This is a genomic window from Undibacterium sp. Di26W, assembly GCF_049340265.1.
Classification (GTDB): domain Bacteria; phylum Pseudomonadota; class Gammaproteobacteria; order Burkholderiales; family Burkholderiaceae_D; genus Undibacterium.
In genome coordinates, this window is sequence record NZ_JBMPOR010000023.1 from 1 (window position 1) to 54,552 (window position 54,552).

63 protein-coding genes and 1 tRNA gene (1 of these 64 only partly in view) are annotated in these 54,552 nt (G+C 48.4%); 38 read left to right on the plus strand and 26 right to left on the minus strand.

The annotated features are described in order from the left end of the window. The first annotated feature begins 698 nt into the window (after nt 1-698). Together alkB and ACO0LM_RS22100 are read left to right on the plus strand one after the other, a co-directional pair. Nucleotides 699-1,352: a DNA oxidative demethylase AlkB gene (gene alkB, locus ACO0LM_RS22095; RefSeq protein WP_423039979.1), complete on the plus strand. Its 654-nt coding sequence runs from the start codon at nt 699-701 to the stop codon at nt 1,350-1,352. 59 nt (nt 1,353-1,411) lie between these two features. Then, on the plus strand, nt 1,412-2,317 hold the full coding sequence (locus ACO0LM_RS22100; protein WP_422988004.1) for a 5'-nucleotidase: 906 nt from the start codon (nt 1,412-1,414) through the stop codon (nt 2,315-2,317). Nucleotides 2,318-2,382: 65 nt separating this feature from the next. Here the strand turns inward: ACO0LM_RS22100 and ACO0LM_RS22105 are convergent, their stop codons facing one another. Next, nucleotides 2,383-4,692 carry an NADP-dependent malic enzyme gene (locus tag ACO0LM_RS22105; protein ID WP_422988003.1) on the minus strand — a complete coding sequence of 770 codons (2,310 nt, stop codon included), beginning with the start codon at nt 4,690-4,692 and terminating at the stop codon, nt 2,383-2,385. Nucleotides 4,693-4,962: 270 nt separating this feature from the next. Here ACO0LM_RS22105 and ACO0LM_RS22110 point away from each other — a divergent pair, with 270 nt between their 5' ends. From ACO0LM_RS22110 to ACO0LM_RS22130, 5 genes are all read left to right on the plus strand, one after another. Then, complete coding sequence (locus ACO0LM_RS22110) at nt 4,963-5,442, plus strand: rubrerythrin family protein (RefSeq protein ID WP_422988002.1); 480 nt, start codon at nt 4,963-4,965, stop codon at nt 5,440-5,442. Between the two features lie 50 nt (nt 5,443-5,492). Then, on the plus strand, nt 5,493-5,657 hold the full coding sequence (locus ACO0LM_RS22115) for a rubredoxin (protein WP_422988001.1): 165 nt from the start codon (nt 5,493-5,495) through the stop codon (nt 5,655-5,657). An 8-nt stretch (nt 5,658-5,665) separates the two neighbouring features. Then, entirely contained in the window at nt 5,666-6,856 is a 1,191-nt protein-coding gene (locus ACO0LM_RS22120) for an FAD-dependent oxidoreductase (RefSeq protein ID WP_423039981.1), read from the plus strand. 117 nt (nt 6,857-6,973) lie between these two features. Then, nucleotides 6,974-7,942 carry a thiamine-phosphate kinase gene (gene thiL / locus ACO0LM_RS22125; RefSeq protein ID WP_423039983.1) on the plus strand — a complete coding sequence of 323 codons (969 nt, stop codon included), beginning with the start codon at nt 6,974-6,976 and terminating at the stop codon, nt 7,940-7,942. Continuing rightward, entirely contained in the window at nt 7,939-8,463 is a 525-nt protein-coding gene (locus ACO0LM_RS22130) for a phosphatidylglycerophosphatase A (protein ID WP_423039985.1), read from the plus strand. Before thiL ends, ACO0LM_RS22130 begins: the two co-directional genes overlap by 4 nt. A gap of 115 nt (nt 8,464-8,578) precedes the next feature. Here ACO0LM_RS22130 and ntrC read toward each other — a convergent pair whose 3' ends face one another. The 4 genes from ntrC to glnA form a co-directional block, all read right to left on the minus strand. Further along, nucleotides 8,579-10,090: a nitrogen regulation protein NR(I) gene (gene ntrC, locus ACO0LM_RS22135; protein WP_422987997.1), complete on the minus strand. Its 1,512-nt coding sequence runs from the start codon at nt 10,088-10,090 to the stop codon at nt 8,579-8,581. 79 nt (nt 10,091-10,169) lie between these two features. Beyond that, nucleotides 10,170-11,243 (minus strand): nitrogen regulation protein NR(II), encoded by a 1,074-nt coding sequence (gene glnL, locus ACO0LM_RS22140; RefSeq protein ID WP_423039987.1) that lies wholly within the window; start codon nt 11,241-11,243, stop codon nt 10,170-10,172. A 95-nt stretch (nt 11,244-11,338) separates the two neighbouring features. Then, nucleotides 11,339-11,827: a DUF4124 domain-containing protein gene (locus ACO0LM_RS22145; RefSeq protein ID WP_423039989.1), complete on the minus strand. Its 489-nt coding sequence runs from the start codon at nt 11,825-11,827 to the stop codon at nt 11,339-11,341. Between the two features lie 127 nt (nt 11,828-11,954). Beyond that, nucleotides 11,955-13,370: a type I glutamate--ammonia ligase gene (gene glnA, locus ACO0LM_RS22150; protein ID WP_422987994.1), complete on the minus strand. Its 1,416-nt coding sequence runs from the start codon at nt 13,368-13,370 to the stop codon at nt 11,955-11,957. Between the two features lie 685 nt (nt 13,371-14,055). Here glnA and ACO0LM_RS22155 point away from each other — a divergent pair. The 4 genes from ACO0LM_RS22155 to ACO0LM_RS22170 all read left to right on the plus strand — a co-directional run bounded on the left by ACO0LM_RS22155 (nt 14,056) and on the right by ACO0LM_RS22170 (nt 15,607). Then, a complete protein-coding gene (locus tag ACO0LM_RS22155; RefSeq protein WP_423039991.1) occupies nt 14,056-14,391 on the plus strand; it encodes a hypothetical protein in 336 nt (111 codons plus the stop codon). Nucleotides 14,392-14,599: 208 nt separating this feature from the next. Further along, entirely contained in the window at nt 14,600-14,794 is a 195-nt protein-coding gene (locus ACO0LM_RS22160) for a hypothetical protein (RefSeq protein ID WP_423039993.1), read from the plus strand. A 161-nt stretch (nt 14,795-14,955) separates the two neighbouring features. Next, nucleotides 14,956-15,420: a rhodanese-like domain-containing protein gene (locus ACO0LM_RS22165; RefSeq protein WP_422987989.1), complete on the plus strand. Its 465-nt coding sequence runs from the start codon at nt 14,956-14,958 to the stop codon at nt 15,418-15,420. 97 nt (nt 15,421-15,517) lie between these two features. Continuing rightward, a tRNA-Ser gene (locus tag ACO0LM_RS22170) sits at nt 15,518-15,607 on the plus strand. Between the two features lie 89 nt (nt 15,608-15,696). Here ACO0LM_RS22170 and ACO0LM_RS22175 read toward each other — a convergent pair. Continuing rightward, complete coding sequence (locus ACO0LM_RS22175) at nt 15,697-16,182, minus strand: hypothetical protein (protein WP_423039995.1); 486 nt, start codon at nt 16,180-16,182, stop codon at nt 15,697-15,699. A 473-nt stretch (nt 16,183-16,655) separates the two neighbouring features. Between ACO0LM_RS22175 and ACO0LM_RS22180 the strand changes: the two genes are divergently transcribed. From ACO0LM_RS22180 to ACO0LM_RS22225, 10 genes are all read left to right on the plus strand, one after another. Then, nucleotides 16,656-16,883, plus strand: coding sequence for a hypothetical protein (locus tag ACO0LM_RS22180; protein WP_423039997.1), 228 nt, complete (start codon nt 16,656-16,658; stop codon nt 16,881-16,883). Nucleotides 16,884-16,897: 14 nt separating this feature from the next. Next, nucleotides 16,898-17,167 carry a hypothetical protein gene (locus ACO0LM_RS22185; protein WP_423039999.1) on the plus strand — a complete coding sequence of 90 codons (270 nt, stop codon included), beginning with the start codon at nt 16,898-16,900 and terminating at the stop codon, nt 17,165-17,167. A gap of 168 nt (nt 17,168-17,335) precedes the next feature. Beyond that, complete coding sequence (locus tag ACO0LM_RS22190) at nt 17,336-18,586, plus strand: tyrosine-type recombinase/integrase (protein ID WP_423040001.1); 1,251 nt, start codon at nt 17,336-17,338, stop codon at nt 18,584-18,586. A gap of 437 nt (nt 18,587-19,023) precedes the next feature. Continuing rightward, nucleotides 19,024-19,437 (plus strand): S-adenosylhomocysteine hydrolase, encoded by a 414-nt coding sequence (locus tag ACO0LM_RS22195; protein WP_423040003.1) that lies wholly within the window; start codon nt 19,024-19,026, stop codon nt 19,435-19,437. Continuing rightward, a complete protein-coding gene (locus ACO0LM_RS22200) occupies nt 19,427-20,359 on the plus strand; it encodes a nucleotidyl transferase AbiEii/AbiGii toxin family protein (protein ID WP_423040005.1) in 933 nt (310 codons plus the stop codon). The genes ACO0LM_RS22195 and ACO0LM_RS22200 overlap by 11 nt, the downstream gene beginning before the upstream one ends. 70 nt (nt 20,360-20,429) lie before the next feature. Further along, nucleotides 20,430-20,678: a hypothetical protein gene (locus ACO0LM_RS22205; protein ID WP_423040007.1), complete on the plus strand. Its 249-nt coding sequence runs from the start codon at nt 20,430-20,432 to the stop codon at nt 20,676-20,678. A gap of 65 nt (nt 20,679-20,743) precedes the next feature. Continuing rightward, nucleotides 20,744-21,361 (plus strand): hypothetical protein, encoded by a 618-nt coding sequence (locus ACO0LM_RS22210; protein ID WP_423040009.1) that lies wholly within the window; start codon nt 20,744-20,746, stop codon nt 21,359-21,361. Nucleotides 21,362-21,434: 73 nt separating this feature from the next. Next, nucleotides 21,435-22,325: a DUF4238 domain-containing protein gene (locus ACO0LM_RS22215; protein WP_423040011.1), complete on the plus strand. Its 891-nt coding sequence runs from the start codon at nt 21,435-21,437 to the stop codon at nt 22,323-22,325. Between the two features lie 55 nt (nt 22,326-22,380). Then, entirely contained in the window at nt 22,381-23,025 is a 645-nt protein-coding gene (locus ACO0LM_RS22220) for a hypothetical protein (RefSeq protein WP_423040013.1), read from the plus strand. Nucleotides 23,026-23,108: 83 nt separating this feature from the next. Then, nucleotides 23,109-23,420 (plus strand): hypothetical protein, encoded by a 312-nt coding sequence (locus ACO0LM_RS22225; RefSeq protein ID WP_423040015.1) that lies wholly within the window; start codon nt 23,109-23,111, stop codon nt 23,418-23,420. 139 nt (nt 23,421-23,559) lie between these two features. On the opposite strand, the gene ACO0LM_RS22230 is transcribed toward ACO0LM_RS22225, so the two are convergent. The 4 genes from ACO0LM_RS22230 to ACO0LM_RS22245 form a co-directional block, all read right to left on the minus strand. Continuing rightward, on the minus strand, nt 23,560-24,114 hold the full coding sequence (locus tag ACO0LM_RS22230; RefSeq protein WP_423040017.1) for a hypothetical protein: 555 nt from the start codon (nt 24,112-24,114) through the stop codon (nt 23,560-23,562). Nucleotides 24,115-24,153: 39 nt separating this feature from the next. Beyond that, a complete protein-coding gene (locus ACO0LM_RS22235; protein ID WP_423040019.1) occupies nt 24,154-24,777 on the minus strand; it encodes a hypothetical protein in 624 nt (207 codons plus the stop codon). Between the two features lie 65 nt (nt 24,778-24,842). After that, nucleotides 24,843-25,652 carry a hypothetical protein gene (locus ACO0LM_RS22240; RefSeq protein ID WP_423040021.1) on the minus strand — a complete coding sequence of 270 codons (810 nt, stop codon included), beginning with the start codon at nt 25,650-25,652 and terminating at the stop codon, nt 24,843-24,845. Between the two features lie 270 nt (nt 25,653-25,922). After that, the gene (locus ACO0LM_RS22245; protein ID WP_423040023.1) at nt 25,923-26,468 is read right to left on the minus strand and encodes a recombinase family protein; all 546 of its coding nucleotides are present in this window, start codon (nt 26,466-26,468) and stop codon (nt 25,923-25,925) included. 323 nt (nt 26,469-26,791) lie between these two features. Between ACO0LM_RS22245 and ACO0LM_RS22250 the strand changes: the two genes are divergently transcribed. Together ACO0LM_RS22250 and ACO0LM_RS22255 are read left to right on the plus strand one after the other, a co-directional pair. Beyond that, nucleotides 26,792-27,169: a hypothetical protein gene (locus tag ACO0LM_RS22250; RefSeq protein WP_423040025.1), complete on the plus strand. Its 378-nt coding sequence runs from the start codon at nt 26,792-26,794 to the stop codon at nt 27,167-27,169. A gap of 49 nt (nt 27,170-27,218) precedes the next feature. Then, nucleotides 27,219-27,914 carry a hypothetical protein gene (locus ACO0LM_RS22255; RefSeq protein WP_423040027.1) on the plus strand — a complete coding sequence of 232 codons (696 nt, stop codon included), beginning with the start codon at nt 27,219-27,221 and terminating at the stop codon, nt 27,912-27,914. A gap of 3 nt (nt 27,915-27,917) precedes the next feature. Here ACO0LM_RS22255 and ACO0LM_RS22260 read toward each other — a convergent pair whose 3' ends face one another. Continuing rightward, a complete protein-coding gene (locus ACO0LM_RS22260; RefSeq protein WP_423040029.1) occupies nt 27,918-28,730 on the minus strand; it encodes a hypothetical protein in 813 nt (270 codons plus the stop codon). Between the two features lie 288 nt (nt 28,731-29,018). On the opposite strand from ACO0LM_RS22260, the gene ACO0LM_RS22265 reads away from it, so the two are divergent. Genes ACO0LM_RS22265 through ACO0LM_RS22275 form a run of 3 tightly spaced genes read left to right on the plus strand, consistent with a single transcriptional unit; the run spans nt 29,019 to nt 33,578 of the window. Further along, nucleotides 29,019-29,336 carry a hypothetical protein gene (locus ACO0LM_RS22265; protein ID WP_423040031.1) on the plus strand — a complete coding sequence of 106 codons (318 nt, stop codon included), beginning with the start codon at nt 29,019-29,021 and terminating at the stop codon, nt 29,334-29,336. 25 nt (nt 29,337-29,361) lie between these two features. Next, complete coding sequence (locus ACO0LM_RS22270) at nt 29,362-30,615, plus strand: hypothetical protein (RefSeq protein WP_423040033.1); 1,254 nt, start codon at nt 29,362-29,364, stop codon at nt 30,613-30,615. Beyond that, nucleotides 30,558-33,578, plus strand: a complete 3,021-nt coding sequence (locus tag ACO0LM_RS22275) for a hypothetical protein (RefSeq protein ID WP_423040035.1) — start codon at nt 30,558-30,560, stop codon at nt 33,576-33,578. The genes ACO0LM_RS22270 and ACO0LM_RS22275 overlap by 58 nt, the downstream gene beginning before the upstream one ends. Before the next feature lie 55 nt (nt 33,579-33,633). Here ACO0LM_RS22275 and ACO0LM_RS22280 read toward each other — a convergent pair whose 3' ends face one another. The 3 genes from ACO0LM_RS22280 to ACO0LM_RS22290 form a co-directional block, all read right to left on the minus strand. Beyond that, nucleotides 33,634-34,251: a hypothetical protein gene (locus ACO0LM_RS22280; protein WP_423040037.1), complete on the minus strand. Its 618-nt coding sequence runs from the start codon at nt 34,249-34,251 to the stop codon at nt 33,634-33,636. 13 nt (nt 34,252-34,264) lie between these two features. Further along, nucleotides 34,265-34,900 carry a hypothetical protein gene (locus tag ACO0LM_RS22285; protein ID WP_423040039.1) on the minus strand — a complete coding sequence of 212 codons (636 nt, stop codon included), beginning with the start codon at nt 34,898-34,900 and terminating at the stop codon, nt 34,265-34,267. A gap of 309 nt (nt 34,901-35,209) precedes the next feature. Continuing rightward, nucleotides 35,210-35,374 (minus strand): hypothetical protein, encoded by a 165-nt coding sequence (locus ACO0LM_RS22290; protein WP_423040041.1) that lies wholly within the window; start codon nt 35,372-35,374, stop codon nt 35,210-35,212. Between the two features lie 567 nt (nt 35,375-35,941). Between ACO0LM_RS22290 and ACO0LM_RS22295 the strand changes: the two genes are divergently transcribed. Both ACO0LM_RS22295 and ACO0LM_RS22300 read left to right on the plus strand, forming a co-directional pair. Further along, nucleotides 35,942-36,841, plus strand: a complete 900-nt coding sequence (locus ACO0LM_RS22295; RefSeq protein WP_423040043.1) for an ArdC family protein — start codon at nt 35,942-35,944, stop codon at nt 36,839-36,841. After that, nucleotides 36,838-37,134, plus strand: a complete 297-nt coding sequence (locus ACO0LM_RS22300) for a hypothetical protein (RefSeq protein WP_423040045.1) — start codon at nt 36,838-36,840, stop codon at nt 37,132-37,134. Before ACO0LM_RS22295 ends, ACO0LM_RS22300 begins: the two co-directional genes overlap by 4 nt. A 259-nt stretch (nt 37,135-37,393) precedes the next feature. On the opposite strand, the gene ACO0LM_RS22305 is transcribed toward ACO0LM_RS22300, so the two are convergent. Continuing rightward, nucleotides 37,394-37,900 (minus strand): hypothetical protein, encoded by a 507-nt coding sequence (locus ACO0LM_RS22305; RefSeq protein ID WP_423040047.1) that lies wholly within the window; start codon nt 37,898-37,900, stop codon nt 37,394-37,396. An 82-nt stretch (nt 37,901-37,982) separates the two neighbouring features. Beyond that, nucleotides 37,983-38,357: a winged helix-turn-helix transcriptional regulator gene (locus ACO0LM_RS22310; RefSeq protein WP_423040049.1), complete on the minus strand. Its 375-nt coding sequence runs from the start codon at nt 38,355-38,357 to the stop codon at nt 37,983-37,985. A gap of 85 nt (nt 38,358-38,442) precedes the next feature. Between ACO0LM_RS22310 and ACO0LM_RS22315 the strand changes: the two genes are divergently transcribed. The 6 genes from ACO0LM_RS22315 to ACO0LM_RS22340 all read left to right on the plus strand — a co-directional run bounded on the left by ACO0LM_RS22315 (nt 38,443) and on the right by ACO0LM_RS22340 (nt 42,457). Further along, nucleotides 38,443-39,048: an FMN-dependent NADH-azoreductase gene (locus tag ACO0LM_RS22315; protein WP_423040051.1), complete on the plus strand. Its 606-nt coding sequence runs from the start codon at nt 38,443-38,445 to the stop codon at nt 39,046-39,048. Next, complete coding sequence (locus tag ACO0LM_RS22320) at nt 39,048-39,902, plus strand: pirin family protein (protein ID WP_423040053.1); 855 nt, start codon at nt 39,048-39,050, stop codon at nt 39,900-39,902. Before ACO0LM_RS22315 ends, ACO0LM_RS22320 begins: the two co-directional genes overlap by 1 nt. A gap of 23 nt (nt 39,903-39,925) precedes the next feature. Then, on the plus strand, nt 39,926-40,315 hold the full coding sequence (locus tag ACO0LM_RS22325) for a nuclear transport factor 2 family protein (protein ID WP_423040055.1): 390 nt from the start codon (nt 39,926-39,928) through the stop codon (nt 40,313-40,315). 55 nt (nt 40,316-40,370) lie between these two features. Continuing rightward, complete coding sequence (locus ACO0LM_RS22330) at nt 40,371-41,018, plus strand: hydrolase (protein ID WP_423040057.1); 648 nt, start codon at nt 40,371-40,373, stop codon at nt 41,016-41,018. A gap of 9 nt (nt 41,019-41,027) precedes the next feature. Next, entirely contained in the window at nt 41,028-42,203 is a 1,176-nt protein-coding gene (locus ACO0LM_RS22335; protein ID WP_423040059.1) for an amino acid ABC transporter substrate-binding protein, read from the plus strand. A 101-nt stretch (nt 42,204-42,304) separates the two neighbouring features. Then, nucleotides 42,305-42,457, plus strand: a complete 153-nt coding sequence (locus ACO0LM_RS22340) for a hypothetical protein (RefSeq protein ID WP_423040210.1) — start codon at nt 42,305-42,307, stop codon at nt 42,455-42,457. A 38-nt stretch (nt 42,458-42,495) separates the two neighbouring features. Here ACO0LM_RS22340 and ACO0LM_RS22345 read toward each other — a convergent pair whose 3' ends face one another. The 6 genes from ACO0LM_RS22345 to ACO0LM_RS22370 are packed head-to-tail and all read right to left on the minus strand — an operon-like array spanning nt 42,496 to nt 45,044. Continuing rightward, on the minus strand, nt 42,496-42,792 hold the full coding sequence (locus ACO0LM_RS22345; RefSeq protein ID WP_423040061.1) for a hypothetical protein: 297 nt from the start codon (nt 42,790-42,792) through the stop codon (nt 42,496-42,498). Nucleotides 42,793-42,816: 24 nt separating this feature from the next. Continuing rightward, nucleotides 42,817-43,131: a hypothetical protein gene (locus ACO0LM_RS22350; protein WP_423040063.1), complete on the minus strand. Its 315-nt coding sequence runs from the start codon at nt 43,129-43,131 to the stop codon at nt 42,817-42,819. Between the two features lie 3 nt (nt 43,132-43,134). Next, entirely contained in the window at nt 43,135-43,500 is a 366-nt protein-coding gene (locus ACO0LM_RS22355) for a hypothetical protein (protein ID WP_423040065.1), read from the minus strand. Next, a complete protein-coding gene (locus ACO0LM_RS22360; RefSeq protein WP_423040067.1) occupies nt 43,484-43,696 on the minus strand; it encodes a hypothetical protein in 213 nt (70 codons plus the stop codon). The genes ACO0LM_RS22355 and ACO0LM_RS22360 overlap by 17 nt, the downstream gene beginning before the upstream one ends. 17 nt (nt 43,697-43,713) lie before the next feature. After that, nucleotides 43,714-44,358, minus strand: coding sequence for a hypothetical protein (locus ACO0LM_RS22365; protein WP_423040069.1), 645 nt, complete (start codon nt 44,356-44,358; stop codon nt 43,714-43,716). Further along, the gene (locus ACO0LM_RS22370; RefSeq protein WP_423040071.1) at nt 44,355-45,044 is read right to left on the minus strand and encodes a hypothetical protein; all 690 of its coding nucleotides are present in this window, start codon (nt 45,042-45,044) and stop codon (nt 44,355-44,357) included. The genes ACO0LM_RS22365 and ACO0LM_RS22370 overlap by 4 nt, the downstream gene beginning before the upstream one ends. 90 nt (nt 45,045-45,134) lie before the next feature. Here ACO0LM_RS22370 and ACO0LM_RS22375 point away from each other — a divergent pair, with 90 nt between their 5' ends. Next, nucleotides 45,135-46,292, plus strand: coding sequence for an ankyrin repeat domain-containing protein (locus ACO0LM_RS22375; protein ID WP_423040073.1), 1,158 nt, complete (start codon nt 45,135-45,137; stop codon nt 46,290-46,292). A gap of 4 nt (nt 46,293-46,296) precedes the next feature. Here ACO0LM_RS22375 and ACO0LM_RS22380 read toward each other — a convergent pair whose 3' ends face one another. Then, the gene (locus tag ACO0LM_RS22380; RefSeq protein ID WP_423040075.1) at nt 46,297-47,817 is read right to left on the minus strand and encodes a type IV secretory system conjugative DNA transfer family protein; all 1,521 of its coding nucleotides are present in this window, start codon (nt 47,815-47,817) and stop codon (nt 46,297-46,299) included. A 173-nt stretch (nt 47,818-47,990) separates the two neighbouring features. On the opposite strand from ACO0LM_RS22380, the gene ACO0LM_RS22385 reads away from it, so the two are divergent. The 3 genes from ACO0LM_RS22385 to ACO0LM_RS22395 all read left to right on the plus strand — a co-directional run bounded on the left by ACO0LM_RS22385 (nt 47,991) and on the right by ACO0LM_RS22395 (nt 51,244). Next, a complete protein-coding gene (locus tag ACO0LM_RS22385) occupies nt 47,991-48,752 on the plus strand; it encodes a hypothetical protein (RefSeq protein WP_423040077.1) in 762 nt (253 codons plus the stop codon). Between the two features lie 567 nt (nt 48,753-49,319). Then, complete coding sequence (locus tag ACO0LM_RS22390) at nt 49,320-49,661, plus strand: hypothetical protein (RefSeq protein ID WP_423040079.1); 342 nt, start codon at nt 49,320-49,322, stop codon at nt 49,659-49,661. Continuing rightward, nucleotides 49,658-51,244 (plus strand): relaxase/mobilization nuclease domain-containing protein, encoded by a 1,587-nt coding sequence (locus ACO0LM_RS22395; protein ID WP_423040081.1) that lies wholly within the window; start codon nt 49,658-49,660, stop codon nt 51,242-51,244. Before ACO0LM_RS22390 ends, ACO0LM_RS22395 begins: the two co-directional genes overlap by 4 nt. A 64-nt stretch (nt 51,245-51,308) precedes the next feature. Here the strand turns inward: ACO0LM_RS22395 and ACO0LM_RS22400 are convergent, their stop codons facing one another. The 3 genes from ACO0LM_RS22400 to ACO0LM_RS22410 all read right to left on the minus strand — a co-directional run. Further along, on the minus strand, nt 51,309-51,983 hold the full coding sequence (locus ACO0LM_RS22400) for a hypothetical protein (RefSeq protein ID WP_423040083.1): 675 nt from the start codon (nt 51,981-51,983) through the stop codon (nt 51,309-51,311). Nucleotides 51,984-52,656: 673 nt separating this feature from the next. Beyond that, nucleotides 52,657-53,859, minus strand: a complete 1,203-nt coding sequence (locus tag ACO0LM_RS22405) for a tyrosine-type recombinase/integrase (protein ID WP_423040085.1) — start codon at nt 53,857-53,859, stop codon at nt 52,657-52,659. A gap of 325 nt (nt 53,860-54,184) precedes the next feature. Beyond that, nucleotides 54,185-54,552, minus strand: partial view of a winged helix-turn-helix transcriptional regulator gene (locus ACO0LM_RS22410; RefSeq protein WP_423040087.1) — the 3' portion only. 55 nt of this gene lie beyond the right edge of the window; only the last 368 of its 423 coding nucleotides appear in the window; its start codon lies beyond the right edge, outside the window; the stop codon is at nt 54,185-54,187.

Sequence of the window (54,552 nt, forward strand, 5' to 3'; positions counted from 1 at the left end):
CTCTGTTTTTCGACAATTTCTTGTCTATGTCACCGTAGTGACATGTCGCTCACTCAAAATACTGACAGTTCAGTTTCTTATTTCTAAAAAACCGTCTTGCTTTATACTTCTTGTGAACACTTGCTATTTTATTTAAGCATTTCCAATCAACCTAAATTGACTGGTGCGCTTCGCAAAGTGCCCACATTTATTGACTGTTAATTGTTAAAGAACCAAAATCTTTTCTGCCTCACTGAACTACTTATTCGTCCAGTTTTGCCGCGCAGCGTTGTGTGCGTCAGCAGCAGAGAAACGAGATTATGAAGCACTTTACTTCCCCTGTCAACACCTGCTGCACTTTTCGTTTCTCTTCGCTCTTTCAAGCTCGCTAAACTGTTGCACGGTATTCACAGCTACCAGATCTTTCCGCAGCCTCTACTTCTCCGCTCAATCTCGGGCCTTGCCTCACTTCTCTCATCCCGCTTCTCAGCGGGAGGCGAACTATAGCAAACCTTCCACCCACTTTGCAAGTACCTTGGGGGAATTATTTATCCTATTCTTGGGGGGTGGCTTGGTAGGGGGCGCTGCGCGCCCTACTATGCTTCGTATGATATTGGCGCTCTCGCTATACTTTACATGCTAATCTTTAAAAAAATTAAATCACGTACTTATTAGAAGTACGTGTAGGCGGTTAGCAAGCGCAGATATAAAACAGGTCCATGAACTATTCACTATTTGATGATGCCAGCGAGATGCAGCCGTGGGTCGAACCCATCTGCGATGGCGCTGTTATCCTCAGGCATTTTTCAGTACGGCACGAGACTGAAATAATGGAAGACATACAGCAGGTATTAAGCAACCATCCCTTCCGTCAGATGCGCACGCCGAACGGTCATCGCATGTCTGTCGCAATGACTTGTTGTGGTGCTGTGGGCTGGGTGTCGGACAAGGATGGTTATCGCTACAGCCCTTACGATCCGGAAAATGGCGAACACTGGCCAGCCATGCCGGAGCGTCTTTCTGCACTTGCCATACAGGCTGCACTGGAAGCCGGCTACCCCGGCTTCCAACCAGATAGCTGTCTGATCAACCAATATCAGACGGGATCGCGTCTTAGCCTGCACCAGGATAAGGATGAAAAGAATTTTGCCGCACCCATCGTATCTTTCTCATTGGGCATACCGGCGACTTTTCTTTTTGGTGGCATGCAGCGCGCCGATCCTGTCCAGCGTTATCATCTGGCACATGGAGATGTCGTGGTCTGGGGTGGCCCGGCGCGCTTGCGTTACCATGGCGTTGCCCCGATCAAAGATGCAGCGCACCCTTTAGTAGGCACACAAAGAATCAATCTGACATTTCGCCAGGCCATGTAGCACGGCGTTGAAATCCAAACAGGCTATCCACCACTTCAAAACAGACAGACAAATCAACCATGCCAGTTTCGCTAGACAATCTCCTCGTCATAGGAATTTCCTCCCGCGCCTTATTTGACCTGGAAGCAGAAGAGACGCTGTTTCAGGAACAGGGCCTGGATGCGTATCGCCAGCATCAACTGCAAGAAGAAAACAGCATACTGAAACCGGGTGCCGGCTTTGGCCTGGTGAAAGCCTTGCTGAAGCTGAATGCACTGACACCGGGACACAGACTGGTGGAAGTCGTCATTATGTCGCGCAACTCGTCCGAGACTTCCTTGCGCATATTCAACTCCATTGCACACTACGGGCTGGATATTACACGTGCGGCCTTGTCTGGCGGCGCCCCTTTGGCGCCGTATCTGCTGGCTTTCAACGTCAGTCTGTTTTTGTCCCTGCATGAAGATGATGTGCAGGCTGCCATCAATTCTGGCGTGGCATCGGCGATGCTATATCGCTTGCCGGACAACGCGGCGGACCCGGAACAAATCCGCATTGCATTTGATGGTGATGCGGTGATTTTTTCAGATGAGTCTGAACGCATTTATCAAGAGTTGGGCGTGGAGGCCTTTGAAGAACATGAACGGGAAAATGCCCGAAAACCTTTGCCGCAAGGGCCATTTGCAAGGCTGCTGGTGGCGCTTTCGTATTTGCAAAATAATTTCAAAACACCAGATGGCCGTGCCTTCCCCTTGCGCACAGCGCTGGTGACTGCGCGCGCCTCCCCCGCCCATGAGCGCGTGATACGCACGCTACGTGCCTGGAATATCGCGATTGATGAAACATTCTTCATGGGTGGCGTGAATAAATCTGCCGTGCTGGCGGCCTTCAAGCCGCATATGTTTTTTGATGACCAGCATGGTCATTGCCTGCATGCGTCGAATGTGGTGCCTACCGGTCGGGTACCTGTCAAACAAGAAAAATAGGCCGCTTCAAAAAAACAAAAAGCCAGTCTGACATGTCAGACTGGCTTTTTTACAGCAATGACAGATTAACGCTGTGCCACTGCATCTACCACACACAAGGCTGTCATATTGACGATGCGACGGACTGTAGCAGATGGCGTCAGGATGTGTACCGGTTTGGCACAGCCCAGCAAGATAGGGCCAATCGCGACATTATTGCCCGCAGTTGTTTTCAGCAGGTTATAGGCGATATTTGCAGCATCAATATTCGGCATGACCAGCAGATTGGCATCGCTCTTCAAAGCCGAATTTGGCATCATTTTCTTGCGGTAGCTGGCATCGAGTGCGGTATCGCCATGCATTTCACCATCGACCTCCAGATCAGGTGCGTCGCGCTGGATAATTGCCAGTGCTGCCCGCATTTTTTGGGCAGATTCGCTATTACTGGAACCGAAATTCGAATGTGACAACAAGGCTGCCTTAGGCAGCAAGCCAAAGCGGCGCATTTCTTCCGCTGCCAGAATGGTGATTTCGGCGATTTGTTCTGCGGTCGGGTTTTCATTCACGTGGGTGTCAACCAGCACTATCTGACGGTCCGGCAAGACCAGGCCATTCATGGCGGCATAGACATTCACGCCATCACGTTTGCCCAATACCTGGTTGATGTAATTCAGATGCAGGCCGGTCGTACCAAAGGTGCCGCAAATCATGCCATCGGCATCGCCTTTATGGATCATCATGGCACCGATCAGTGAATGACGGCGGCGCATTTCCAGTTTGGCATATTGCTCGGTCACGCCCTTGCGTGCGGTCATCTGGTGATAAGTCTGCCAGTAATCGCGATAGCGATCATCGTGTTCAGGGTTAATGACCAGGAAATCTTCGCCAGCCTTGAGGCGCAAGCCGAATTTTTCTATGCGCTGATCGAGGATGTGCGGACGGCCCACCAGGATAGGTGTCGCCAGTTTTTCATCCGCGATGACCTGCACGGCACGCAAGACCTTTTCTTCTTCGCCTTCAGCAAAAACGATGCGCTTGCGTTCTGCCGGGGCTTTTTTGGCGATCTGGAACAGCGGTTTCATAAAGGTACCGCTGTGATAAACGAATTGCTGCAGCTTCTCTACATAAGCCTGCATGTCCTTGATCGGGCGCGCCGCCACACCGCATTCTTCTGCCGCACGCGCTACAGCCGGGGCAATCTTGATCATCAAACGAGGGTCAAAAGGTTTCGGAATCAGGTATTCAGGGCCAAAGGACAAATTGTTGATGCCATACGCAGAGGCGACAATGTCTGACTGCTCAGCCTGGGCCAGTTCTGCAATCGCGTGCACGACCGCGATTTCCATTTCGCGCGTGATGGTGGTTGCACCGCAATCGAGGGCACCACGGAAAATGTAAGGGAAGCACAGAACATTATTGACCTGATTAGGGAAGTCAGAACGCCCGGTCGCCATGATGGCATCGTCACGCACAGCCTTGACTTCTTCCGGCAAGATTTCGGGTGTGGGGTTAGCCAGCGCCAGGATCAGGGGATTCGGTGCCATCAGCTTGACCATATCCTGCTTCAGCACGCCGGCAGCCGACAAGCCCAGGAAAATATCTGCATCAGGCATCACGTCACGCAGACTGCGGGCAGTCGTTTCTTGCGCAAAACGCTCTTTGTCCGGATCCATCAACTCGACACGGCCTTTATAAACCACGCCAGCCAGATCGGTAACGAATATATTTTCCAGCGGGAAGCCCAGGTCCACGATCAAATCCAGGCAGGCCAATGCGGCAGCACCCGCACCAGAGACAACCAGCTTGGTATTCTTGATGGTTTTGCCAACCACTTTCAAGCCATTCATGATCGCCGCGCCTACGATGATCGCTGTACCGTGCTGGTCATCATGGAAGACCGGTATCTTCATGCGTTCACGCAGTTTGCGTTCGATATAAAAGCATTCAGGTGCCTTGATATCTTCCAGATTAATGCCGCCAAATGTCGGCTCCAGAGAGGCAATGATATCGACCAGCTTGTCTGGATCATTTTCGCTGATTTCGATGTCAAATACATCAATACCGGCAAATTTCTTGAACAAGACGCCCTTACCTTCCATCACCGGCTTGGATGCCAGTGGACCAATGTTGCCCAGACCAAGCACCGCCGTACCATTGGTGATTACACCAACCAGATTGCCACGGGCCGTGTATTTGAATGCTGCAGTCGGGTCAGCCACGATTTCTTCACATGGGGCAGCGACACCGGGGGAATACGCCAAAGCCAGATCACGTTGATTCGTCAATTGCTTGGTTGCAGTGACACTGATTTTGCCAGGCGTCGGGAATTCATGATATTCCAGTGCTGCCTGACGCAATTGTTGACGTATTTGCTCTTTTTGATCTGACGAATCCATGTGCTTGGCCTCTTTCTATTTTTGCTTACGGAAATCTTACTGCCCGTGATTCTAGCAGAGGGAACACTCTAACTTTATACGTATTTGTACGACTCATATGCTTTTGGCGCATAACCAAATGCGATTTATCTTGCTAGGCAAAGTCATATAGCTATTAACTATTGAATCAATTAAATCAATTGTCTTTTAAAATCAATTATTAAAATCTATTATCTGTCTCACGTTGATAGCAAACGCACGCAAATTTCAGTAAATCACCAGGAGAGCATTATGAGCACCCAGGCAACCCCATCCGTCACCATTAAAAACCTTGAATCGGCCTTTGCTGGCGAATCCATGGCCCACATTAAATACCGCTACTTTGCCAAACTGGCACGTGAAGCAGGTGCCATCGAAATTGCTGAAGCATTCGAAGCCACCGCCGACCAGGAGGTCATGCATGCCTTTGGTCATCTGGATTTGCTGTATCCCAAAAGCCAGTTGACGCCACAACGTGCGCTGGAAATTGCCATCGAAGGTGAAACCTATGAATACACTGAAATGTACCCGACATTCCGCCATCTCGCTGTGGAAGAAGGCAACCACGCTGCTGTCGCTGAATACGATGAGCAAATCGCAGAATCTAAGGAACACGCTGAAAACTTTAAGCGGACTTTAGCAATCGCGGCAAAACGTTTCGCTGCGCTGGCAAAGGTGGAAGAGCGTCACGCCAATCATTATCGCGCTGTGCTGGAAGCCAATCAGGCTTGAGTCCGGGAAAAAATTTAATCAAAAGTTAATCAAAGAATACAGAGGACACCATGAAAACTTACCAATGCATCGTATGCGGTTTTATCTATGATGAATCCATAGGCTTGCCAGAAGAAGGCATCGCCGCAGGCACACGCTGGGACGATATCCCGGCAGATTGGGAATGTCCGGATTGCGGCGTCGCCAAAGCTGATTTTGACATGATAGAAATCTGAGGTTTGCCATGAAGCCCATCATCATCATCGGTTCCGGTCTTGCGGGTTACACCCTCGCCAGGGAATTCCGCAAGCTCGACAAAACCACGCCCTTGCTGATCATCACTGGCGATGATGGTGGCTTTTATTCCAAGCCCATGCTGTCGAATGCCTTTGCATTGGGCAAGCAGCCACCACAGTTGCAAAGCCAGACCGTTGAACAAATGGCGGCCCAATTAAATGCCCATGTCCTGACCCGGACCATGGTCAGCGGCATCAACACCGATGCGCAAACCGTGCAGACCACTATGGGCGAATTTGACTATGCGCAACTGATCCTGGCACTGGGTGCGCAAGCCATACGCCTGCCCATCGCTGGCAATGCTGCCGACCAGGTCTTGTCAGTCAACAACCTGGCTGACTATACGGTGTTTCGCGAGAGACTGGCACAAGCCGGCGACAAGGTAAACGTCACCATACTGGGGGCAGGATTGATAGGTTGTGAATTCAGTGACGACCTGGCCAGTGCAGGCCATGCCGTCACCCTGGTAGACCCCAATGCCCTGCCACTGGCAGCACTGGCACCGGTCGCCATTTCACAAGGCTTGCAAACTGCCCTGATGGAAAAAGGCGTGCAACTGGAACTTGGCACCACCGCCAGCCAGATTGACCGGCGCGACCAGGCCCTGCACGTCACCCTGTCCAATGGCCACAGTTTTGCCGCGGACGTGGTTTTGTCCGCGGTCGGCCTGCGGGCCGACACCCGCTTGGCACAGGCAGCGCAATTACATACCGGACGCGGGATCATTGTGGATGAATATGGCCAAACCAGTGCCAGTAATGTCTATGCACTGGGCGATTGTGCGCAGTACACCCTGGCCGATGGCAGTCAAAGCACCATGCCCTATGTAGCACCGCTGATGGCAGCCGCCAGATCGATTGCATTGAGCCTGACTGGTCAGCCCACACAGATAGACATGAAACTGGCTGCGGTATTGGTCAAAACACCCAGCTATCCGGTCGCCCTGATCGCACCTGCCGCCCACATCAGCGCGTCAGGCACATGGGAATCCGAACACAGTGCCGGTGTCACGACCAGTCGTTTCTTTGATAGTGATAAGGTAATGCGCGGCTTTGCTGTTGCGCCACACAGTGCCAAATCAAGAACGGCACTGATAAGCGAAATGACAGCGGCACAGACGGCAAGCATCGCACCTTAACATAAGCGGCAAAACACCTGCCCATGCCTGTACCTATGCAGCTTAGTGTAGCTGACATTTGTGCCAAATTAAGCCAGCCCATGTTGTATCCCGAGCTTCCTTCGGTACAATGCGCAGATGCTTTCCGAATTTGACCTCATCAAGCGCTATTTTGCGCAACACCGTATTCAAGACAGCCGCATCGCCCTGGGCATAGGGGATGATTGCGCCCTGCTCAATCCCAGTCCGGGCATGCAAATGGCCATTTCCAGTGACATGCTGGTTTCTGGCCGTCATTTTTTTCATGATGCTGACCCACGCATGCTGGGCCACAAATGCCTGGCGGTGAATTTATCCGATCTGGCTGCGATGGGGGCAAAACCCATCGCATTCACCCTTGCCCTGTCGCTGCCGGAAGCCAATCCAGCCTGGCTGGCTGAATTTTCAGCGGGCCTGCTGGCCTTGGCGGATGAATATCAATGCCATCTCATCGGTGGCGATACGACCAAGGGTCCGTTGAATATCTGTATCACGATTTTTGGCGAACTTCCACCTGGCACTGCGCTGCGTCGTGATGCCGCCCGCAGCGGTGACGATATCTGGGTGTCTGGTACCTTGGGTGATGCCCGTCTGGCCCTGGCGGCATACTGGAATGAAGTATCGCTGCAGTCACACGCACATCAGCAGGCCGCATTGCGCATGCATACACCCAGCCCGCGTATTGCGCTGGGTATGGCGCTGCGCGATATCGCCCATGCAGCACTGGATATTTCAGATGGCCTGGCCGGCGATCTTGGCCATATCCTGGAAAAGTCCGGCGTCGGTGCCACTCTATTGATAGACCAGTTACCCGCAGGACCGGTATTGCAAACGCAGCCACAAGACTTGCGCAGGCAATTTACCCTGAATGGCGGTGATGATTATGAACTATGCTTTACTGCACCGGCAGGCAACAGGCAGCAAGTGCTGGCTGCTGCTGCACAATCCGGCACAGCCGTCACCCGCATAGGCCAGATAGAAAGCGCCGCCGGTTTGCGTCTGCTGGATGCTGAAGGTAACCGCCTGCATCTGCCCTACCAATCCTTTGATCACTTCGTCAATCCATGACTACCCTAGAATCAGGCCAGACAGCCATCGTCACCCACCCAACCTGGCGTTTCATGCTGCGTCACCCTGCCCACATCCTGGCGCAGGGCTTTGGCAGTGGCCTGTCACCGATTATGCCTGGCACATCCGGCACCTTGTTCGGATGGCTGAGTTTCCATATTTTTTCCACACGCTGGCCTGAAATTTTTACCACGACCAACTGGGCCATCATCATCCTGCTGGGGTTTATCGTCGGTATCTGGGCTTGCCAGGTTACCGGCAAAAACATGGGTGTCGCCGATCATGGCAGCATGGTCTGGGATGAAATCATTGCCATGTGGCTGGTGCTACTGTTTATCACGCCTGCCAGTTGGCAAACCCAATTGTGGGCTTTTATCATTTTTCGCTTTTTTGATATGGCAAAGCCCCCCCCTATCGGTTATTTTGACCGTCGCTTCAAGGGTGGCTTTGGCGTGATGTGGGATGACATAGTAGCGGCCTTCTTTTGCCTGCTGAGTTTCGCGTTATGGCGCGTATTCTAAATAAATTTTCCGCATCAAAATTTTCCACTACAATAATCCATACAAATAAGAAGGGGACATGCAAGCATGTCCCCTTCTTATTTTTAAGCATCGCACCGGGCAAACGATTGCGATTTTATTCGTCCTTTACACCATCTATCCCCAGTTCCTGGATTTTTCGTGTAATCGTATTGCGGCCTATCCCTAAACGAATGGCTGCATCATTCTTGCGACCATGGGTATGTCGCAAGGCGGCCTTGATGACGACAGATTCAAAGCTGCGACCCAGCTTGTCAATGACTTCAGACTGTCCTTCTGCCAGCATGGCTGCTGCCTCGGCTTCCAGCAAGGATATCCAGCTTTCACCACTGCGATACACCGGCTTTTCCATAAAGGCACTGGTACCGGCCTGCGCGGGCGCAGCTGCCATATATTCGGCAGGGCGTGCGTGCGAGTCGCTGCCATTCATACCAACTAGCGGGCTCACAGGTGCTGTGATTGGAACCAAATCTTGTGGCAAATCAGGAATTTCTACTGTTTGCCCCGGTGCCATGACCGTAATCCAGTTGCACAGGTTTTCCAGTTGTCTGACGTTGCCCGGAAAATCCAGGCTGGATAAAAATTGCAATGCCGGTTCGGACATGCGTTTTACATCTACCCCCAGTTGCTTGGCACTTTGGTTCAGGAAATATTTGGTCAACAGCGGAATGTCTTCACGGCGTTCGCGCAAGCTGGGCAAACGCAGGCGGATGACGTTCAGGCGATGATACAAGTCTTCGCGGAACAAGCCATCTTTGACACGTATTTCCAGATTCTGGTGGGTCGCCGCAATCACGCGCACATTCGCCTTCATCGGCTGATGTCCACCTACGCGGTAAAAATGGCCGTCCGACAAAACGCGCAGCAAGCGTGTTTGCAAATCAAACGGCATATCACCGATTTCATCCAGGAACAGGGTGCCGCCTTCGGCTTGTTCAAAGCGCCCGCGTCGTGTCGTTTGCGCGCCAGTAAAAGCGCCGCGTTCATGACCGAATAATTCTGATTCCAGCAAATCCTTGGGGATAGCTGCGGTATTCAATGCAATGAAAGGCTGGGATGCGCGCGGACTATGCTTATGCAGCGCACGTGCCACCAACTCTTTACCACTACCGGATTCACCGGTAATCAGCACCGTCACATTCGATTGTGACAAACGACCTATGGCGCGAAACACATCCTGCATGGCAGGTGCCTGCCCGAGGATTTCCGGGGTTTCGGACATACTTTGCTCAACACTGGATTCACGCAGACTTTCATCCAGCGCACGACGTATCAGTTCGACTGCCTTGTCCAGATCAAAAGGCTTGGCCAGGTATTCAAATGCACCGCCCTGAAAGGCTGCAACGGCAGATTCCAGATCCGAAAACGCCGTCATGATAATCACCGGCAAACCCGGATATTTAGCCTTCACGGTTTGCAAGAGTTCCAAGCCGGAAGCACCATGCATGCGTATGTCAGAGACCAGCACTTGCGGTGTATCGCTTTGCAAAGCGTTCATCGCATCTCTTGCATTGGTGAAGCTGCGCGTTGCCAGATTTTCCCTCGCCAATGCCTTTTCCAGCACCCAGCGAATTGAATCATCGTCATCCACTATCCAGATTGGTTTCATATTATCGTTCTGCATTCTGTGTTAAGCATTTCAATAGAAGGAGCACTTTTGGTGCAACCACTTTTTCCTTTACCTCACTTCAAGGTAAGGGAATGAGTATCCTGAAATCCGTGTACTCTGGCCTGCTTTCACATTCGATGACACCCAAGTGCTGTTCAACGAAAGTTTGCGCCAGTGTCAATCCCAGACCGCTACCGCCTTCCTTACCCGAGACCAGTGGGTAGAAAATCCGGTTGCGTATCTCAGGCGGAATTCCCGGACCGTTATCAATGATATGCAAATCTAATGCCAGCCTGTAGCGAACCTTCGCCAGCGTGATCTGGCGCACCACGCGCGACTTGAAAGTCAGCACCGCATCGCCCTGTTTGATTCTTTCATGCAAGGCCTGGGCAGCATTGTGGGCAATGTTCAATACTGTCTGGATCAACTGTTCTTTGTCGCCACGAAATTCAGGTATCGATAAATCATAGTCGCGCCTGATGGTCAGGCCTTGTGGAAATTCAGCCACAATCAGGCTGCGCACGCGTTCACAGACTTCATGGATATTCACGTCGCCAACGATATGCGGCAGCCGGTGCGGGGCCAGCAAGCGGTCCACCAGCGTCTGCAGGCGGTCGGCTTCCTTGATGATGACCTGGGTATATTCGCGCAATTCACGCAGGTGGCGTTCGGGCAATTCCAGCTCCAGCAGTTGCGCTGCGCCACGTATTCCACCCAGGGGGTTTTTGATTTCATGGGCCAGGTTACGTATCAATTCCTTGTTGGCCTTGCTCTGATCGAGCATGCGTTCTTCTCTGTCGAGCTTGAGTTGCTGTACATTTTCGCGCAGCTCTATCAAGACCGGCGTTTCAGGATTATCCAGCGCCGTCACGATGCTGTGCACATGCAGCGCCTCACGTCCGGCGCGCTCCAGTGTCAGGTCCTGGCGTTTGTCGGCAAACTGGTGTGCCACCGCCTGATGAAACACCTCAATCAGCTCTTCGCCGTTCAGGAACAGGTCTGTCAGCTTTAAATGCGTGAGTGATTTGAATGAGCTATCCAGCAGATTTTCAGCAGAGGCGTTGGCAAACAAAATACTGCCCTCAGCATCCAGCACGATCACGGCTGAAGTCAGCAAATCCAGTCCAGCAAATGAGGTAAGTGGAGTTTTCAAGCGATATCCAATAAAAAAGGCCGCACATAGCGACCTTTACGCAAGCATCATGCCCGGATTGGCATCTAAGGACACCATTTCCCGGCATGGACGGCTTATTTCGAATTGCCTATCTCTCGTTTAAGCGCTTCTATGTTCTTTTCGGTGCGGGCGATGTCTTCTTTCATCATATTGGTGCGTTCCTGGTATTTGGCGTAATTTTTTTCATCGCCTCGCCTTTCAGGCTCACCATTATTGAACTCTTTTTTCAAATTCGCGAGCTTCTGCTCTTCCGCCTTCAATTCGTCCTGCAAAATCTGCTTGCGGTCTGAATCCCTGGCTTTTTGTGTTCCCTCATCTACCTTGGGAAAGTCGGTAGGGCTGCTGGCAGGTTTGCCTTGTGGCTTTTTACCTGCGGTTGGCAACACCGGGGCGGGTACCACCGTAATGCCCTGCAATTCCACTTTTTTACAACCTTTAACCGCACCCGTGTTCTTGTATTCCTTTTTACCGTTCTCGTCGACGCATAAATACACGTCGCCCTGTGCATGGGCATAGGCCTGTACACCAATCAGGAGGATGAAAGCTGACAATAGTCGATTCATATTAAAGCAATAATCAATCACGGACTTGTAGTGTATGCGATGCAGCGCTGCAACACAATTACGAAGAAATCAGCATTTGTAACAAAAAAAGCGGGGTTGCCCCCGCTTTTTATGGTTTTTACACTGATTACAGAGAGTAATACATGTCGAATTCGACCGGATGAGTCGTCATGCGGTAGCGTTGTACTTCCTGCATTTTCAAGTCGATGTACGCATCAATCATGCTGTCGCTGAACACACCACCGCGTGTCAGGAATTCACGATCTTTGTTCAATGCATTCAGTGCTTCTTCCAGCGAAGCGCAGACGGTCGGGATCAATGCATCTTCTTCTGGCGGCAAATGGTACAGATCTTTGCTAGCTGCTTCGCCGGGATGGATTTTGTTTTGAACGCCGTCCAGACCTGCCATCATCAGTGCAGAGAAGCACAGGTATGGATTCGCCAGTGGATCAGGGAAACGTGTTTCGATACGACGACCTTTTGGATTGGCAACGTAAGGAATACGGATGGAAGCAGAACGGTTACGGGCAGAGTACGCCAGTTTAACCGGTGCTTCATAACCTGGAACCAGACGCTTGTAAGAGTTGGTGCCTGGATTAGTGATCGCATTCAATGCTTTTGCATGTTTGATAATGCCGCCGATGTAGTACAGGGCGAAATCAGACAAACCAGCATAGCCGTCGCCAGCAAACAGGTTTTTACCATCTTTCCAGATGGATTGATGTACGTGCATACCAGAACCATTGTCGCCAACGATAGGCTTAGGCATGAAAGTCGCTGTCTTGCCGTAGGTATGCGCTACGTTCCAGACTACGTATTTCAGGTTTTGTGTCCAGTCAGCGCGTTCTACCAGAGTAGAGAACTTGGTGCCGATTTCGTTTTGACCGGCGCCAGCCACTTCATGGTGATGCACTTCAACCGGAATACCCAGAGATTCCAGGATCAGGCACATTTCAGAACGCATGTCCTGGAAGCTGTCGACTGGAGGAACCGGGAAATAACCACCTTTGACGGTAGGACGATGGCCAGTATTGCCGCCTTCGAGTTTTTCGCCAGTGGTCCAGGATGCTTCTTCAGAGTCGATCTTGACGAAGGCACCGGACATGTCCACTTTCCAGCGCACGCTGTCAAAAATGAAGAATTCTGGCTCTGGGCCGAAGTAAGCGGTGTCACCGATACCGGAAGATTTCAGATACGCTTCAGCGCGTTTGGCGATGGAACGTGGATCGCGGTCATAACCTTTACCATCGGATGGCTCGATGACGTCACATTGCATGAACAATGTTGTTTCTTCGAAGAAAGGATCGATATTGGCAGTATTAGGATCAGGCATCAACAACATGTCGGATGCTTCGATACCTTTCCAGCCAGCGATGGACGAGCCGTCAAATGCGTGGCCAGATTCGAATTTATCGATATCGAACTGGGAAACTGGAACAGTTACGTGCTGTTCTTTGCCTCGGGTATCAGCAAAGCGAAAATCAACGAACTTAACTTCGTTGTCTTTCGCCATTTTCAAGACTTCTGCGGCTGTCATTGCCATGTGAAACTCCTCAAATAGAGCTAAAAATAAATTCGGAAATTGCTGAGCCCTGCACCTGCCAGCAACCAAGAACGAGTGAACAGTCCTACCTCATCCACTCTTGAATTCAACTGGCGGCTAAACTCAGTGAGAGATGATAGCAGAATCCATGCCATCAACCAGCCAAAGCATATTCAAATTTGAAATTTGTTAAATGCTTGTTTTTGTGGCGTTTTCTTTGTGCATAACCAAGTCTTGCCGCAAGCAAACAAATAACAAAGTGACTCGATTTGGTGCAAATACCATTAAACGCACCAATTAAATGCATTAATATTTGAAATGCGTTTTTATGCACAGATTTAGGGCATTTTAACTGCAATGCATTTGCACTTGCTTAAATGCCATTAATGTATGCTTCCTATGCAACCCCTGAAGTGATTCTTCGCCCCAGCCGTCGACGCTGGTTGAGGGTTTGAATCTTATTCAATTCGCCCAACACAAAGTATCCGGATGCTCGTCATTTGATCGGTATCAATCAAGTATCAATCGGTCGACTAAATTCAAGCAATGAGATTGACGCGCATTTATTGAATCGCTATTGTCACCTCGCCTGACTGTTCAATCGAAGTTTGTGCCAACAGGCTTTCGCCCATTGCAATTGCGCGAAATTCTCAAGTGCGCCATAGCGCCACATTCATTGATCATCATGCATGCATATTTACGCCAATTTTTTACCCGTCCCCTGCTGTTTACCACAGCGACTTTTCTATTGTCCCTATTCACCAGCTTCTGGCTCATCCCGGAAATGCGCGACCGGAGTGGTGATGGCATATCTGCCGGGAAATTAGCGCATGTATCGGGCACCGTCAGGCAAGACATGCTGCTCAACTATATAGTAGGGCTCATCTTCAGTGCCATGCTGGCTTATCTGGTCCGGCTACTGCTGGAAGCAAGCGAGCAAAAACGCAGCCTGAAAAAAGTCATAGAAAAAAGAACTGAAGTGATACTCCGGCACATCACAACGGTGACGAATTTGTCTTGATGCTGGACGATCTCAGCGACAACATACGCGAGGTCGCGATAGAAGCACAAATGATCGCCTCCCAAATACTCTCTGACCTGCCTCAGCCGTATGACCTCGAACATCTTGAATATCACAGCAGCATCACAGCAGCGCCAGTATCGGTATTACCCTTTTTGGAAAACACAGTGACAATGCAGAAGAACTGCTGAAGCAAGTCGAAGTCGCCATGCATGAAGCCAAAGCCAGCGGTGGTAACCTGTTCCGCTTCTTTGACCCTGACATGCTCGACATCGTCAATGCCCGCGCCGTCATGGAAGCGGATCTGCGTCTTGGATTGGCCCAACATCAGTTGGTCCTGCACTACCAGCCACAAGTCAATGCAGCAGGCAACACCATCGGTACCGAAGCGCTGACACGCTGACAGCATCCGCAACCTGGCCTGGTGTCCCCAGCCGAATTTTTCCATTGGCAGAAGAGTCCGGGCTCATCATTCCACTGGGCTACGGTAAGCAGAGTCCCAATTTAATATACACTAATGACTAGAGACTAAAACTCATTCAGCAACAACGCACGGAGACCCACATGCCCACCACGGATCACCTTCAGACAGCGCGCCAGCGCGGCCAGGAACAAGCCATGAATTATGCCGGCGCAGTTACGCCGCAAGAAGCTTTTGAATTATTGCGAAACAATAGCAGTGTCTTGCTGGTGGATGTACGCACCAATGCTGAACGTGACTGGGTAGGCCGTGTCAACATCAGCCCATCACAACACCAGGCCGTGCAATGGAGCCTGTACCCTGGCGGCGTACCCAACCCTGATTTCCTGACCCAGTTGCAAGCTGCAGTACCCGACAAAACCACAGCCGTTCTTTTCCTTTGCCGTTCTGGCGTGCGTTCGCGCCATGCAGCCAAACTGGCAACAGAAAATGGCTACACCAATTGCTTTGACATCCTGCAAGGCTTTGAAGGTGACAAAGACAGCGACAGCCACAGGAAAACCATAGGCGGCTGGTGCCAACTGGGCCTGCCGTGGCTGGGTGCTTAGGTCTTTTTCAACAAAAAAGAAAAAAGCTTCCATGTTGAATTTTATTTTGCTAGAATAGCGGACTTCGCTGTTACGGCAAATGACTGCGAATGTAGTAGGAGAGGTGGATGAGTGGTTTAAGTCACACGCCTGGAAAGCGTGCGTAGGTTTATCCCTACCGGGGGTTCGAATCCCCCCTTCTCCGCCAAGAACTAAGTAATAACGGGCCCTAGCGGCCCGTTATTCATTTCTACCCCCCTTTGTACCCCACCGCATTTGCGCTCGCAAATTACGACTCTAATCAGGATCGCCTATATTCGGATGCCATGTATAGGCCCAGCCAGGCGATCCAGAAAAGCCATCGACTGCAATTAATTCGCTTCGGATATTTTGGATTTGCACGCGACACACCCATGCCATAGCTTGCACATAATCCATATCGCAAGCGAGCACCATGAAACTCAATGCGGCATCCATCGAATAGATGCACTCGCCTTTGAACAGATCAGCAAAAGCTGCCCGGTCATCGTCCCTGAACTCGTAAAACTCGATGCACGTCAGCCCAATCATATCGATATAGCGAACATGCGCCCACATCAGCGCATTTGCCAAGGCCGGATCGATTCCGAACACATAAGCTTCAAGATAAGGCAACTGCCACCATGTGTCAGTTGCATCGGTAAGGTCGAAGGAAGGTTGCTCAACTGGCTCTCTATTGGCGGCCTTCACCAACTCACGAAAACGTGCGTATGCGCGTGGAGAACGTTTTTGTGCAGCCGACATCAAGCGACCTCTTCTATCGCGACACTGTTATAGCGCAACCTCTTTTTGATCGTACGCTCACGCTCCTGCGTCTCCCACGACATCACGTCCTCTGCATCCCACAGATTAATACTGCCGACCCGGCAAATGCAGGGCTGGGGGAATGGGTTATGCAGGCGGCTCATGCGCCGGAATATCGTGCGGCTTGAGCAGCGGAAGCGCTCGCACAAGTCCCTCGTAGAGAAATAGATTGCAGCCATTTTTACTCTCCGCTTGTTTTGGAGAGATCACTTTAAAACGCGGCGTTTCGATTTCTCCTCGCAGAGTCCACGCGACGTGAACAAGCAGCGCCAGACTTATGTGGATTGAAACAGCCACATACGGATTGCAACACAACCTAACATTGTTGTATTAACCCATTCTCAATTGCTTTCGGGCCAGTCTTGAATTTATACACGTTGGATTAGAGAGAAAGGTTGCAAGTGCAGATCAGTGTGAAAGGCGAAATGAAGTTGAAGCAGTTAGCGCAAGCGCTGTATGAACAGCTCGGAGAACTTGAAGATCAATACGGCATAACTTTTTCGGCGGGAGCCACATTGTATGTGAATCCGACCGATGGAGAGGGAGGAACTGTGCAAGCAAGGGAACGTGGTGGGAAGCCAGTCAACAAATTAATCAGCAAGGGGCCGTATCGGGCCGCTGCTGATGAATTCAACATCTAGGAAATGAGTGGACTATGACTTCACCTTACTACATTGGGTTAAAGCAGGCACGGGCCGCTTTGGCTGAAATCGGAATTGAACTCAATGAACGCCAGATCAAGCGGGCTGCTGATCCAGATGCACACGGCATTCGGAAGCTGCCATTTTTTGTTGATCCTATTGATGGACGTTTAAAAATTGAGCGCGGTAAACTGCTCTTCACCTATAAACAATGCCAAGAACAAGCGGAAATCAACTCAAGAGTCGGATTCCATAACGAACGGAAAAAGAATGCTGCTGACTGATTTAGAACTTGCCGAGCGACTCGGCTCCTTTTACTTTGAGGGGCTTCCCAGTTCAACACAAAAGAGACGCGTCAGAAAGATGGCCAATGAAGCAGGACTCTGTCCTGTCTTCAAGGGCGCGAAAGATTGGGTATATAGAGAAGAAGATATTTCGAGGTTGATGAAAGCATGGGACTCACATTCACGAAAAAAACCAGATCGCCATACTGGTATGTACGCGGAACCATCCAAGGCATCGCAATTTTTGAAAGCACAAAAATACCTCACGGCGGCAAAACCCGACCTTCAAAAATAGCTGAAGATTATCGCACCAAACGAGCCGACGAGATCGAAGTCGCGGCAATATACGGACGCAAACACAATGCTACTTTTCTAGACGATGCCGTATCATATCTGGAGGGCGGAGGGTCACCAAGATTTTTAGGTGAGTTCAAAGGTGGAGAATGGACAGGCCTAGTCGGAAAACTCGGACCGTGTACGCTACGAAGTTTGGATCAGAACTATCTCAACCGTTGCGCTGCCGAGATGTATCCCAAATGCAGCGCTGAGACAATCAATCGCCAGTTTTGGACACCCTTTATCGCTGTGTGGAACCACGGGACCACGGGAAACAACCCACTCTGCCAACCCGTTAAATGGCAAAGGCCTCATGTGGTCAAGAAGAAGAAACCAAGGACTGACGTAACCTATGCAGATGTCGTTACGTTCATCAACGCCTGCGACTGGCATGCAGCCAAAATTCTGTTCTTTCTATTCTGGACAGGTTGCCGACCTGAGGAAGCTCTAACGCTGCTGAGCGACTCTGTATTTCCAGACCAGCAGTGGGCCTCGCTTGTGCAAACAAAAACTGACATACCAAGAGGTATTCCTTTGCACCCATGTCTTATCCCATTACTGACTTTTGAAAAACAACAGGCCGGGCTGACGAAGACGCGGGATCAGCATGTTTTTGTCAGCAATCGCGAAAAGCCCTATGCAGTTAGAAAACAATATAACGATGCCGGGCGGCTGTTGAAACAAGGCGGCGGGCACATGAAGAAAGCTGTTAGTACGGCATGTAAGAATACTGGGTTGAATATCGTTCCCTATAATGCTCGTCACACCGTCTCCACATATCTGGTGTGGCCTGGCGCAGTTGATCCTCGTTTGAAAGACGAAATTCTGGGGCATGCCGATGCGTCGGATATGAGCAGTTACTATGTACACCTTCCACGTCAGCCATTAATCGATGCAATAAAAGTGCTGCCCGATCCCCGTGAACTCGGTCTACGAAAAGACCTATGGGATATGGAGGCGATCCAGGAAAAGGCGGCATCTGCATATCGGGATAATCGGCACGAGCGAGCCGACGAGAGAGAGAATTCCAAAGAAGACGTGCAGAACTCGTACACTGAATTTCAGACGCAGCCAAAAATATAATTACTTCAGATGTATAGCACAGTGAGGCTTCACCCTTGGTAAGGGAGAGGTCGAGAGTTCAAGCCTCTTCGACAGCACCATTAAAAATCAACGAAATCAAGCGGTTTCCCTATATTTCTCACCTTCCTGACAATTTACGAAATGCGTCGAAAAGAGGTCAATTTCGATGAAATTTGATAAATAGACGTGCAAAATCCGTACACTTTTTTTGCAGGTTAATTCAAATCAAGCATAAGCACTTTGATAAGTGTGTTTGCGGTATTATCAGCATTTGAAGCTTGGCTCCTAATTTCACAAGAGACTTTGTTCCGTCTTCGTTTCTGTCCGGTCATAACGAATTTCAAAAGGCCTAAATTCACTCACTCCATGTACATAACATTAACTTTTCTTGATAAGTGTCATGTTTTTGTATATTCTTGAAGAAAGGAGGAATTGTCATGCCACGCCGAAACTCATTACAAGCGAAGATTGAAGACCGCATTGCCGAGCGGAGCGATGACGTATTTCTGACGCGCGAATTTACCGATCTTGGTGGAGAGCGCCAGGTGCTCCGGGCTTTAAGGAATGCCGTCAAGACAGGAAGTTTGATCCGTCTTGGCTACGGCGTATATGGACGCACCTTCACCTCCAAACTTTCGGGCAAGCCCTTGCTCTTCAACAAGGGGGGCTTTGTTGGCGCTGCCCGTGACGCTTTGACCAAACTAGGCGTCGCCTGGGAGCCGACCGAAGCAGAACGCGCTTACAACGAAGGCCGTTCAACCCAAATTCCAGTGAACCCGCGTGTGAAGGTAAAAGGACGTTTCTCTCGCAAGCTTAGTAATGGCGCGATGGAGTTGGTTCTTGAGCGATAATCCATCTATTCAGGACTTTCTTGAGGTTCAAGCACATTTCGGCTTACCTGCCGTTGCGCTTGTCGAAAAGGACTGGCATGTCCTTCGTGCGTTAAGCACGATTGCAGCGGTAGATGCAGGTCCATTTCGTTTGATCTTTGCAGGAGGAACCTGCGTTGCGCGAGCGCACCGTTTAGTTTCCCGTATGTCTGAAGATGTGGACTTTAAGGTTGTTTCTATCGACTCAGAACCAGTTAGTCGAAACAAGCGCCGCAATCAACTTGGTGATCTGAGAAAGCGTATTGTCGCTGCGCTGCAAGAAGCTGGTTTTGGTGTTGGGCCTGATGACATTCGATCTCGCGACGACAATAATTATAACCTCCTCAATCTACATTACACCGACTCCGGTGGAGCTGGTGAGCCATTGCGCCCCACTATTCAGGTTGAGCTGACTTTCGCCACGTTGAGGCATGAAGCTGCTACTTTACCGGTATCGTCCTTTGTCGCCGAAGCCTTTGACCGCCCTCCGGAACTCGCTGCCATGTCTTGCGTGAGCATTACTGAAACCGCAGCTGAGAAGTTGGTGTCATTGACAAGACGGACAGCGATGGAACTACAAGGACTGAGTCGGGCACCAGACCCAAATCTGGTACGCCATATCTATGACTTATACGCGATGCACACTCATATAGACCGAGCGACCACAATAGAGCTAGCGCGAGTTATTGCCTTAGCTGATGCTCATGAATTTCAGAATCAATACCCTGCATATCTGGCTGACATAAAAGGCGAGACTCATAAAGCGCTCGTAGCCCTTCAGTCTGATATGGTTTTTCGTGAACGATATGATGTCTTTGTTGCGGCCATGGTTTACGGCAAGCCTGTGGCGTTTGATACAGCTATCGAGGTGGTAACTACAATGGTTATTGAAGCTTGGCCCTAGAATTAAATATTGAAATTCTAGTCATGATCTGAGATTTCAACCGTAATTTAATTTTTTTATTGCGAGTTTCATGTCAAATTTACCGTTTACGATGCACTCCAAGAAGCCAATTGAAGATCGAAATATCTTCATATTTGGTAAACCTCCTGAATTGTATTCTACTGATTTTAAAAGTGGTCTTGCCAGAATTGGTGGCCCAGAAGATGCCTGGTTAAATACGTTTTCCTTAGCCCATCGGGTATTGAACAAAATCTTGCTGGACGATCACGTTCCAACAAAAGAAGATTTAGAGTTCGCAATGTTTGCCCCCAGCTCTTGATTCTTTGATTGGCTTAGCTTCCGAAATCAACGGCAATAGTAGTTCAATAAATTAAGGCTAACGAAATGACAAGGACCGCCATTGAAATTTATGTTTCCCTAATGACGACGATACGCAATCGCCTAGACCTCATTGATACAATCAATAACACAGAGGGCAATGATTTTTCACGTGCAGAAACAGCTGCCTTTCACGGAAGAAAAGTCGTAGAGGGTATTGCATTTGGATGTCTGGTTTCCATAGGAAATAGTATTAAAAATATTCCTAGAGATGCTAAAGGCCAATGGAATGCTGAGATAATACTTAAAAGTTTAAAATCAAAAAATATAACGTCATTCCCAAGCCCGAGCTTAATCAGAAAGCCAACGGCAATTGAACAAAAGAATGAAAATGTTGCGGCAGTCGTTGAAGGTATTCCCGAGAGACGAATATCGCCTGATGACCTCATTTCTATTTACAAATCTATGCATCCTTGGCTGCACGAAATAAATCCATATACAGAACCAGATCGGGACAATTTTTATGCAAAAAATGGAAAATCACTTTGGGGCAATATGAATCGTTTAAATCAATTTATTGAAAAACATTTTATTGCAATTTCTGGCGAAGGATTCTTTTGTATTTTACGTGATGACGAAGACGACACAACGAAGGTAGTTTCACTTTCACGTCCAGGACCTTGAAAGACATTCGCACAATATAGTCATTGATTACTGTTAACAGTGGATTAAAAATAAGCATAGGGGCGCCAATTAAATGGCTGAACAAACTACAAAGCGCTGCCATTGGGTACCAAAGGCCTATCTAAAAGCCTTTGCATCTGATGAAAAACGTAAAAAAATCTGGAGACTGAGCAATACGGCAGGTGACCCTGAATTAAAACCAATTGAGAAAGTTGCGGTCAGCTTCAATCTTTATGTTCCTCTAGACCCTGAAACTAAGAAGCGTGACGATAGTTTTGAACGTAAACTCGGAGAACTCGAGCAGTGGTTCAGCGAACCTATCTGGAAATTGTTCCAAACAGAGATGATCGATTTAGGGGATGAGTCAATACGAAAACTGGTGGCACTACTTGTAGCTACCATGATGCTGCGAAACCCCCGATACTTTGAGATGTGTAAATCAATACACGAGGGGATTCGGGGCATGATTTTGGCCGCCGGAGAAATTCCAACATCCGTTGAATCAAAAGGCGTAATCCGTAGCGTCAATCCTGCAAGCTGGCCGAGCTACCGTGATGCCACAGAGGAAGACCTAAAGCGGAATTGGATTGACAGCATAAACAATGCTACCCGCTATGCCACCATGCTAATGGAAATGCGTTGGTCTGTTGTGTTTTCAGATGAACCTGTCTTTATAACGACAGATGCGCCAGTGACTTTTTTACATCCATCGCATAAGTTCCGAGGCATCAAGGATGCAGAAACGATGGTTGCATTTCCAATCAGCCCAACGCGGTTACTCTACATGGATAGACTGTTTCACGAACCTGGCAATCAATACTACCGCTTAAATGGCGACGGTTCTAAGCATAATTTGCACCTCTGGCGTAACGCACTTGAGTATATGTTTACACATCGGCAACCAGACGATGTGCGAGCTAGTATGAATGCAGAAGCTGAGCGGCAGGAGTACGCTGCTACGTAATGGTATGAAATTTAATAGCCGATCAATAACCTTCGATCCCCCAATTGCCAGCTAGATGATGCAATACGACAGAGAGCATTCCCTTCATACCCAGTTAAACGAGTTCCTGGTAAAGATACTTGGAGTTCCGGGTACAGATTATGCAGAAAAACTTGACCTTTCCGCGCTACTTTCCTTGAAATCCACGCTGTCGGATATCAATAACTTGATAACGGTAAAACTGGCTCTTGGTTTGGCAGACTGGATTGCCGACCGGTTTCAACTTGACGAAACAGTAAGGGCGGAAATGCGTAAAATAATCCTGGAAACCAAACCGAATACGAACGGGTTTGACGTCTGGCTTGGCTATCCATTGACATTCGTTGGAGAAGTTAAATGCAACGTTCCTATTAATGGTGGAGAAAAATACGGCACTCAACAACGGAATGGAATTATCGCCGATGTAGAAACCCTCATTTCTGGAAAACGCAAGAGCCCGATGATCACCAAAGACATTCTTAAATTCATGGCTTTTCTAGATGTACCAGAAGTACGAGCAGCAAACACCCATCTTCTTAAAAGCAACAAATATTTGGCGGAAAGGCTTGTCTTTCTAGACCCAGAGATAATTCCAAGTGATGTAAACTATGTACATGGGGTGTATGTAAAACTAGCCAAAGGAATTAATCTTCCTGAGCACAACCCTCTGATTAGACGTTGAGCTAAATCCGGGTGCCTACTTAAAACAACCCTGCCAGTGATAGGCAGCTCATCAATACGCTGCGTGAAACTATTGAGAGTATTATGATTGAAGATTTCTTTGATGGGTTTGAAGAAAAAAATGAAGTGAAAGATGTGAAGGGTTCTATCCGTCGTAAGTACCGGACAAGACTAAAAAACTTGGCATGGGCGCTAAATGAATTTATTAGTCATGCAGAGAATCGCCTGAATTCAGCAAAAGCAGGAAATATACACAAACGAGATGAGACCGAAAAATTACTAGAACACTGCAAAGCACTTCGCGCAACCATCCCAATTAAGAACCCAATGAGCGAAGAACTTTCCGAAGATGCTAATCGCAACCTGAATAAGGTTTTAGGGATCGATCCAGATTGACATTGCAATGATTCAGATTTGATCTGACAGAGTGTGTCATGTGACTGGAGGAACTCTCACCAAGGTGGGCCGCTATGCGACTTGTTGGAGCTCGTTAGAGCATCCGTTGAACAGATAAATCTGAGAAAAACTTCCCCGGTTAAGACCACCAGATCATCGTGTAAAGCAACTGCCACCAGCCGCGTCCACGTAGTCGCATATCTTCGAATGCGATGAGTAGGACCGTTCCTTCGGAATATTGTTTTGCAACTTTCGCTCGTAAGCGTTCGCCTATTGATGTAGCTAACAGTTCCACCGGAGCGTAATAGTCCTGGGCTTCCATAGTTGCGACAATTTCTTTCGTTTTCGTGTCTCGCTCAATCGGGCCAGCCCCAGGAGCGAAGCCGTTTTTAATCAAAAGTTCCGAACGTAAAGCTTCTTCCCTTCCATAGCCAGCGAACGTCACTTCAACGTCGAAGTCTTTTGTTAGATATCCAGATATCCAAATATGGCCATCCGCCCCGCCGGAGTCCTCGAACGCCTCGACATCTACAGTCAGACCAGGCTGTTTGAGTGCCAGCGCTAAACGACTCAACGGATATAACTCCTCTATCAATCGATTTGCTGGACGGTGGCGTAAGTGATACTGCTCCATCGAGAGGATTTCAATCCGCTTCTCAATAGATGCTGCGTACTCATATGCGCCTGTCTTCATAATCAATTGACCTGTTATATAAAGTCCAAATGCAGATTTTTAATTCTTAAAATGCTGCGGGAAACAAAGCACTCTTTCATGGCGGCTCAACGACTGCCTATCCATCCATGAAACCAGAAGCGAGCAATCATCACCAAACTCAAGCTGCATTCCACTAACTATATCGTTTGGAAAAATATTTTCTTTCTTCCAAAGTGCTTCGAGTTCCGGAATGTGGCGAACAAACAATGCGATTAAAAACTCCAATTCCAGTGCGCTTGAGTATTCCAGCTTTAGGCTCACACTGCTATGTTCATTAGGAAACGGAATCGCGAGGATCACAAACGTTTTAGAGTTGCCAACGGATTGAGCAATAACAATAAATTCAGCAAGTCGAGCGATTGCAGAAGGAGTCTGTCGTATAGTTTTTGCGATATTTTCTCTATTCTTCCACGTGTCTTTGCCCGCCTCACTAATAATGCCGGAGAAATATACTGACGCAGATGCTGCAAGAAATTGTACCCACCATGGAGCTTCGGCTACTATTGAAACCCATGAGGGAACATCCATGGATTTAAAGAACATTTGTTCATCCACAACTTCAACATTCCATTCACTTGGAAGCGCTGAAGCCGGTTCTTTAAGGTTATCCAAAAATATGTCAGAAGTGGAATGAACTTTCATGATAGATCGTAACCTTTTTTAATTTCTTTACGTCCATGTTGCATCTTAGGACGACGCAAATTGGCCTATTTTTCCATCTTGGTAACATATACAACATGTCCTCCTCCCAAGTCGATGCCACCATCCGGAAGGATGTTCATGCTAACTCGTACCGCGTTAGGTGGAATAGCCTCGATCTTTTCAAGAACTAGGTCTCCTTGCTGATAAATTACTTTGTCTTGGCGAGCGAGCGTGTCTCTGCAATCCGTGGTTTGATGATTCAGCATATTTGTTCGTGCGAACCTGCACAACGCAAGCAACGAAAGCGGCCCCCCGTAGTCACGCCAATCGAAGGCCGCACAATGCAAATTTTTCGTACGAAGTTCAATCACGTCAGGAATCACGAAAATCTTATCCCGAAGAGTCTCAGGAATCATCCAAACTGGAGCAAATGGCGCATGGGCGTAAGCATTTCTGATTAAACGGGAAATTTGATAGATAGTGTAGACATCATCATCAGTACACTTCCAAGGCATCGGTCCAGCCACCTTCAGGGCAGACCGGATAGCAGCTTCAGGATCAGCGTGCCCCTTCTTGATGGCATTAGGGATACATGGTGCAATTGCCTCTACTGCATCCTTGACGGCAACGGCCAACGCGAGCGTTGCCGATCTTTGTAAGAGAAACGCTGCGTGCACTACCTCATCCTTCTGTAGTGCAATGTCCTCAAACCGAATGCGATGCTTGCCGTGCGTCCATTCTGTTGGAAGATCAGATGGTTGCCGGTCATAGGTCGTTGCAAGACGCACGGCTGATGCCAAGCGAAACTGAAGCTCAGCGTCTAGCATGTGCTGTATATGTAACTCAAGATCCGACATCTGATGGAGTACTTTCATACAAATTAGTCTGAGTATTGACGAAATTCCGCTGCCACCGATAGGCACGCCCATGAGAGAGACGAGTTTGGACAGCAGCAAAGACAGTTCTTTGCTGTGGCTTTTATGATAACATGATAATTATCTGCTTAATTGTGTATTTCTTTAGTTGATTGTTTTGCGCCACTAAAAATTTCAACGAATTAATAGGTAATCAAATGCAAGTATTATGTTAGTAGGCTGGGAACTGAGTGAGGACGGTTAGACACTACCCGGCATTGCGCTGACATTTCACCCTATGGCTCGCCATACTGTGCTACGGCTTACACTCATCAACGCGGCGATTGTTTCAAGTGACAGGCCGTCATCCTTTGACATTCGCCGAATATGCTCTCGCTGCTGCTCGTTCAATTTAGGTCGCCGTCCCAAGCGCAGCCCCTGATCTTTCGCACATTGCATTGCCGCTTTCGTACGCTGCGAAATCAGCGACCGCTCAAATTCCGCCATCGCGCCGACAATATGAAACACCAGCTTTCCGGCTGCTGTTGTCGTGTCGATGCTGTCTGTGATGGATAGAAACCCGATCTCGCGTCGGTCGAGTTCTTCAAGAATTTCGATCAGGTGTCGAAGCGACCGGGCCAGCCTGTCTAGTTTCCACACCACCAGTACGTCACCGGGATGAAGGCCGTTCATCGCTGCTTGTAACTGCGGCCTCTCCCGCTTTGCGCCTGAAATTTTCTCTGAAAATATTCGCTTACATCCTGCATTCTTCAGCGCATCGCGCTGCAAAGCAAAGTCTTGGTCTTTCGTGGACACGCGTGCGTAGCCGACCTTCATGGCAGTAGAACCTTTCTGCGGTTCGTTACCACCGTCTCAGGTCATACAGCCGCACCACCTGTTCCATAAAGGAACCTTTTTGGACTCTACGGAAAGATCGTCCGAGAGTCAATAAAACCGCCCTATTTCACACGAAATATTTGTGACGCTACAACCGTTTCAAAAAGGTTCCTTTTTGAAACGCAAACCGCTTGCCCGTCAGCGTCATTTTCGATGACACCCGCTTTTCATTGTAGAGCCTTTTTCCAATCTTGCTGTTCGTCTCGCCGTCCCGCTGTCATAGCGGGAACGGATGTTTTCCAATCTTACCGTGAAGGAATTTCATGATGACCGCTGTTCAAGTACAAGCAATGCAATGGGGTGACATCCCCTATATGGGCAGTCCTGAACTGACCCCGTTTTCCCCGGATGACGGGGAATGTTTCCGAGAAATCCGTGATGTGCTGATGCGCCATGGCGCATTAAAGCGCTTCGGTGTTTTCCTCATTCACAAGCATTTTGATATTGCAGACGACGAAGAAATGACCGAGTGCACGGATCATGCAGAACGTCAGTTGACCATTGCTCCGCGCAAGAAAACTGAAATCGATCCGGAAGTAACAATACCGACCAACTGGATATTCACTGAAACTGAGGAAATTGCCGCCGCATGCTGTACTTGCGCCCGCAACAGCCAAGGCCACCAAGGTTTCCATCGCTAACATCACTTGCCACAGGAAGGCGACGAGGATATCGCCGCCTTTAACGAATATGTTTAACTATTTTATTTTTCCGTTGATATTCTTCATTGCCGCAGTCGGCCAGGTTCATGCCGCCGACACCGGTTTTTGCTCCACGCCTGAAACCATGACGGCCACGCTCAAAGCTGAAGGCCAGCGTTCTATCGCTTCGGCACAAAGCGTCCTTATGGACAAGCAGATGCGCGGCATGATGTTCACTATGAACGCCGACCGTTCCGTTGGCTACATCCTTCGGGCCGACAAGCCTTTAGGTGAACACGCTTCACAAATCTGTGTTCAGGATCGTTTGTCGGATATTCGTCTTTTTGATGCTCGCCAACCCGGAATACCAACGGCTGTTTTGCTAAAAGCACCGGAAGCTGACGCTCAGCGCCAATGCGCCGCATGGGTGAAGGAAAAGCGTGTCGTGCCGAATGGCTGTGGATCGCTTAACACTATGATCGCCAAGATCGAGAAATGGGGCGTCAGGGTGATGATGCAAGGACTTGTGACGGAGAAGGGGCCAGACGGCACTTATCGCACCGTGGGTACGCTGGCGACCATTTCCGGCCACATTGGCGGACGCGTTGACACGTTCAAGGACAGCGTTTTGGGTGTGGGAGGCGACCTGCTGTATAGCTCGCTGCCGGACGGGGCAACCGTCATCAACGTCACATTGATCTATCCAGAATATACGCCCTACGGATTGGAGCAGATCAGTAGATAGGGGCTAAAGATCAAGCCCGGTCGCTTGGACCTTTGGCGCAGCTGGCACGGGCTTGCGCTCCTCTACGGCAAGTGCCGCGATGCTCGCATCTTGGAATTGCGGTTTCAGCTTTGGGGCTGATTGAAAGAGGTCATCGGGTTTCGTTGTGGACCAATTGCCTTCACTTGGCTTAGCGACGCTTCTATCGTACTTCGCATCACTGTCGATCCCGCGCCTTTGATGGATGTCGGCGGTCACGCGCTCACCAGCCTGGCCAATCCGCGACTGATCAAACTCTTTCTGCTCCCTGCGCTCCGCATCGGTAATCGTGCCGCGACCCTCTTTTTCTTGCAATTCAATCTTCCGACGCATGCCACGCTTCAGGTCTTCTTTCTCATCAGGACTGATATAGCCGCGTTTGACCGCTTCATCGGCATAATGATCTTCGTCGGCGACAAATTTCCTACGAGCCTTTTGCGCATCACCATTGGCCATTTCAACGCCACCAATGGTCGTTTTCTTGTTATTCCATGCAGAGAGATTAGCCAGTTCGCGGGCTTCTTGCGCCCGGCGCTCAGTCTCGCGTTTTTGCGCGGCGTGTTTGGCTTCTTGGGCGTCTAACCGTTCCCAGGTACGGGATGGAGAAGTAACTGCCTTGCCGGTAATGGCTTGCGCTCCAAGCTGAATTTCTGAGATGTCATCGGGCTTATGTTCGTCCGGTTCAATACCGGACAGGGGTGGCGCGAAATCCGGCTGGTCACTACGCTGACCAGCCGATGGTGAACCCGTACCGGGTTCACCATTCACAAGATGATCGTCTGAGCCTGAAACTGCCAATCTAGCTTCCCGTAAAAATCATTGCTGTAAGTGCTACCTGAAGTAGGTACTGCACAAGAATAGCTTACGGAAAAGAGGTTAATTTTGAGTTAAATGCTAACCACTGTAGCCATACAAAGGCGTCGCCAGCATACTTAATTTGCAAATTAACAACACAGGACTGACAACTACAAATATTTAATAATGTGTGATTGCTTTTGTGATAGAAAGCGCTCACTATACGTTTTTGGAGTTTAAAACCCCGCATGCGAGGGTTCATTTTAATAGCAAGAAACAAGGAGTTAGGAAATGGCTGATATTGAGATCGCCGCATTAGAAGAAATAATTGAAAGTGTAATGTCACGTAAGCTTGAGGCCATGTCAGATAAGATCGAGGCGATGTCAGATAAAATCGAGGCGGCCATGTCAGATAAAATCGAGGCCATGTCAGATGATATTAAGGGTGACATCAAAGCCATGAATTCGAGACTTGATTATGTCGAGCGTACAATGGAGGCAATTAATACACGTCCTGAGCCATATGGCAGGCCGAAAACTTTTCAAACAGCGACCGAGTTTCATTCGGTATCTGCTCCAATTAGGAAGTACTTCGGTCATATGGGATAACAGTCGCTAATGCGACTGTTTTTTTATGATCAATGCCGAAATCAAGTTCCGTGAAATACCGGATTCTTTCCCAGATAATTTGGGGGAACCACTTGAAAAAGCGACTTCGTCTCATTCTAATAATCAAAAGCTAATTGAGGTCGTTGTTAATTTAAATGGATTAACCGGCAGAATTCATTACCTCTCCTTTTGGTGGCGGCAAACCAAACAAAAACCGAAAGCAATTCGTCGCCTCTTTATATTTTGTGTGCTCATTGTTGCGGTCACCTTCAACTTTAGATACGGCATAGTGATTGCTGATTATTTATCCCCGTTACTCGATTTTCTAATTAAGCCCGGATTGATAGAAGCAATAGGCAGCGGATGCTTATCACGCTCTCCTGAAGGAGAGTGTACATATCGGCTCTCATTTGTGATGCTCGTTCTGGCAGTGGTCTTAATGCTGATCATCTACGCTCAGTTTTTTCGTAGACCTTTATTGTCAATTTCGCTCTATATCCTGAATGGAAGCGACCCTTTCCCAGTCATTCACCCACATCGGCACAGAGGCCATAAACATCTTTTGGCTGTCAGAATATTAGAACCAAACATAGCCACGCGAATTAAAAATTATCCAAGACAAAGTACGCTCACTCGCTGGACGCCGTTAGATTTGAGTCAACTCCCTCCGAGTGAGGATAACAATCCAATTAATCTATTTAGCACTCCGTTTATAAATCAAGATGCCATAAATCTTTCTCAGGATATTTGGCCCATCGTCAGAGTTGCCATTGATCGGCTCCTTTACAAACCCCGATGGAAAGATTTCGAGAAGGGCAATTTTCGACCGGACCCCAAAAACGATCCTTCATCGCGTACTCCAAAAAATCAAATTTATTTTGCTTATAAAATGCATGCGCCGCAAATCGCACTCTTTCTCATTTTGATAATTTTGGCCATTTGTTTTACCGCGCTCATTGCCAAACCGATTAATACACAATATCCAATGGCTCTCGGAGGTGCATCAATAGTATGGGCGATATTTTCTTGTTGGCTACATCGCCGTCAACGTGCGGCCCTTGTCCAATGGTCGGATCAATGGCAAGAAAAGCCTTTTACACACTGTCCCGTTTTTTACTACGGTCCAGAGAATCCACCAGAAATGAGATGGGAAGAACTTTCGCATAACGATTTCCGCGCACGTATTGAAGAGTATGGCGTAGACAATAATAAACTTTTTGAATGGGCCTGTACGCTGCTGACAATAGGATTCTTGACATTTTTGGGGATAATCAAGTGAGTAATGGGACGGAAGAAACGCCGCTTTTACGGCAGCTTTGGATTCTTTTTTCAGATGTCAATACGCGTTTTAATTTGCTAATCGATGAATGCGCCCATCTCCAAAATACAATTTTTGGTTATATGGACAAAACGACTAACGCAGATCTTGGGACCGCTGGCGGCGGCGAAGAAAGACCTTGGCTGACAGAGAACATACGGAGTGATACTTACTATCTTCTCTCCCCGCAAGAGCGGGCGTTACGGAGTCTCTGGAATTCACTCGGCAGTCTCGCCTATGGCCTGGAGAGCGAGCAGAAAAACATTAAAACACGGTTTGAGCAATTAATAAGCGCCCAAAGTATAAGTTCCAGTACTCAAGGGCCTGAACTGTATTGGTTTATCTCGTTGCGAGGATCGTTTTTACATGACGTTTTCGAATTCTATCTAACACAAATTCAACACGCACACGAGAAACTCATACAGGTATTTGAAAATATGTCCGGGGTTCTCCCAGGTCCTATTTTACTGAGAAAATGGGGGGCTGCTTCCTATGTGGAATTCCTTTCATCCTATAGCCGTAATGTAAATTACGAAACACAAAACCTTCTGTGGAAACAAACACGCAATAAGAAAAATAAGCATGAAAATTTTGAAGAATGGAGAGCCTCGAAATTTTTAACCCATGCTTGGGCGCATGTTGCGACCAGTATGACAAAGCATCATCGGGTGGAAAAAAATTCCAAGGTATTGGATTTTCAGACAATTTGGTCATCGTATTTCTATCTGGAACAACCAATTCTGCTCCCGCTTCTTTATCATGAATGTGCGCACCATTACATGAACAAAGAAGCATTCTCAGGCCCCATTGAGTCAATTTTTTTCGATAGAAAAAGAGAAACCGCGCATATTTTAGAAAAGACCGCCCGCTTCGAAGGCACTAACCAAAAATTCTGGATGCAGTTCGTAGATGAAGTATGGGCAGACACCGTATCTATTCTCTTGGGTGGGCAAAGTTATCTGGCAGCCTTGTTTTTACAAATCATAGGCCTGTCAGGTAAATATGCTTTTAGTCGATTTGACTATCAACAAGATGAGCGACTTCCTTTAGAGAAAATTGGAACATATCAGCGGGAGGTTCGCGAAATACCTTGGCCCGATTTAAGCCTGGATTATTTTTGGGAAGCACGACTGAACATTGCAATAAATACTTATCGTAGATTTTATCCTGCTGAAGAGAAAGATCAATGGCTCCAGGGAATTTTGGACCTTCTTGATGCATGGCGTAAGAGTGGTGAAAATGTCTTTCACAAGGATGTATCTTCATCTGAGCATGAAACATTTTGGCACTATCGCTGCCAGCTCAACAAATGGGTCACAGATATATGTCGTTCGGCGCTTAATGACTGCTATAAAGAGCTAGGTAAATCAATAGATGTGAAAACAATTCTTCCAATTTATCGGCTGGCACCTGAGTTGATAAATATGGTTCAAGAGTCCGTTCAGCAATATAAGAAAAATGTTCTCAGAGATATGTCTCCAGTATCCATTGCACCTGAAAGGTTAGAGGATATTTGTATAAAAATACGCTGGGATATTTCGAAGAACATAGTTTCCAATATGTTTCAAATTTTAAAAAATACGAATGGCCAGCCAAATGGCGCGCTTGAAAAATATACACAAATGTATGCCAGTTATATGAGAAGCGATGGCAGTGCCGCTTTTAGACTCGCATATGAGTGGCTGCAAGCGCGCTCTGAATTGTATAAGAGTGCAGCCGAGGCTCTGTCGAATTCTACAGGCGCCTCACAACCGCTAGCGTTCGGTGATGACTTAATGAAAAAATTACAGGACGCAGCAGAGAACGATAACAAAAATCTGAAAAAACATAAGGACGTTGTTCCCTTATTCAAACTGTTAGCTCAAAAAAAACATAGCATTCCTGAGTCGGAAGAGCTTAATAAAGTCGTTGATGAAATCATGGAAAAAGCATCACAGTATTTAAAGGGAAATACTCTATCCTGTTCTCAGATTCGCATTGGCACTTTAACTTATGGCGTGATTCGCTCTCTAACAGACGAAACGCCATTCCAAGGGAAAAATGTCAACAAAGAACCGCTGTGGGCGGCCTTGGTTCGTGTACGCGATTACTATAAGAAGACTAATTATCATTTGAAAAAATTAACATCCGCTTGGGGAGACGTGCCGGATTTTAAGGAAAGCTTCTTTCCTTTGATTGGCGATTATTCTTTTCTGCATTTTATTCAACATAAAACACCCGTAGAGCGAGATTGTCACCCTGTAAATGCGCCAAAGATTTTGACTAAATCACGCTTGGTTTTGCAGGTCTACGGTGAGAGTGCTGGCATCCAAAACCCTGGAGATAGTCATGCAATTGGACGGGTCGTTCAAATGCGTTTCAAACATAGATGGGAATGGATTCCATTTATTGAAAAGTTGGAAATACTGGATAAGAACACAGAATGTAAACCTGCGTTGTTTCTTTCGAGCGGATGGGAAGATGCTATCCTTGTGTTGTGGCATAAAGATGAAACAGAATGGTTGCTTATTTCAGGTCGTTTAAAGTTGGAGCATAAATCGGGTTTGGACGTTCATACCAATGTAATTATGCCCATGCTTGATTGTTGTGCTCATAACGTGCAGCATTTTAATGCTACAAACACCACCCCAGCGCAAACAAGTCAAACTACTAAGTCATACCTGAGCGATTCTTCAATGAAGAACGTAAAATATTTAAATCAGCGAACCGGGCGCTATGATTTAACTGTCGTTTGGTGTGATGAGAATGGGAATTCAATGCCAATCAAAGATTTTTGGAAAATGTATGTCTCTTTGCCTGGTGAGTTTTGGTCGTCCGTTAGCGCAATCGTCACTTCCGTTGAAAAACGTCTTAGAACGCCTACGCCATGTACATGTGATGATACATCAATGGAGATCGTTTCTCACATTCTATTAAAACATTAGAATTTGTTGACGTTTCACATAGGGAACCACAAAAAAGCGCTAATGGCGGCAAAAATTAGTCGTTGGGTGAATACCCAATCTCGCATAACTCTTTCTCGATAGTTTTCCAAGTTCTGCGACCAACCAATGGCTTGACGTCAGCAAAAGTAACTCTTTCAAATGAAAAAATCTTTTTGCACAAATCAAAGGGTAATTCACGCTCAAAATACGCTTCCGCGTCTGATAAGTACGCGTCTATTCCTTCGGTCAAAATTTTAAATACATCGGCCAATCCTCCCTTATCTAGAGGGAAATCAAGATCGTTGGGAACCGATATTTTTTTTGATGCAGTGAAAAGAAATGAACATTCCTTTCCGAATGCAGGCTCTTCAAGAAAGTGCATATCCTCGGCCTGAATCTTGTTGAGTAATTCCGGTGGAACATTTCCAGTTTCAATGCTCTGGCCTCCATACACTGAATCAGGATTAATTCCTTTTACAAACACACATTCAGAATGAAATACATTAAACAACTGACATCCGCTCCCGTCTCGCCAGGAGCCCATTTGCTCATTATCATCCCACGCAGGATCATATGAGAATCTTCGGATTTCCCATTCTGGTTCACAAAGCATGTCAAGGACAGCGCAGGCAATACAATTCTTCCGGAAAGTTTCGATATCAAGTGGTTTCATATTTAAATCGCCATTATTTGTTAGACTTCGAAAGATTATCTTTACGCGAAATTAGACGTGCGTTTTCATAGCTGTTCGAACCAGGTTTAACACTAGGATTTTTCGGTGACTTAGGAATGACATGATCAACTTGGGCCTCTTGAGGCGATGGAGCAACCCCTTTCTTGGACTGTTTAGGCGTAGCCAAGAATTTTCCAGTTTGATCGTCCCGCAACTTGCCATCATTCTTTCCCCGATTGGTAGCTAATATGTTCTTTTTTTGTGTCGCGGTAAAATCTTTGCCTGGCCCGACTCCTTTAGGATTCTTTAAATTACCGTACGGCTGTTTATATGACGTTGATCTCCCAGTGTTTCCTTTGGCCCCGTACGAAGTAGACCTCCCGGCGCCTCCTTTTGTTTCAAATTTAAAAGTTGAAACATTCCACAAATGATACGGAACTTTTCTAATATCAAGTTTTGAAGAACTTAAACTCGTTACCCTTTTTACGCTTGCGTCTAAATTGTTTCCCGACGCAAATGCCATGGCTTGGAAAATAACCGTAAGAACACTAGCATAAACGAACATCATAAAAAAACGCTTAGCTCTGTCAAAACTCAAACCAACTTCGTTAGCTTGAAAGGCCTTATTCAATACGAACTTATTTTCCATGGCAGAAATACTCCAAATTTTAGGTTTGGTTTTGCATGACACTGCAAGTGTAAAAAAGCGTTTATAAGTTAGCGCACCTCTGACGTAGCCTAATGGGAACGCCAATCACGAAAAACACATAGTCATTGAAAAGACCAAATATTTCGATAAATTGCCCTGAGTAATTTATTGAGCAAATTGCGCTAACTCACAAGATGGTTTTCATAATAACTTGTTTTTTAATAATTACAATTAGTTAAAATTTAGTGTTGGGTATTTTCCAAATATTGCGCTCTATGCCACTACTGCGAGACTGGTTCATCACCGTTCTCACAGTAATTTTTTGACGTTCCGTATAGTGATTTGAGCAGCGTTACGTTTTTCTTGCGTTTCGTTAATAGCGATGGAAATTTCCGTCGCTTTTCTAAAGATGACGTGCAGTTCTTGCTTCGATTTTATTTTCAGTTCATCGATGGTTGATGCGTAACTTTTCATGTCTTACCTCCCTTGTTTGGGGCCGCGCCATGCGACCTTGTGAGGTCAAAGACACGCAACAAATTCCCCATGGCATCCGTGAGGACCGCAACGTCAGAGGAGGAGCGCTTGCCGCTTGCTGTGAAAGGGAAGGCTTGCGTTAGAACGAACAAACCAGGTCAATTGGTGTGAAGCCCCAATCAAGACCGGTGGGATGAAAACCCACTTCGTCATCAATCCGTCATTCAGAATTCAAATCAAAGTCTCTTCGGCAAATCCGGCGATGCCGGACCGCGCTCTATTCGCTACGCTCACCGGGCCTGTAGTCCCGGCCATCTGGTCACGATCACTTTCGCAACGTCAAATTCAACACCGCTAAGGGACTAGCCCCTCGCGCCATGCAAGGGAAGCTTCGCCTTTCTGGCGGGTATCCCCGTTCTTCCGCGCCGTAAAGCCTGGCTTGTGCAGAGCGGGTGATCCCCCTCCCGCCATAAAGCCCTTGCATCTTGCTACCCCCGGCCTCGCCGACGGGCAGGAGCCATGCGCAACACCAAGCGCACAGCCCCTAACCCTAAAGGAGAACCGGACATGAAACCGACAGACCGCCAAGACGTATACACCCGCGTGACCGATAAAATTATTGCCGATCTGGAGCAAGGCACCCGCACATGGCTAAAGCCATGGAGCGCCAGCAACGCTACTGACCGTATCACCCTGCCATTGCGCCATAACGGTGTGCCATACCGTGGCATCAATATTTTGCTGTTGTGGGGTGAAGCCATGGCAAAGGGCTATTCCTCATCTCGCTGGATGACCTTTAATCAGGCATCTGAATTAGGCGCACACGTCAGGAAGGGGGAACGCGGCGCACTGGTGGTCTATGCAAACACGATTACCAAGACCGAAGCCAATGAGAGCGGCGAAGAAATTGAGAGCGTTATCCCGTTCATGAAGGGTTACACAGTTTTTAATGTGGATCAGATAGAAGGTCTGCCCGATGGCTATCAGATAAAGCCAGAACCGGCAGGCGAGAAACTACAATTAATCGAGCAGGCCGAAGCTTTCTTTGCAGCCAGCGGCGCAAGCTTTCGTCATGGCGGGAACCGGGCATATTATGCGCCAGCCCTTGACCTGATCCAATTGCCGCCCGCTGATGCCTTCAGGGATGCAGAGAGCTATGCAGCCACAAAAGCACATGAGCTGACCCACTGGACATCTCACCCTTCACGGCTGAACCGTGTGTTAGGAAAACGTTTTGGTGATGAAGCTTATGCAACAGAAGAATTAATTGCAGAACTTGGCGCGGCTTTCCTGTCTGTGGATTTAGGTATTACGCCAGAGCCTCGGGACGATCATGCAGCCTATCTGGCAAGCTGGCTCAAAGTATTAAAAGCAGACAAGAGAGCCATTTTTACAGCCGCAGCACATGCACAACGCGCTGTTGATTTTCTGCATGGTCTGGCAGCAGGAAAGGAGACGGCAGCATGAATGCATATATTACCGAGTCGATGCAATGGTGCGGCATTTCTATTGAAGTGCGCTATTGCGCCGAATGGACACGCACCTACAGAAAAATATACGGCTATGCGCTTGCACATCTGGAAATACGGAGCGCACGCGCTTTGCCAATCACAGCAACTGGTTATCTATCGAAGTTTGAGAGAACGGATAACGTAGAGATAGAAGGCGGACCGGTAGCGTATATCCGGGCATGGCTTGATCACGCAGTACCGAAACCTGAAACATATATACGGCAGCTTTCACTATTCGATACTGAATAACTTTTTGCTGCTTCAGATAGAGTAAAGCACACAGAGTCTGTGTGCCTTACTTGTTTTTTGGAAAACCGCGCCCCTGGCCTTGATGCCACCCGCGCGCCCCACCCGGTGGACAGGGCTTTGCCCTGTCCTGATATGAATCCGTGCTTTCTGGCACGGATGATGAGAAGAAACATCGGCGACTTTCCACCGATTCCAAAATTTTGTGGCTTCATGGCTGTTCACCCATTAGATAAAAAAATACAATTCAGACAAAGCCCGTTTATTTGTGAACCTCCTTTATGGCTATTGCTCTAATTGTATCTAAACAGTTTTTTACAGCACTTAATTCTTTTTTATATAATTCCTCGAGCATTGCCGCGCCACTGTTCCATTCATCAACACACTCTTCGTGAACGCTGTGCATTTTCTCTAAAGCAGCAATCGCTTCGTCAGAAATATAGTACCTACCTATATCTATATATTTTTCTACTTCATTTCTGGCTTGTTTAGATTGCAGATTAATTTCTGCCATCTTTTTTTCATCAATTTTTGTTCGCTCTAATTCATCATCAAGATACAACAGTTGAATTCGCTTTAAGTGATGTAGAGCCTCCATGATGCGTGAGTAAGCCTCTGATTTCTTTTCCCACTTTTTCTCTTTTAAAAATCGCTTTAACGACCAAGTAACAGTGAAGTAGGCAGTTAAAATTGTAGCTAATAATTTAATAAGCTCTATAGGGTGTTCTCCTTGTAAGAAGTAATTACCCATCACCTTTAATGTATCCATAGCGGCACTCTCTTAGTTGAACACTGTGCAACAGCCGTAAACAATGACTAATTATGTTGCGAGTAGCATCTCCCGCATCCTTTCAGTCTGCATTCTTCTTATCGTACTTTTCCTGTGCTTGCAGGATGACCCCGGTGTTTTCCTTCGCCCACGCGACCAAACCCAGCACTGGTTCAAGCAGGGTATCTGCAAGGTCGGTTAAAGTATATTCGACGCTTGGCGGATTTGTTGGATAAACCTTGCGCTGTACCAGTCCATCACGCTCTAGGCCACGCAGAGTCAAAGTCAGCATACGCTGGGAAATTCCTTCTACCTTGCGCCTCAGTTCATTAAAGCGCATTGGTCCTTCATTTAGCGTGCCGATAAGATAGAGACTCCATTTGTCCCCGATTCGATCCACAACACGGCGCACATCTGCGCAAGTATGCTCAGGCAACTTCTTTTTACTAGGTGTCATGAATGTGCCTCCTTGCGGGCTTTTAGGTAGTTACTATATATTACTATAGAAATATTAAGAACTTATGGCAAGAAAGGCCTGCTCCATGAAAACCATCCTTCACATTGCTTCCAGCAGCAATCTTCATAATTCCGTCAGCCGGGAAATCGGGGCGGCTGCCATGGATGAGCTAAAGAAGACCCATCCTGGTGCAAAAGTCATTCACCGTGATTTAGTTCAAAACCCTATACCGCATATTGCGCCGGTATTTGTCGATAATATGTACACCAACCCTAATGCGCCAGAACTGGCTTTGTCGCGGGAACTGATTGCCGAGCTTGTCGCCAGCGACATCATCGTTCTTGAAGCGCCGATGTACAATTTCAACATTCCTTCTGTCTTGAAGGCATGGATCGACCATATCGCACGGGCTGGCCTGACCTTTAAATACGGTGCTGGTGGCGTTGAGGGCTTACTCAAAGGCAAGAAGGCTGTGTTGGTCTTGGGGCGCGGCGGCATGTATGCCGAAGGCCCGATGAAGGCAATGGATTATCAGGAAACTTATTTGCGGGCGGTTCTCGGCTTCGTCGGCATTACTGATGTTGAAGTGGTTCTCATCGAAGGCGTAGGCATGGGTGCCGAAAAGCGTGCGGATTCGTTGGCAAAGGCCAAAGAAAAGATCGCTGCTCTAGACGCAAGGAGGGCTGCATAATGTCGCAGACAGACAGTGCTGCTCCGTCACCAAAGAACGAGAACGTTCTGACACCGCGCAAAATTGTTCATAGAACCCATGAGCATTCGCATGGGCCAATCACTCGATTAATGAGTCCGGGTGATTTGGGAAAAGCATTGAAACCGTTTGTCTTTCTCGATATTTTCGAGATGAACGGTGCAATGGTGCTACCTTTGCATCCCCATTCAGGTATCGCCACGCTGACCTATCTGTTTGAGGGCAGTGTTTGGTATGAAGATTCCAATGGTGCAACCGGCACTTTATCCGCAGGTGGTATTGAATGGTTCAAGGCCGCAAATGGCGCATGGCACGCTGGCGGCCCAGAAGATACACATACTCGTGGTTTCCAGCTTTGGGTAGCGTTGCCATCCGATCAGGAACTCGGGCCAGTAGAAAACATCTATCAGTCACCAGAAGAGATAAAAACTGTAGGCCCGGTGCGTGTTCTCTTGGGAACATATCAGGGCATCACCAGTGCGCTCAAAGCACCAGCATCTATGAATTATCTCGCTGTCCAATTAAAGGCTGGCGAGACATGGCGCTACGAACCACCAGTGGGTCATACCGTCGGTTGGGTTGCGCTTAATTCAGGCCAATTGCAAACGGTTGAGAAGATCAATGCGGGTGAGCTTGTGATTTTCGAGTCATCGAATGACGCAATCGATTTTCATGCGGAAGCTGATACCGAATTTGTATTGGGTTCAGCGGTGCCGCATCCGCATGACCTCGTGATGGGAAATTATTCGGTACATACGAGCGCCGCAACACTCAAGAGCGGAGAACAGAACATCGAGAATGTCCGTAAGCAATTGCAACGTGCGGGAAGACTGTAAGTTTTTAATCAGGAGAGTGAAAAATGACTAATCAAGCGCAGGTAGACTCCATCGATTATGATCGCCTCATGCAGGCGAACCTTAACAGCGTGTTTGGCGAACGTGACGCCAAGCGGCGTTTTGAGGCAATCCGCCAACTTTATGCCGAAGACGCTGTTCTGTATGAACCCGGTGCAGAAGCTAAAGGCCATGTTGCTATCAATGAGGCCGTAACTGGTTTGCTTTCCAGCCTGCCGCCGAACTTTGGCTTTAGTGCCGTTGGCCCCGCCGTCGGTCACCACAATATCGGGCGTCTTAAATGGCGCTCGGGTCCAGCTAACGGCCCTGTTGCCGTTACCGGCACGGATGTTGCCCATTTCGAGAAAGGACGCATCCATTCCCTCTATGTCTTTCTCGATCCCGTGGGTGCTTGAGCGTTTCCACACAACAAAGCCTATATCCAACCTAACTTAATCAAGGGAGTTTTCTATGTCTAAAGTCGCAAAAACAGGTCTTGATGCCTTGCTTCGTCCCGAAGACAGCATCCTCGTACTGATCGACCACCAGCCCTACCAATTTACCAATTTGAACAGTCACGAACCGACGATGATTATCAACAACGTCATCGGCCTCGCCAAAACGGCTAAGGTTTTTGATGTGCCGACGATCCTTACGACGGTGATTGAAGAACGCGGCGGCTATGTCATCAAGGGACTGCAAGATGTTTTCCCTGACCAAAAGCCGATTAACCGCACCTTCATCAACACTTGGGAAGACCCGAAAGTTACCGACGTTGTGAAGAAGAGTGGGCGTAAGCAACTTATTCTGGCCGCGCTCTACACTGAAATCTGTCTTGCTATGCCCGCGATACAGGCGCTTGGCGAAGGCTATGACGTATTCATCGTTACAGATGCTTCGGGTGGCGTGTCATTGGAAGCGCACGACATGGCCGTTCGCCGTATGGTTCAGGCTGGTGCCGTTCCTATCACATGGATGGCCGTCTTGGGCGAATGGCAACGTGATTGGGCGCGTGAAAAGACCGCCGCTGGCGTCGCGCAAGTCGTTCTTGAACATGGCGGCGGTAGTGCCGTTGCCTTGGCTTGGGAGCTGCAACTTCTCGCTACTCACGCCAAGTAGAGGATCAATATGCCCGCCAATTCACAGCCCATTCGTATTGGGTATTGTTTGTCGCTCACTGGCCCCGTCGCAGATAACAGCCGGTCGGCACAGCTTGCTCATGAGATTTGGCGGGAAGACATTAATCGACAGGGTGGCTTGCTTGGTCGCCCTGTCGAATTTGTCCGCTATGATGATCATGCGGATGCATCAAGCGTTGCCGCAATCTACGAAAAGCTAATGGACGAAGACAAGGTTGATCTTGTCATCGGTGGTTACGGTACAAACACAATACTTCCGGCCATGCCATTAATGATAGCGCGAGGACGTTTTTTCGTTGGACTGATGGGCCTTGGCGTTAACAACACGCTGAACTACCCGAACTATTTTGCCATGATCCCAACTGGCCCAGACCCCAACGCCGCATTGACCGAAGGATTCTTTGCTTTGGCCGCAGAGCAGACCCCTCGACCTGCAACCGTGGCGCTGTTGTCTGCGGATGCTGAATTCTCGCGCAATCCTATCCTCGGCGCTAAGGCCAACGCCAAAAAATACGGCTTTCAAATCGTCCATGAAGCTACTTATCCGTTGACGACCGAGGATTTTACGCCTGTCATCGACGCCGTTGCCAAAAGCAAGTGCGATTTACTATTTCTCTGCTCTTACCTCGCTGATTCAATAGGTCTTGTGCGAACCATTCATGCACACCCATTCCGCCCAAAGATGGTCGGCGGCGGCATGATCGGCCCTCAGAACACGGCGGTAAAAACTGCGCTTGGCCCGTTGCTCAATGGTTTTGTGAATTACGAATACTGGCAGCCGGTTCCCAAGATGATGTTCCCCGGCGTGCAGCAATTTCTGAATATTTATCAGGCACGATCCGTTGTAGCTGGCGTTGATCCCTTGGGGCACTACATGGCACCGCTTGCTTATGCCCAGATGCAGGTTGTCGCTCAGGCCGTTGAAGCAACAGGCGATTTCGATGATGCACGTTTAGCTGCATACGCACGAAGCACCGCGTTTGATACCGTCATGGGCAAGGTCACATTTGGCGTAAACGGTGAATGGGCAGAGCCCAGGGTTCTGCAAGTTCAATTCCAAGGAATATCCGGTCATGATGTTGAGCAATTCCGAAATGGGTCAAGGCAGACCGTGGTAACACCGCCAAGCTTTACCTCTGGAGAACCTAGATTTCCTTACGGCTAATCTCACATGGAAATGCCTGTAATAGCGAACGATGCAGCCCCCTTGAGATGGCCATAAAAATTCTTGGTGGCTGCTGGCGAACAGTATTGATTCATTTTCTTTTGGAAGGCCCCAGACGCTTTTCCGATTTGCAGAAGGATATAGGGATTGCGCGGCGTATGTTGACGATCAATTTGCATGCACCCGCGCCACTCACCCGGTGGACAGGGCTTTTTCCTGTCCTGATGAGAATACGTACTATTAGCGCAGATTGATTTTTTCTGTCAGGAGACCGCACGATCTGCTTTCAATACTAGCCCCAATTGTCGTTAGACAGTCCCCAGGACTTGTTGAGATAGCCCCAGACGGTCGCCCAGATCAGCAAACGGAATGATTCCGCGAATTGATGCGCGAGATCGCCGGGACGGCGCATTGTCCCCTCGGCTTCCATCTTTTTTGCACTTCGCCAAGCTTTTGCGATGATGTCCGAATCCTTAATTTTCACGTCATCATGAAGAAAATCCAGTGAGGCCCAATACCATCCGCTTAAGGTGATCTCATGCGCTTGGCCGGTGGGATCGACCACCGTCCGCGTGTACGGTTGTTCCATGAGAAGCTTTGGTGGTGTCACTACTTATCCCCAATTGTCGTTGGAGAGGCCTTGGGCCTTGTTTATCAATCCCCATGTGGCGATCCAGATAGTCAGGCGAAGAGATTCAGAAAATTCAAAGGCCAGATCGCCAGGGCGGCGCATTGTCCCCTCGGCTTCCATTTGCTTCGCGCCATCCCAAGACAGACGAATGATTTCGGCATCGGTGTAATCGGTTTCCGCATGCAGCCAGTCGAGGCAAGCCCAGTACCATCCGCTTAAGGTGATCTCATGCGCGTGGCCGGTGGGATCAACCACCGTCCGCGTGTACGGTTCTTCCATGAGAAGCTTTGGTGTCATTCGCTAAAGCCCTTTGCCCTTCTCCGATTCGTTAGTGAGGATGCCCTTCGTCTGTTGCCGGACATCTTCCTTGCTTACCAGTTTTTGGGGCGCATTGTCACCGGAAAAATTGTCCGGATCGACGCGATGAGCGGCATGGTCTTTGGCCGCGACGCGATCTGCGATCTGCTCCTGTTGGAGCCGACCGAGCTTTGTCGTCATCTCATAGTTCAGTTTCTCAGTATGCCTGCGGATGGCCTCCAGAATGACAGGAGAAACTATTGGTGGTGTTGTGGGCGTATCAGACCCGGTCGTCTTGCTGCTATGCTCGTTGAACTGAGGACTTACGGGCAAGGCCTTGCCGGAAATAGGGTTATTTTTGTCGGACATAGTTGTTCTCGTTCAACATGATGAACTGAACGTCCCTGTCATTGCATGGAACGTCCTCGCCAGTAGCCGCTACGCACTGGAAGTGTACGGTCTGATCGTTAGCCGTCACCTCATGGTCTTCGATATAGGCCCGGAAAAACGCGCCGATGTACAAGGCAATCATCGTCGCTCCGATCCAATTTAAAATCTTTTTCATGTCGTTCTCCTGTTTTATTAAATCCACCCACGTACCTTCTTGATGACATCACGTGCGGTCTTGACCTGATCGGTCATCGCTTTCGCCGTTTCGGCTTCTTCGCTGCTGAAACTGTTAATGAGTTTGCTGTACCGCAGCTTCAAATCGACGGAGGTAAAGTTTGAAACTGCGTCCAGTCCCAGTACTGCGACCGCGTTGCGGTATTCGGCGTCGCTGGGTTGCGCGACGGCATTTCCCAATACTGGCTCGACACGGGAGGACATCGGCACCGGGTTGATGTCCTTGACCTGGGACTCTATGAGGTCTGGATTTGAAATAGATGCCATGAGCGCCTTGCGCTTCTCGCGCATCTCATCCCGGTGCCCGTAGATAGTGGCGCGGAGCTTCTTCAAGAGCGGTGTCACGGCCTCCAGAATGGCTGTAATGATCAGCTCGAACGTATACTGTGATGCCTCGCGGATAAGCCGCCAGATGACAGTAGCGGCGAACGCAGTAACCTTTATTAGTCCGGCGCTGAGAGCCTTGATCAGGTTGAGCGATAGGCGTATCGTCGCGCCGAACGCCCAGACCAAGAATTTCAGCGCAACGCCGCCGCCAATCAGCAGCAGGAGCAAAGCGAGGCCGGTTGCACCGACCAGCACCAACGGATTATTGAGTGTCATAATTTCAGCCCTCCAGGTGTGTCGGTGGTCCAAGCGCCTTCGTGATGACTAGAGTTCTTCCCGCCATCAGCATCAAGTTCGCGATCACAGTATTGGAGTCGCATAACGACATCGGCAGCACGTGCCTTGTCGTAGACAGTCAGCAAGTCGATACGTTGGCCTGCATAAAGCAGGACCACGTGAGCGGATTGACCGTAGTACACAGCCGCCTTGATGACCTTCCCTTCCTTTTGCTTCTCCCGCCCCTCAAAATCGTTCCGTATCGCCTCTTCACGGGTGAGGTTGTGATCGATCAATATGAAACGATGCTCTATTGCACGGTCAAAGTGCTGCCAGCCCCACCAACGTCTGAGGCTAATGGCCTCTTGGGTCATTTTGATCGTTGTTGTCTGGCGCAGCATTTTCCGGAACGCTTGCGAGACCAACCAACCGAAGATGAATATCTCAGCAACGAATATTGCCGCCGATTCCAGAGACAACCTGGATTCCGAGAACAGGTAGAGCAAGCCCAGGGCGAAGATCGCCTTTAGGGTGTCAATCACGCCTTTTGTGAACCGGTCGGACATTTTTGCGCGGAACGGAGTGAGTTCACGCGGTCGCACGACAAAGAAGATGTTTCCATTCTTGTCATGGCCGCTTTTTGTGGAAGGATTACTGCTGATTGGGGAATTGAATATAATGTTCATGTGCGCTCCATAAAATTTTGCAAGAAAAATTTTAAGTGCACGACGTGCTTGATATCCTCTTGAAATCCTCACACAGCTTAGGGAGCCTCTATGAGTTTTGAAGATTGGCAGAACGACAGAATATGCGCCCGCCTCAATGACTATCGTGAAGAAAGAGCATCGGGCATGCCGATTACAAAACTCTTTGCTCAGTTAAAGGAGTGCCCCGAAAACAAAAAATTCTTCAAGAAGGGTAAGGGACAATTTTTGTATGAGGTTTTTCGCCGCCTTGTTTCAGATGGAAAAATTCCAGAAGACCACAAGATGGATGCGGTCAAAAATTTTCTCATCTATAAGGGATTTTTAACAGAGGAGGAACTGCAGGACCTGGATGGCGACCATGGTGAAGCCCGTGGGGTTCACCAATTCATGGCAAATGGCCCAGCAAAGGCGAGAGAAAGTCTAGCTAAAATCCATGATGGGTACTACGTCACTATTCCTGACATGAGTACCCCGGATGAGACCATCGAACTTAAATTTACAGTTGATTCAGGGAAAGCTATTATTGCTGTTGAGGAACATACTTACAAGACTGAGTGGCGTGTAAGACGAGGGATAAATCAACGTGTTCCTAATGGCATGTCGAAGATGATACGAAAGGGATATGGGTTTCTTGCGACGAAAAAAAACCTTCTGCATATTTTTGTATGTGGTGGCGATACGTCTGATCGAATCCATTATGTCGAATTAGCTGTTAATTTTTTGAAAAACTCATCACCATATTTAGTCCGTGTAGGTGAGGGCAAAGGACATAGTCTCGGGTTAATAGAACAAACGCTGGCCGATATAGGGATCTATCGGTTTCAAAACGATCGGTTCAAAGACGAAGAGATTGAAGATTTTAGACAGATAATATATCAACTAGGTTTTGTTGACATTGAGGGGCGACAAGCTTCCTTACTTATTCAAGGAATAAAACGACGGGATTTTATGTGGACTCAAGCTGTGTTACAAGAAGGTGCAAATCCTAATGTTCGTGACGAGCAAGGCATGACGGCGCTTCAACATGCTGTTGTAAGAGGATTCCGTAGTGGCATTCGACTTTTGATAGAAAGCAAAAAATGTGACTTTACGAAGAATGATCTACAAGGACGTTCGCCAGCTTGTTTGGCAATAGAATGGTCACGCGATTATGCTTTAGCTCGGTTACTCAGGAGAAAGCGTGAACGGCAGATTAGCGGCATAGACCCCATGCCGCAGGCAAGATAATTTATTAGCGCATATATGGTGTGAGCGGTCCATTTCTATCGTAGTACAAAACCCGCTGCAACATCATGGGATGATGGCCCGCATAAAGCACGAGTTGGCGCATTAACCGATCATCCCTTGCAAACATACGTGATACTTCATCGGGAGTGAGCAGGGGATGCAGTTCGATACTTTCTGAATACCCGGCCAAACCGTCACCACGCTGCTTTTGTCCAACCTCGCCTACACGTGTGACTTCGACTGGTGTTTTCCCTAGTCGCTCCGAAATATAACGCGTGGTAGCAAGATCAGTAACGCTGAAACACTGGACCGTTCCAGCATTACCAATAAAGGTCTCCCATCGTTCGCCATAGAGCGCTCTGCCCTGACTCCAATCCTGCAAGACTATCCAGAGTTTAACATCAAAGGATGCGATAAGCCCCGCTGCCATTTCCAGTTGCTGCATATAGCCAAGGGCCGGGAATTCGTCCAGACAGACGAGAACCGGAGCCTGCGGCTTCGTTTTCTCGGACGCCATCGCATCGAGCAACTGATTGATGAACAGGCGCATCCAGCGTTTTGAAATGGCCACCCGCGTTGCGGGGAAGCAGAGATAAACGCTTACCCCTTCCGGTTTCGCCTTCAGGTCTCGCAACGAAAAATCGCTGCGCTGAAGCGTATTGCGAAAGGCCGGATAGTCGAGGAATTTCGTATGACGGCCAATTGTGGAGTACACACCCGCCAATTCGCTATCAGTTTTGTTATAGAAGGATGTTGCTGCTGCGAACAACGCTTCCCCAATAACCGTCAGATCATCATTCTGCATGAGATCATCCGCGTTGTCCTCCAGTTCCTTGAACAGAGCAGGATGCGTTTCAGGTGATGCGCCTTTGGGTTTATTGAGTGCCCTCCTTACCAGGCGACGTACCGTGACAAGGTTCCGCATACCCAAGTATTGCGGAGCGGTCGCGACGTGAATAATCAGTCCTTCAATAAAGTGCTCTGCACTTTCATCCCAGTGCGGGTCTTTGGTGCCGGGAGTCTGGACGACGATGGATTCGGCAATCAAAGCTGCGTCTTCCAAAAATGTAAGACTATCCGCATCGAGAACATCCATAGGGTTATAGCATGCCTGCCACTGGTTAGTGGCATCGCCTGTGACCTTGAACGGGTCCAGCACATGGATTTTCTGGCCCAGCTTCTCCCGCGCCCTAGCCGTCAGTAAGGCCAGTTCACCCTTCGGGTCAGTCGCAAGAATACTCCCTTGGTAGAAGAACAAATTACTGACTAATCCTACGGATTTCCCCGAACGGGAATTTGCGATTGTGGCCAAGTGGCGGTCATCTTCAATGCCGATGAGTTGATCACCCAAAGCGCCTATTAATATCTTTTTCCCCGGATTGCGTGGATGATATTTCAGGAATTCGCTTTTCTGGATATCCTCTAGAGGCATCCAGCAGGCTTGCGGTATGCGTTGCATCCGCAATGGTCGGATTGTATCCCCGCGTGGAACATCGTGCATGTAGTCTTTGGCGAATGCAGTCATGATTTTTCTCCGTTGGTTTAGGAAAGATCATTTTAGCGGCTCAAAATCTTAAAAATCCTCGCGCCCTCCACTCCGAATACTATTGAGTAAGTTAATATTTATGAATACGTGTGGGGTAATTACCCTGCGTATTACCGTACAGATATTTATGCAGTCAATTGAAGGGATAAAAAATGACGAACCAATCCGTGAAAATGTTCGAGATCAATATACCGTTAGACGCAATACGGAGGCTTTCTGAAGAGGATCGTTATACGTACTATCTACTGGGGCATATGTTCAATGAACTTATTTCCCTTCAGAAAATTATTGGTTTTTCCTTGCCAAAACACGAGGATATGCGTACTGCACGTTTGCTTCCGGAGATTTCTCAGGCGCTCTTTTTTTTTAGGATGGCATCTTCAAAAATATGGGAGGCTAATCTCAAATTACGAAGCAAAGCAGTTGCTGTAACTTTAAGGAATGCCATCTTACCAAACATGACGAACGGTCCAGTTCGTCTAAAAGAATTAAACAAGGCCATTAACTCAGCTAAATGGCTCGCTGACTTGCGAAACGTTATCGGCTTCCATTTCCCTACGTTTTCAGAGTGGAAACCATTTGTGACGCCTCAAGATGATTGGGCTGATGATTCAATTTATTTTGGTGAGCAAACAGGAAATACCTTTTACGCTAGTGCAGATGCAATTGCACAGCACTGGATGTTTCAGCAATGCGGCGCCACCGATATAAAAGAAGCAATTCCACTTTTAATTCCTGAAATGATCGACTTGTTGCGAATTATGAATAGTTTTATTGAAGATGCTCTTGGTGTCTTTATCTCAACATCTTTACTGACATCTAATCCTGTACGTAAGTCCGTGGGTGAAACCATGGCTCCACAACATGACCTGATTTCAATACCATTCTGGACGAGTATGAGAACACATCAATAGGCATCTTCATAAGACTTTTATGGGGCTACGACATGCCAAAGCAGATTGTAACGTATAGCAGTGGTATGCTAGATCTTCAATCTGTACGACCTTAGTTTCTCCTTAATCTTTCAGCTATTAACCTGAAAAGATGAGAGAGCAAAAGACAAAGCTTCAAACCACAAGGTGTGCGTGGTACTACCACGCTCACCTTGCTGGGGAAACCGGACGTTTCCCGCAGACCCCTTTCGGAACTTCCGGTCCTGCATCATCTTTGGATGATTTCGTCGCTGGAAGTCGCCCCGTTTCGCCGGTGCATCACGCCCAGAAAGACTGCGGCTCTCTTCTGGACTTCATCGCGGAGGGGCATTTCATAGCCCGCTGCCACCCTCGACCACGGCTTTCGCGCCCGTGGACCACGACCAGGGTGTTCGCACCCGTGGACCGCGAACGGTGTCCCGGCACCGTGGCCGTTCAAAGGAAGACTGCCGCTCTACCTTTGATATCTCATCGCTTATTCGTCGCCATGCTGGACGCCGCGTGGACGAGACGAGGAGATTTGTTCGTTTCCTCGATTATCGTGTGACGATGGACAAACCGAAGCACAAGCGCGAAGCGCCCATCTCTTATCGCCCGCCTGAAAGCTTGCGCGATGAGTTCCGTGCACGTGTAGAGAATTCCGGTCTATCCATCAATGCCTTCATCACGGCAGCTATCTTCAACCAGGCCGCACCGCATGCGCGGCGGCACTCGCCACTCGATGAACAAGCCGCCGCCATGTTACTTGTTCAGGCCGGGCGCATCAATGACCGCCTGCGGACTTTGGAGGACAGTGGCGGACTGGCACAGACAACAGAGCTAAATGCCTGCCGTGATGAATTAATCGAGATCAGAAGCTGTCTTATGGCTGTCCTGGGGCGTCGGCCATGATCCCCTTTGCATCGCAACGAGGCGGGGGCCAGGACTTGGCAACTCACTTGATGAATGCGCACGATAACGAACTCACAGAACTTGTGCACTTGCGCGGAGCTGTGGCTGCGGACTTGCACGGTGCATTCAAAGAGTGGCAGGTTCAGGCAGATACGCTGACCAAGTGTAAGAAGTATCTCTACAGTCTTTCCATCAATCCTGATCCTGAGCAAGGAGCGCTCACCCGCGAGCAGTATATGGACTATATCCGGCGTACTGAGGACATGCTCGGACTTGCTGACCAGCCCCGCGCCATCGTCTTTCATACGAAATATGGGCGGGAGCATTGTCATGTGGCTTGGTCACGCATTGACGCTGACAATCAAAAGGCCGTTCATCTGGCCTTCGATCATGACAAGCTGATGCGGGTAACGCGCGGCTTTGCACTGGACCACAATCTGCAATTACCGTCAGGATATGATAAATCCAGAAAAATAGGCCAAATATCCCTGTATGAAAAAGAGCAGGAGCGTCGCACTGGCATATCCAAGGCAGAGCATACCGAGTACGTTACCGATGCGTGGCGGCATAGCGATGATCCAAAAACCTTTGTAAAGGCGTTGACAGAGCGGGGGTACCTTCTTTCGCATGGGCGTCGGGGCTATGTTCTGGTGGACCTTTATGGGGGTACGCATTCGCTTGCAAGGAAGATTGACGACCGAAGCATACGTGTGAGGGACCTGAAGGTCTATCTGGAGGATGAATTTCCTTTAGCCTCTCTGCCAAGTACAGAGGAGGCATGCAAGCTGGTAGAGGCCCATCGCCGGGTCATTGAAAAATCCCTTGACGCCGAACACTATGGAACCCAGTTGGCGGCGCTTAAATACGCACAGCAGCGCCGAAGACAGGCAGTCACTGATGAGGTTACAGCACTGTCTTTACAGCAGGCAAAACTACGCGGACATCTGCGGGATCAGCATCGCCAGGAACGAGATGAGCTACGCCTTCGGCATCAACGAAATATGCGAGAAGTGAGGCAAAGTCGCCTCGACAATCGCCCGACTGGGCTTGCTGCTTTTCTCGGACGCGTGAGCGGTGTCACCCAATTGCAGAGATTACTGGCGCGACACGCCGACGCACGGCAAACGCAGCGCTACCTTGAGGACCGGTCGTTGCTGAAAGAGGAACAGCGTCAGGAGCAAAAGTCTCTTGATCTGCGGCAGAAATTACAAAGCCAAGACGTGGAGCGGAAGGTTATAGCCCTTGATGCCGTGGACAAGCGGGAGGTGACGGCACTCATGCGTGACACCAAGCGTCAGCAAAGAGAGCGGGAGCGGGATGGCGGGGCTATGCAGCCAATAGGACACTTGGTGCGTGATCAGGCTGTTCTTCAGATGGATGGGAAGCTAACGGAACACTTTGAGGAAGCGAAGCAGAGGAAGTACCTGAACCTACCGGAGGTTTCTACGGTATTCAAAGCGGCCTCAAAGAATGCAGAAAAAACAATTGAAAATCGTGAAGGCGAAAGTGATACTCAAAATCTACCTGCTACTAAATCACGTATTCCAAGTGGCTCAGGGCGTAACACTGATCGTTCTCGATAAATGTTCAATGTGAACATTTGGATGATCTTGTATGGTTTGGGATGTAGTAGTTTCGATTTCTTACCTAAACCCCTGCTGATTTAACATAAGTTGCGGCCAATACACCTATTGCCGTCAACGTAAAGCCTAGCTCGTCAGAAGCAAATAACTGGGACCTTCTTACAGTATTTAATGACTCCAGAACCTCTAACTCCTGAGGGAGGTTGAGTACTCCTTGCCAGAATGAAGGAGCGCTCTCGAGCTTAGCTACTACATCATTTATCCAGACCGCGGTAACTGTCTGCTCAATGCCTCCGGCCGAGAATTTCTTCGCCTGCGGAGGTATTGCCGACATAGCCGAAAGCAACTTAATCTGGACATATGAAAGACGAGCTAGATGTTCTAAAACGGAAAGTTTCCTTATGTCGCCAGCATGCTCAACTGTCCCGCATGTAGCCACTAACCGACCAAGAACATCAATTTTCGCTTGGTCTGGCTCATAAGACGCTTTTTCAGACAATATTTTGAATGCAGCAAGCGCCTCATCAGAAGAGAACCAATTTTTGTCAATTACCCCTTCACCCAGCTTTTGTACTTCATCTGAAATGGCGGCAACTGCCGCCTCCATGTTCCTCATCCGAATTGCATCGGCTTTATCGAACAAAAGATGGTCTAGAGCGCTACCTGCGACGGGAATCGAAGAAACAGCAGCCCTTAACCACGAGGTTCCTTCTGGAAGGAATTTTTTAATATCGCTCATATTCAATGTAGCTTTTCAAATTAAATTTAAACAACAAGCCGTTCAGGATAGCTATTCTCAGCATCGTTTAAAAAACAGCGTTAATTTCACGATCACTTTTATCAAATCATCAAATGAATCAGGCATTTCGAATCTCCTCTTTTTGGAGCTAGGAGTCAGCGAACATAATTCCAAAGCACGTTATAAACAGCGCATCAAAGATGTTAATTGGGTGTCCAAATTCTTTACTGTAAATACAATTTTTTAACTAAATTTATATTAGCTCAATAATACATTAATGATTTAAAAATAAGCCGATATATCAATTGAAATATTGCTTTTAAGTTAATCATGCTAAAATAGCTCATATGTACTTTTTGGCAAATGGCAGATAAGCTACTTGGGTCTGTCTAAATTCGCGTCGCCTTCACTTTCAAAATCACCCCGACAGTCCCGATCACAAAACAACAGATCATGCTCAATTGGCTCGTCACAATACTGCTCGCATAAGAACACAACCGTAGTATGCCCAATCGCCGTTGCAGAGCGACTAGGGAAAACACCAGTCGAAGTCACACGTGTAGGCGAGGTTGGACAAAAGCAGCGTGGTGACGGTTTGGCCGGGTATTCAGCTTTAAGCAGCATCTTTTCAGAAATGGCTGCTTGAGTTTCTAACACAGTGCCATTTATAAAACTAAGAGATGAACTCACTCCAATCAACCATTAGTCGTCGCCGTTTCTCCAGCATCGTCCCGCGCTGATATGCGGCCTCAACCTTGTCGGGTAGGCGGTGAGCCAGAGCATGTTCGGCTACTTCACGCGGGTGAGATGTACATTCTGCGGCCCATTGCCGGAAAGTAGACCTGAAGCCGTGCACTGTAATCGGTGCACCCGTGGCATCTGTCTCAGCCATGCCACGCGTAAGTTCCAGCATCGCCATGTTACTCAGCGGTCTGCCACTTTTCGCGCCAGGAAATACCCAATCATTATCTTGTCCAAGTGTTCGGGCGCGTTTTAGCAGCCCCACACTCTGAACATCAAGAGGAACTGTATGTTCTATCGCAGCCTTCATGCGTTCAGCGGGAATAGTCCAAAGCCCCGCATGTAGGTCGATCTCAGCCCAGCGGGCATTCACGACCTCACTCGTGCGACAAGCCGTGCGAATAGTGAATTCCAGAGCAAGTGCAGTCATACCGGTACGCTGACGAAGTTTTTTCATGAAGGGCCGAATATTCGCGTAAGGCAGCGCTGCATGATTTTCAGCCTTAGCGATCTTGCGAGGCGCAGCTAATACAGCATCAAGATGCCCACGCCATGCTGCCGGGTTATCGCCGTTACGGTGGCCGTGGACTTTTGCCCAATCTAAGACAGTTTCAATCCGCTGGCGTACACGCGTGGCCGTCTCTGTTTTGGTCGTCCAAATTGGATCAAGGCATTTGCGGACGAGGCTGGTGTCAATGGTCTGCACATCCAGATTGCCAATGTACGGATAAGCATAGGTTTCAAGCGTGTTGATCCATTGGTCCGCGTGTTTGGCATTTTTCCATTCTGGTCGTTTGTCCTCGATACACCGTTCCGCGCACTGCCGGAACGTCACGGCTTTGGCGAGGGCAATGCGTCGTCTGCTTGATTCCGTATTGCGTATTTCAATCGGGTCTTCGCCGTCCAGAAGCTGCAAATGACATTGCATGGCTTTGGCCCGCGCATCGGCCAACGACACCAGGCGAAGAGGTCCGAGGCCCATCTCGCGGCGCTTGCCAAGATAGTTATAGCGAAAGAGCCAGCTCTTCGCACCGGTCCCGGTCACTTGTAAAATGAGATTGCCGCCGTCAGGGTAATAGCCCGGCTGGGTCAGCCTTGCGATCTGCAAGGCATTGAGCTTTTTGGTCGCTCGCATAAAGTCTCCGCCACAGTCTGATACCCACCATTCTACCCCCCTTAACATGGGGTAGTGTCAGATTGTGACAACAAATGCCAAGAACTGAATTAATTATATAACTCTTTGTTTATTAATGAAAAATGTCTTTCCTTGTCACGGCATGTCAAACCCGGCAGGCGGACCCCTTCTCCGCCAGGAACAATAAAAAAGCCCTTGATGATCAAGGGCTTTTTTCTTTTTGCCTCAAACTTAACAATATCTGTATCAGAGCTAAATACCGTTGGCAGATGCGTGTACTCTCAGGGTACTTTGCAAAAAGATTCAAAACACCGACGTACAGTGTCTAGATTTTTCTTTTCAGTTCATGCTCAACAAAGATTTGTTCCATAGACTCTGACTTTGAAGTATCAAGCATTGCCATCCCGTCAGCCTGCCCATGTCGCGCCTTGAATTCTGTACCCCACGTTGCCATCAGACCAAGAATAGGTGCCAGAGTCTGCCCATATTCTGAAAGAGAGTATTCCACTTTCAATGACTTGCCCAGTGTTTCTATGCGGGTGACGATACCGTCATTTTCCAGTTCTCGCAATTGTTCGGTCAACACTTTGTGCGTTGCACCCTGAGTCAGGCGTTTTAACTGACCAAACCGTATCGGCCCATCTTTCAGGTAATACAGGACCAGTGTTTTCCATTTACCCGCAATAACGTCTG

Excerpts from the sequence above, each read along its gene's own strand:
- alkB (WP_423039979.1), top strand. The coding sequence starts at position 699 with ATGAACTATTCACTATTTGATGATGCCAGCGAGATGCAGCCGTGGGTC.
- ACO0LM_RS22100 (WP_422988004.1), top strand. The coding sequence starts at position 1,412 with ATGCCAGTTTCGCTAGACAATCTCCTCGTCATAGGAATTTCCTCCCGC.
- ACO0LM_RS22105 (WP_422988003.1), bottom strand. The coding sequence starts at position 4,692 with ATGGATTCGTCAGATCAAAAAGAGCAAATACGTCAACAATTGCGTCAG.
- ACO0LM_RS22110 (WP_422988002.1), top strand. The coding sequence starts at position 4,963 with ATGAGCACCCAGGCAACCCCATCCGTCACCATTAAAAACCTTGAATCG.
- ACO0LM_RS22115 (WP_422988001.1), top strand. The coding sequence starts at position 5,493 with ATGAAAACTTACCAATGCATCGTATGCGGTTTTATCTATGATGAATCC.
- ACO0LM_RS22120 (WP_423039981.1), top strand. The coding sequence starts at position 5,666 with ATGAAGCCCATCATCATCATCGGTTCCGGTCTTGCGGGTTACACCCTC.
- thiL (WP_423039983.1), top strand. The coding sequence starts at position 6,974 with ATGCTTTCCGAATTTGACCTCATCAAGCGCTATTTTGCGCAACACCGT.
- ACO0LM_RS22130 (WP_423039985.1), top strand. The coding sequence starts at position 7,939 with ATGACTACCCTAGAATCAGGCCAGACAGCCATCGTCACCCACCCAACC.
- ntrC (WP_422987997.1), bottom strand. The coding sequence starts at position 10,090 with ATGAAACCAATCTGGATAGTGGATGACGATGATTCAATTCGCTGGGTG.
- ACO0LM_RS22145 (WP_423039989.1), bottom strand. The coding sequence starts at position 11,827 with ATGAATCGACTATTGTCAGCTTTCATCCTCCTGATTGGTGTACAGGCC.
- glnA (WP_422987994.1), bottom strand. The coding sequence starts at position 13,370 with ATGGCAATGACAGCCGCAGAAGTCTTGAAAATGGCGAAAGACAACGAA.
- ACO0LM_RS22155 (WP_423039991.1), top strand. The coding sequence starts at position 14,056 with ATGCATGCATATTTACGCCAATTTTTTACCCGTCCCCTGCTGTTTACC.
- ACO0LM_RS22160 (WP_423039993.1), top strand. The coding sequence starts at position 14,600 with ATGCATGAAGCCAAAGCCAGCGGTGGTAACCTGTTCCGCTTCTTTGAC.
- ACO0LM_RS22165 (WP_422987989.1), top strand. The coding sequence starts at position 14,956 with ATGCCCACCACGGATCACCTTCAGACAGCGCGCCAGCGCGGCCAGGAA.
- ACO0LM_RS22175 (WP_423039995.1), bottom strand. The coding sequence starts at position 16,182 with ATGTCGGCTGCACAAAAACGTTCTCCACGCGCATACGCACGTTTTCGT.
- ACO0LM_RS22185 (WP_423039999.1), top strand. The coding sequence starts at position 16,898 with ATGACTTCACCTTACTACATTGGGTTAAAGCAGGCACGGGCCGCTTTG.
- ACO0LM_RS22190 (WP_423040001.1), top strand. The coding sequence starts at position 17,336 with ATGGGACTCACATTCACGAAAAAAACCAGATCGCCATACTGGTATGTA.
- ACO0LM_RS22195 (WP_423040003.1), top strand. The coding sequence starts at position 19,024 with ATGCCACGCCGAAACTCATTACAAGCGAAGATTGAAGACCGCATTGCC.
- ACO0LM_RS22205 (WP_423040007.1), top strand. The coding sequence starts at position 20,430 with ATGTCAAATTTACCGTTTACGATGCACTCCAAGAAGCCAATTGAAGAT.
- ACO0LM_RS22210 (WP_423040009.1), top strand. The coding sequence starts at position 20,744 with ATGACAAGGACCGCCATTGAAATTTATGTTTCCCTAATGACGACGATA.
- ACO0LM_RS22215 (WP_423040011.1), top strand. The coding sequence starts at position 21,435 with ATGGCTGAACAAACTACAAAGCGCTGCCATTGGGTACCAAAGGCCTAT.
- ACO0LM_RS22220 (WP_423040013.1), top strand. The coding sequence starts at position 22,381 with ATGATGCAATACGACAGAGAGCATTCCCTTCATACCCAGTTAAACGAG.
- ACO0LM_RS22225 (WP_423040015.1), top strand. The coding sequence starts at position 23,109 with ATGATTGAAGATTTCTTTGATGGGTTTGAAGAAAAAAATGAAGTGAAA.
- ACO0LM_RS22230 (WP_423040017.1), bottom strand. The coding sequence starts at position 24,114 with ATGAAGACAGGCGCATATGAGTACGCAGCATCTATTGAGAAGCGGATT.
- ACO0LM_RS22235 (WP_423040019.1), bottom strand. The coding sequence starts at position 24,777 with ATGAAAGTTCATTCCACTTCTGACATATTTTTGGATAACCTTAAAGAA.
- ACO0LM_RS22240 (WP_423040021.1), bottom strand. The coding sequence starts at position 25,652 with ATGAAAGTACTCCATCAGATGTCGGATCTTGAGTTACATATACAGCAC.
- ACO0LM_RS22245 (WP_423040023.1), bottom strand. The coding sequence starts at position 26,468 with ATGAAGGTCGGCTACGCACGCGTGTCCACGAAAGACCAAGACTTTGCT.
- ACO0LM_RS22250 (WP_423040025.1), top strand. The coding sequence starts at position 26,792 with ATGATGACCGCTGTTCAAGTACAAGCAATGCAATGGGGTGACATCCCC.
- ACO0LM_RS22255 (WP_423040027.1), top strand. The coding sequence starts at position 27,219 with ATGTTTAACTATTTTATTTTTCCGTTGATATTCTTCATTGCCGCAGTC.
- ACO0LM_RS22265 (WP_423040031.1), top strand. The coding sequence starts at position 29,019 with ATGGCTGATATTGAGATCGCCGCATTAGAAGAAATAATTGAAAGTGTA.
- ACO0LM_RS22270 (WP_423040033.1), top strand. The coding sequence starts at position 29,362 with ATGATCAATGCCGAAATCAAGTTCCGTGAAATACCGGATTCTTTCCCA.
- ACO0LM_RS22275 (WP_423040035.1), top strand. The coding sequence starts at position 30,558 with ATGGGCCTGTACGCTGCTGACAATAGGATTCTTGACATTTTTGGGGAT.
- ACO0LM_RS22280 (WP_423040037.1), bottom strand. The coding sequence starts at position 34,251 with ATGAAACCACTTGATATCGAAACTTTCCGGAAGAATTGTATTGCCTGC.
- ACO0LM_RS22285 (WP_423040039.1), bottom strand. The coding sequence starts at position 34,900 with ATGGAAAATAAGTTCGTATTGAATAAGGCCTTTCAAGCTAACGAAGTT.
- ACO0LM_RS22290 (WP_423040041.1), bottom strand. The coding sequence starts at position 35,374 with ATGAAAAGTTACGCATCAACCATCGATGAACTGAAAATAAAATCGAAG.
- ACO0LM_RS22295 (WP_423040043.1), top strand. The coding sequence starts at position 35,942 with ATGAAACCGACAGACCGCCAAGACGTATACACCCGCGTGACCGATAAA.
- ACO0LM_RS22300 (WP_423040045.1), top strand. The coding sequence starts at position 36,838 with ATGAATGCATATATTACCGAGTCGATGCAATGGTGCGGCATTTCTATT.
- ACO0LM_RS22305 (WP_423040047.1), bottom strand. The coding sequence starts at position 37,900 with ATGGATACATTAAAGGTGATGGGTAATTACTTCTTACAAGGAGAACAC.
- ACO0LM_RS22310 (WP_423040049.1), bottom strand. The coding sequence starts at position 38,357 with ATGACACCTAGTAAAAAGAAGTTGCCTGAGCATACTTGCGCAGATGTG.
- ACO0LM_RS22315 (WP_423040051.1), top strand. The coding sequence starts at position 38,443 with ATGAAAACCATCCTTCACATTGCTTCCAGCAGCAATCTTCATAATTCC.
- ACO0LM_RS22320 (WP_423040053.1), top strand. The coding sequence starts at position 39,048 with ATGTCGCAGACAGACAGTGCTGCTCCGTCACCAAAGAACGAGAACGTT.
- ACO0LM_RS22325 (WP_423040055.1), top strand. The coding sequence starts at position 39,926 with ATGACTAATCAAGCGCAGGTAGACTCCATCGATTATGATCGCCTCATG.
- ACO0LM_RS22330 (WP_423040057.1), top strand. The coding sequence starts at position 40,371 with ATGTCTAAAGTCGCAAAAACAGGTCTTGATGCCTTGCTTCGTCCCGAA.
- ACO0LM_RS22335 (WP_423040059.1), top strand. The coding sequence starts at position 41,028 with ATGCCCGCCAATTCACAGCCCATTCGTATTGGGTATTGTTTGTCGCTC.
- ACO0LM_RS22345 (WP_423040061.1), bottom strand. The coding sequence starts at position 42,792 with ATGGAACAACCGTACACGCGGACGGTGGTCGATCCCACCGGCCAAGCG.
- ACO0LM_RS22350 (WP_423040063.1), bottom strand. The coding sequence starts at position 43,131 with ATGACACCAAAGCTTCTCATGGAAGAACCGTACACGCGGACGGTGGTT.
- ACO0LM_RS22355 (WP_423040065.1), bottom strand. The coding sequence starts at position 43,500 with ATGTCCGACAAAAATAACCCTATTTCCGGCAAGGCCTTGCCCGTAAGT.
- ACO0LM_RS22360 (WP_423040067.1), bottom strand. The coding sequence starts at position 43,696 with ATGAAAAAGATTTTAAATTGGATCGGAGCGACGATGATTGCCTTGTAC.
- ACO0LM_RS22365 (WP_423040069.1), bottom strand. The coding sequence starts at position 44,358 with ATGACACTCAATAATCCGTTGGTGCTGGTCGGTGCAACCGGCCTCGCT.
- ACO0LM_RS22370 (WP_423040071.1), bottom strand. The coding sequence starts at position 45,044 with ATGAACATTATATTCAATTCCCCAATCAGCAGTAATCCTTCCACAAAA.
- ACO0LM_RS22375 (WP_423040073.1), top strand. The coding sequence starts at position 45,135 with ATGAGTTTTGAAGATTGGCAGAACGACAGAATATGCGCCCGCCTCAAT.
- ACO0LM_RS22380 (WP_423040075.1), bottom strand. The coding sequence starts at position 47,817 with ATGACTGCATTCGCCAAAGACTACATGCACGATGTTCCACGCGGGGAT.
- ACO0LM_RS22385 (WP_423040077.1), top strand. The coding sequence starts at position 47,991 with ATGACGAACCAATCCGTGAAAATGTTCGAGATCAATATACCGTTAGAC.
- ACO0LM_RS22390 (WP_423040079.1), top strand. The coding sequence starts at position 49,320 with ATGGACAAACCGAAGCACAAGCGCGAAGCGCCCATCTCTTATCGCCCG.
- ACO0LM_RS22395 (WP_423040081.1), top strand. The coding sequence starts at position 49,658 with ATGATCCCCTTTGCATCGCAACGAGGCGGGGGCCAGGACTTGGCAACT.
- ACO0LM_RS22400 (WP_423040083.1), bottom strand. The coding sequence starts at position 51,983 with ATGAGCGATATTAAAAAATTCCTTCCAGAAGGAACCTCGTGGTTAAGG.
- ACO0LM_RS22405 (WP_423040085.1), bottom strand. The coding sequence starts at position 53,859 with ATGCGAGCGACCAAAAAGCTCAATGCCTTGCAGATCGCAAGGCTGACC.